Source organism: Luteimonas sp. AC640a (genome assembly GCF_979256585.1).
This window is the reverse complement of the sequence record NZ_CEEDOV010000007.1, coordinates 57414-115084: the sequence shown is the minus strand read 5'-3', so window position 1 is coordinate 115084 and position 57671 is coordinate 57414. Positions and strand designations below refer to the sequence as shown.

Here is a 57671-nt window from a genome sequence, read left to right as displayed (position 1 = left end):
GCGCTGCATTTTTCGGATGTGCGTTTCGGGAGCAAGTAGCAGGCAGGGGCCTGCTTGCGACAATCCCGAGCGCTGAAGATTCGCCCCACGCAGCTCTCCCCGTCTGAGGGAGGTTGAAGCGCATCAGAACCGCCCTTGCTCGTAATCGACGAACGCCTGCATCAGTTCTTCGCGGGTGTTCATGACGAAGGGGCCGTGGCGGGCGACCGGTTCGCGCAACGGGCGGCCCGCCACGAGGATCAATCGCGCGCCCGCGTCGCCGGCCTGCAGAATCAACTGCGCGCCGCCACCGAGCACGGCGAGCTCCTGCGCCGACAGCGGACGTGCGTCGTCGCCCTCGCCCACGCGTGCATCGCCTTCGAACGCGTAGGCGAAGGCGTTGTGGCCTTCGGGCAGTGCGTAGCGCCAGGCCGCGCCGGGTGCGAGCGTGATGTCGAGGTAGAGCGGATCGGTGGCAGGCTGCGCGATCGGTCCGGCGACGCCATCGACGACGCCGGCGATGACCTTCACCGACACGCCCTCGCCCGCCTGCACGACCGGAATGCGTTCGGGCGCGAATTCCTGGTACTTCGGCGCGGTCATCTTGTCTTTCGCCGGCAGGTTCACCCATAGCTGGAAGCCGCGCATGCGGCCCGCTTCCTGTTCGGGCATCTCCGAATGCACGAGGCCGCGACCGGCGGTCATCCACTGCACACTGCCTGGCACCAGCAGGCCTTCGTTGCCATGGTTGTCCTTGTGGCGCATGCGCCCGTCTAGCATGTAGGTCACGGTTTCGAAGCCACGATGCGGATGCTCGGGGAAGCCGGCGAGGTAATCCTCCGCACGATCGGTGCCGAACTCGTCGAGCATCAGGAACGGATCGAGATCCGGCAGCTGCGGGCTGCCGATCACGCGGGTGAGTTTGACGCCAGCGCCGTCGCTGGCGGGCATGCCGCGCACGTGGCGAGTGATGCGTGCGGCGTCGGTAGTGGTGGTCATCGGGCGGCTCCTGTCGGTTCTGCTGACACGATGCGGGCTCGACGGGTGGTTGCGACGTGCACGGGTGGAACGGTGGTTTCTGTGCTTGCCGGAACGGACGGGGGAACAGCCTGGGCGACGCTAGATGTCGATGAGAGCCGACGCGCGCGGAGAGCGACATTCGCAATCGGCTTGCCCTCACCCCAACCCCCGCTCCGCGCCCCGGCCCTCGCGAGGACGCGAGGGCGTTCGTCGACACGCGAGTCAATGGCTCGCATGCGTGCCGCCTCACCCCAGAGGGAGAGGGGCTCGTCGAAGCGCGAGCCCTGGCAGGCCGTGTCGCTTCAGCGCGCGGTGATGCGCCAGGCGCGGTGGATGCGCGGGTTGCGTTCGAAGTCCTGCGGGATCGTCGCCGGGCTGATGTCTTCGACGTGCGCGAACGCGGCGACGGCTTCGGCGTCGAGCTTGAAGCGGCGGAAGTTGTTGGAGAAATACAGCACGCCGCCCGGCGCGAGCCGTGCGACCGCGGCCTCCAGCAGGCGCACGTGTTCGCGCTGGATATCGAAGTCCTTGGCACGCGCCGAGTTCGAGAACGTCGGCGGGTCGCAGAAAATCAAGTCGTATTGCGCGGTTTCGGCTTCCAGCCACTGCAGCGCATCGGCCTGCACCAGGCGGTGCTTCGCGCCGCCGTAGCCGTTCGCGGCGAGGTTGTCGGCGCACCATTGCAGATACGTACCCGACAGGTCGACGGTGGTCGTGGTACGCGCGCCCCCGCCAGCCGCGTGCACGGTCGCGGCGCCTGTGTAGCCGAACAGGTTGAGGAAGCGCGTGTCCGCGGCCTCGTCGGCAATGCGCAGACGCATCGGCCGGTGGTCGAGGAACAGGCCTGTGTCGAGATAGTCGAACAGATTCACGCGCAGGTGCACGCGGCCTTCGTCGACCAGCAGGAACTCGTGGCGCGCATCGAAGCGGCCGTACTTGCTGCCGCCCTTGCCCTTCGAACGCGTCTTGACCGCAATGCGTTCGCGCGGAATCCGGAACACGTCGCGCGCGGCGGCCAGCACGTCACCGAAGCGGCGCCGGGTCACCTCCTCGGGAATCTCGGCCGGCGCGGCGTATTCCTGGATGTGCAGCCACAGCGGCGTGCCTTCGGCGCCGACATCCGCTTCGGACTGGATGTAGACGTCGATCGCAGCGGCGTATTCCGGCAGGTCGGCGTCGTAGACGCGGTAGCAGCTCACGCCTTCGCGCTCCCGCCAGGTCTTGAACTTGCGCAGATTCTTGCGCAGGCGATTGGCGACCATCGTCGCGCCTTCGCCCAGTGCGTCCGGCGTCTCGCTGACCGCACGCTGCGGCGGCCGCACCGGGTCACAGACGATCAGGCTGCACTCGATGGCGCCGTTGAAGACCTGGTACTTCTTCTTCGCGCGCAGGCCGGTGGCGTGTGCGAGTTCGGGGTCGCCGCACAGCAGGCTCGCGCGCCACTCGGGCACCGCGCGTCCCAGCGCATTGCCGAGCGTGCGGTACAGCGCGGGGTCGGCGGCGAGGCGCGCGTCGTAGGGCGGATTGCAGACTGCGAGGCCGCGCTTCACCGATTCCGACAGCGCAGCATCCTCCTGCGAGGCCGGCGGCACCGGTGCCTGCAGGGTGGCGATGTCGCCGATCTGCCACTCGATCGCCTCGCGCAGGCCGGCGGCCGTGGCGTTCTCGCGCGCGGCATGGATCGCATGCGGATCGAGATCGCGGCCGAAGAACACGGCGCGCAGGCGCTGACGGCCGGTCCGTTCGCGCGCGAGGGCGTCTTCGCACAGCGTTTCCCAGTGCGCGACGTCGAACCCGCGCCAGCGGCTCGGCGCGCGGCCAGCCGTCGCCGCACCGCCATCACGCGCCAGGCCGGGCGCGACGTCGGCGGCCATCAGCGCGCCTTCGATCAGCAGCGTGCCGCTGCCGCACATCGGATCCAGCAGCGCGCCGCCTTCGGTGTAGAGCGCCGCCCATCCGCCGCGCATCAGCACTGCGGCGGCGAGGTTCTCCTTCAACGGCGCCTCGCCCTGCGCACGGCGCCAACCGCGGCGATGCAGCGGGCCACCACCCAGATCGACCGACAGGATCGCGCGGCCCTTGCGCACCACGAGGCTCAGGCGCAGGTCCGGCGATTCGACATCGACGTCCGGGCGTGCGCCGGTCGCTTCGCGCAACGAATCCACTATCGCGTCCTTGACCCGCTGCGCGGCGTAGCGCGCATGGGTAATCGCGCTGCCCGACACATGCGGATCGATCGCCAGCGTCATGGTCGCGTCGAGATGCGCGGTCCAGTCGACAGCGCGCGCGCCGGCATAGAGCGCGTCCTCGTCCTCGCAGGCGTAGTCGGCGATGGGCCACAGCACGCGGCTGGCCAGGCGCGACCACAGCACCGCGCGCTGCGCGTCATGCAGGGTGCCTTCGACATTGGCGCCGGCGGTCGTCGCGGTGGCGTGCACGCAGCCGAGTGCGAGCAGCTCGTCGACGAGCAGATATTCGAGGCCCTTGGGGCAGCTGGCGAAAAATTTCATGGGAACCTGGGTCGTACGTTTGAAGGCCGACGTATCGACGCCGTCATTCCCGCGCAGGCGGGAATCCAGTGTCTTGACGTGCTGGCCGAGCGATGTGTGCCGAGCAAGGCACTGGATTCCCGCCTACGCGGAAATGACGAAAATTATTCTGGAAGACGTGGATGCGGACATCAGCCGTTCTCGCTTCAAAGCGACCGCAGCAACGCCGCGAATGCGTCCGCCGACGCGTCCACATGCGCGGTCAGGCGGTGATTGTCGTCGACCAGCAGCAGCCGGCCGCGGCGGGCACAGGTCCAGCCAACGACATCGGCCGCGGGAATCAGCTCGTCGTCCCAGCCGTGTACGACCGACAGCGGCACATCGGCGGCCTGCAACGGATGCGCGGCATCGAGGCGCACGGGCGGCGCCATCAGAAACAGGCCGGCCACCGGCACCTGCAGCGAAACATGCCCTGCAATCCATGCACCGAGGCTGGAACCGGCGAGCACCACAGGCCCGCGCGCGGCGGCGTCGAGCGTCAACCGCAACAAGCGTTCGATGCGCGCGGCGACATCGCCGAGCGGGCTCACATCACGCTTGCCATCGAGATCGCTGAAGTCCGGGCGCTCGTGGCTCCAGCCCAGGCGCTCTGCTGCCTCGGCGAGTGCGGTGACCTTGGTCGCCTCCGGGCCGCTCTCGAAGCCGTGCGAGAGAATGCAGTGGCCACGCGCGCTCATGCGTCCACCCATTCGACCGCATCGCCGATCTTCAGCGCGCCGCCTGTGATCACGCGCGCGCACAAGCCGCCCATGCCGCGGAGCGCGTTGTAGCCGCCGGCGCCGAGCGCCGCTTCCATCTTCGAACACGGATCGCAGGGCGCGGTGCCTTCGAGCACCACGTCACCGACGCGGAAACGCCGGCCCTTGAGCGCGATCAGCGGAATGCCCGAGACCACGAGGTTGCGGCGCAGCGTCACCGGCGTGACTTCGGCATGGCCGCTGAGCGCGGCGATCGCCGGCAGATGCTCGGCCTGGATCAGAGTCACGCCGCGCTTGCCACTGCCGCCGGTGTAACGGTCGCCGTCGAGGCCGACGCCGGTCACCGCGACCGCACTGTCGACGGCGCGGATCGGCACGTCGCGGGCCGGCCGCAGGCCGATCCAGTCCACACGTCCGACGCGCGGAAACTGCGTCATCAGGGCGTGCAGGTCGGAGTCTGGCGGCGGATTTCTCATGTGTGAATGCTAGCATCCGGGCCATGTCCGACCCCACGTCCGCGCCCCGGATCGCGCTGAAACCGCTGCCCTACGCGGACCTGCTGGCGCCGCGCGCGGTGTCCGACATCACCCTGGTCGTCATCCACTGCACCGAGCTGCCTGACCTCGCCACGGCACGTGTCTACGGCGAGCGCGTGCTCTACGACAGCGGGACCGGCGCCAGCGGCCACTGGTACATCGACCGCGACGGCGGCATCGTCGAATACGTGCCGGCGACGCGTGTGGCCCACCATGTGCGCGGCCACAACGCGACCTCGGTCGGCATCGAACTGGTCAATACCGGCCGCTTTCCGGGCTGGTACGACAGCCGCCACCAGGCGATGGACGAGGCCTACACGCCGGCGCAGATCGACGCGCTCATCGATCTGCTCGCGCACCTGGGCGCCACGCTGCCGAACCTGCGCGACATCGCCGGTCACGAGGATCTGGACACCGATCGCGTCGCCGCCAGCGACGATCCGGCGCTGACCGTGGCCCGCAAGCGCGATCCCGGGCCGCTGTTTCCGTGGGCCGACGTACTGGCGCGCGTGCCGCTGACCCGCATCGGCGTCTGAACGCCGCCGTCAGGGCCTGCGGCCTGCGCCACCTATAATCGTCGGCCGGCACGCGTTCCGCGCTGCCGCCCCACCGTGCACGGCCCCCGCGATGACCCCGCCCGTTTCCGAACTGATCGACCTGCTCAGCCTCGAGCGCCTCGAGGACAACCTGTTCCGCGGCCAGAGCCGCGACATCGGCACCAAGTACGTGTTCGGCGGCCAGGTGCTGGGCCAGGCGCTGTCTGCAGCGCAGTCCACGATGACCAGCCCGCGCCCGGCGCATTCGCTGCACGCGTATTTCCTGCGCGCCGGCGATGTGGACGCGCCGATCGTCTACGACGTCGACCGCACCCGCGATGGCGGCAGCTTCTCGGTGCGCCGCGTGACCGCGATCCAGCACGGCAAGGTGATCTTCTTCTGCGCGGCCTCGTTCCAGGAAGAGGAAGCCGGCGCCGAGCACCAGCTGACGATGCCGGAAGTACCGGCGCCGGAAGACCTCGATCCGCAGGATCCGCTGCCGGCCGAAGTGCTAGCCAAGCTGCCGGTCAAGGTGCAGCGCTGGCTCGACCGCAGCGGCCCGTTCGAGTTCCGTCATGTCTATCCACGCGACGAGCTTCGCCCGCCCAAGCGTCCGCCGTTCCAGCAGATGTGGTTCCGCTTGACCGGCCCGGTGGGCGATGCGCCGGCGCTGCATCGTGCGCTGCTTGCCTATGCCTCCGATTTCCAGCTGCTCGGCACGGCCACGTTTCCGCACGGCATCAGCTACTACCAGCCGAATGTGCAGATGGCCTCGCTCGATCACGCGCTGTGGTTCCACCGCCCGTTCCGCGTCGACGACTGGCTGCTGTATTCGCTCGACAGCCCCAGCGCGCAGGGCGCGCGTGGCTTGGCGCGTGGACAGATCTTCGACCGCGCCGGGCGCCTGGTCGCCAGCACCGCGCAGGAAGGCATGATCCGCGTGCTGCCGGGCGACACCACCGCGCCGAAGGTGGGCTGATGCGTCAGGTCTTCTCCAGCCCCCGCCTTGAGAATGTCGAACGCGTCGCCGCGATGCTGCGCGAGGCCGGCATCGAGGTGCAGATCCTCAACGGCCGTTCCTACAAGGGCAACCGTCGCAGCAATTTCAGCTATCGCGAAGATGCCGGCGGCCCCAGGCCCGCCGTCTGGGTGAGCCGGTCCGACGAGCAGCCGCGCGCGCGCGAACTGCTGCGCGAAGCCGGTCTACTGCAGAGCCAGACGTCGGCGCGCAGCTATCTGCAGCAGGCCGACGTGGTGTTCGCGCCGGCTGCAGAAGCGCGCAAGGGCATGTCGCGCGCGGCCAAGGTGCGCTACACGCTGATCGGCGGTGCGGTGCTGGTGATCGCACTGTCGTGGTGGAGCCGGCCGTCGACGGACGCGCCGCTCGATGCGCCCGTCGCGGCCGCGCCCGAACCGGTACTCGACATGGTGCCGCCGACCGTCGAAGCCAGCGAGTACCGCGCACCGGTGCCACGCGCGCTCGCAACGGCCGTACTGGCCGATGCACTGGCCGCGCAGGCGGGTCCGATCTGCGTGGCGATCGACGGCGATGCACCGGCGGCGCCGCTGCTGGCCGAGCTTGAAGCCGGCTATCCCGACGTGCGCCCGTCCTCGGCCTGCGCCGGCGGCGATGGACAGACCGCATCGCTGGAGATCACCAACTACCGCACCGACGGCTCCGGCCAGGGCACGGTGGATCTGGTCAGCGGCGGCAGCGACGCGACGCAGGGCCTGATCACGCGCACGCTGGATGTGCGCCGCGACGGCCGCGACTGGCAGTTCGACGCGGGGGACTGATCGCCGCGGCGCGGTTCTGCAGGCACTATCGATCGCGCCGGTCACAACCGGCGCCCGGGTCGCGTCTCTGAAAGCGACCTGACCTGCAAGGATCGCCATGAATGCCATCGCCGCCGATCTCGGCCTCGAAGCCCGGATCCACCTGGAACTGCCCGCCGCGCGTGACGGCGACCAGGCCGCCTACGGCCGCATCGTGCAGATGAGCCAGAACGCGACGACCGCGATCGCACTGGCGATCACCCGCGACGTGCAGGCCAGCCAGGACATCGCGCAGGAGGCCTATCTCAAAGCCTGGCAGCAGCTGGCCAGGCTGCAGAACACGACGAGTTTCCTGCCGTGGCTGCGGCAGATCACCCGCAACCTCGCACGCGATTACCTGCGCGCACGACGCGAACGCATGGTCGCCGGCGAGGCCGCGGACATCGCCATCGCCCAGGCGGCCGATCCCGATGCCTGCCCGATGCAGCAGATCATCGACGACGAAACCGGCCGTGTTGCCGCGGACCTGATCTCCGACCTGCCCGACGAAAGCCGCGAAGTGCTGCTGCTGTACTACCGCGAGGGCGGCAATTCGAAGCAGGTCGCCGCCCTGCTCGGCCTGTCCGATGCGGCGGTGCGCAAACGCCTGTCGCGCGCACGCCGAAGCCTGCGCGAAGACCTGATGGCGCGCTTCCAGGAATTCGCCGCGAGTTCGGCGCCGGGCACGGCGTTCACACTGCTGGTCACGGCCGGGCTGGCTGCATTCGCGAAACCTGCTGCAGCGGGCACGGTCGCAGGTGTCGCGGCCGGCGGCGCGTTCGGCGCCGGCGTTGCCGGTAAAGCCGCGCTGGGCAGTGCGAGTGCCCTGGGCGCCGCCGGGGTGTCGCTGGTATTCGGCGGGCTGACGATGTGGCTGTGCCGGAAGATGGTCGCGCGTTATGCCGGCACCGAGGCCGAGCGCATCGCCATTCTCAAGCTCTACGACCGCTGGTTCCTGTGGGGTTCTCTGGCAGGTGGTGTGTTGGCGCTATGTATCGGTTTCGCCGCGGGCCTTGGCCAACTGTCGGTCGGCTGGATGTCCGTCATGCTCGTGATCGCCCTGTTTCCCTACAACTATCCGCTGCTGACCAGCATGCCGCGCCTGATGAATCCGTTGATCGCACGCGACATCGCGCGCGATCCCAAGGGCGGCGCCCGCCGCGCACTCGGCTATCGCCTGATGTTCGGAACGAGTGGCCTGATCCTGACCAACGTCGGCCTGGTGGGTGTGCTGCTGATCTTGTGGCTCAAGACCGCATGATCCGTGTTTCCGACGGTGTCGCGCAGAGGGTGTTTCCGCGCGCATCCCGTCTGCGGATGCGCCTGGCGGATACGAGAACCGCACTCGACGCGCTGCCTTGAATGTCCGTTGCGATCCTGTGCGCGCAGAAAAAAGGCCGCGCAATGCGCGGCCTTTCCATTGACGTGTTGCCCGCGACTCAGCGCTGCGGACGTGCCGGACGCAGCTCCTCGCGGCTCAGGAAGCCATCGCGGTTCTCGTCGAGCCAGGCAAAGCGTTCGACCACGCGCGGCATCTTCTCGGACACTTCGACCCGGCTCAGCTTGCCGTCGTTGTTGAGGTCGGCTTCGCGGAACTTCGCATCGAAGCGACGCTCACCCTCGGTGCGACGCTCGGCGGACTTCGCCGTGTGCCAGGTGCGCAGTTCGCCGCGGGTGAGATAGCCGTCGCGGTTGGTGTCGATCGCGTCGAAGTTGGCGACGAGATCGAAGCCGCCGCCCTTGTGCGAACGCGGGCCGCCCGGTCCACGCTGCGGACGCTCGCCGCGCGCATCGGCGCTGCGTACACCTTCGCGGCGCGGCCCATCGTCACGCGGAGATTCGCCACGCGCAGCGCGTTCCGCACGATGTGCGTCGCGACGTGCCTGCATCGCCTGCTGACCGGCCTGCGCTTCGGCGCGACTGATGCGGCCGTCGTTGTCGGTGTCGAGACGCGCGAGGGCGTCGACACGGTCGCCGCCGTGACCGCGCGGGCCGTGTCCGCGATGCCGTTCGCCATCGGGCTTGGCGGCCTGCGTGCCGGCTGCCGGCGATTGCGCGGCGGCTGCGCCGATCGTGGTGATGGACAGCGCCGCCAGCAGCGCGGTGGTGATGAGCCTCGTCTTCATGGGTGTGTTCCCGTTGCCGCGGCACCGTGCCGCTGTGCAGGGATCAACGCCTGCACCACGCGCTGCGTTGACCGGGCGCCTGCACGGTTCAGCCTGCGGTCGGCGAACCGGTCGCGCCGCCTGCGACGCCGGTGCGTATCCTGCCCAGATGCAGAACCCGTCGCGCCCCGCACCAGAACCGGATGCCGGCACGGGCGAATTGCGCCTGTTCCACACCGCGCCGCATGCCTGCGGTTACTGGCCGGATCGCGAAGCACGCGACCTGGTGCTCGATCCGCGTGATCCGCGCCTGGCGACGGTCTATCCGCAGGCCTTGCGTTGGGGCTTCCGCCGCTCGGGCGACATTGTCTATCGCCCGCATTGCGGCGACTGCCGCGCGTGCACGGCGGTGCGCATTCCCGTCGAAGCGTTCGTGCCCAACCGCAGTCAGCGCCGCACGCTCGCGCGCAACACCGACATCGACGTGCGTGTGGTGCCGGCCGAACGCAACGACGAGCGGCTTGCGCTGTACCGGAAATATCTGGTGTCGCGCCATCCCGCCGGTGGCATGGATGACCACGGCGCGCACGAGTTCGACCAGTTCCTGATCGGCAGCTGGAACGAAGGCCGCCTGCTGGAACTGCGTCTGCATGGACAACTCGTCGCAGTGGCGGTGACCGATCTGATCGAGGATGCGTTGTCGGCCGTCTACACTTTCTACGACCCCGACTTCGTGTCACGCGGACTCGGCACACTGGCGATCCTCAGGCAGATCGCCTGGGCACAGCGCGACCGCCGGCGCTATCTCTATCTCGGCTACTGGATCGATGGACACCGCAAGATGGCTTACAAACGCAATTTCCAGCCGCTCGAAGGCTTCGATGGACGCCAGTGGCGTCCGCTGACGGATGTCGCGCCATGAGCCGCGCCTGGCTGATCGCCGTGCTCGCCTGCGCGGCCGTCGTGCTGCTCGCTGCCTGCGTGCGCTTCAACACGCAGGGCGAAGCGTCGCACGCCGGCGCCACCGCCACGCCCGGCATGCTGCGCATCGCGACCTACAACACCTCACTCAACAGCGACGAAGCCGGCGGCCTGCTCGAGCGCCTGCAGGGCGACGACGCAGGCGCGCGCAAGGTCGCCGCGGTGCTGCAGCAGGTGCGACCCGACATCGTGCTGCTCAACGAATTCGACTACGTTGCCGACGGCAGCGCCGCCGACCTGTTCCAGCGACGCTGGCTCGAACGCGCCCAATCTGGCGGCGGGGAGCCGCTGCGCTATCCGTATCGCTATCTCGCACCGGTCAACACCGGCGTGCAGAGCGGTCTGGATCTCGACAACAACGGCACCATCGGCGGCGACGGCCGCGACCGCGGCAACGACGCCTGGGGTTACGGGCTGCATCCCGGCCAGTACGGCATGCTGCTGCTGTCGCGGTATCCGATCGACGCCACTACGGCGCGCACGTTCCAGCTGCTGAAGTGGAATGCGATGCCCGACGCGCGACGTCCGCGCCATCCCGATGGCCGCCCGTTCCATCCCGACACCACGTGGTCGCAACTGCGGCTGTCGTCGAAGTCGCACTGGGACGTGCAGGTACGCGTGCCGGGTGGCGTACTCCATGTGCTGGCCTCGCATCCGACACCGCCCGCATTCGATGGGCCGGAGAAGCGCAACGTCGCGCGCAATCACGACGAGATCCGCTTTTGGACCGACTATCTGTCGCCGGGTGCGCACGAGTGGCTGTGCGACGACGCCGGCCGCTGTGGTGGGCTGGCGCCCGATGCGCGCTTCGTGATCCTCGGCGATCTCAACAACGATCCCGTCGACGGCTCGGGTGACCACACTGCGATCGTCGAGCTGCTCGAACATCCACGGGTGATCCGCATGGCCACGCCCCGCAGCGAAGGGGCGATCGAGGCGGCTGAATCCGATGGTGGCGCGAACGCGCAGCATCGCGGTTCCGCCGCGCACGACACCGGCAGCTTCGGCCCGCGCGTGGGCAATCTACGCCTCGATTACGCACTGCCGTCCGTGGGGCAGGCCCTCGTGGGCAGCGGCGTGTTCTGGCCGCGCAGCGACGCGGCGCATGCCGACATCGTCGACGGCACCGACCACCGCCTGGTGTGGGTGGACGTGCGCGTCGACTGACGCCACGTCGGTACCGCGCGTCAGCGGGGTCGGCCCGACCGCCAGATCGACAACAGGATCCACACACCGCCCAGCGCCGCGCCGACGAACCCGACGACGCCCAGCGCCATCAGCCAGCGGTTGCCAGAGCCGCTGCTGACCGCGTTCATCACGATCGACGAGCCGATGACCAGCGCGGCCACGACCACGCCCATCGTCATCCGGTTCGCTGCGCTGTTGACCTGGTCGCCGAAGGCCTTGAGCGAGGTGACCTCGATCTGTCCGCGCAACCGTCCGCGACGTGCACTCTGCACCAGCCGGCGCAGGTCGCGCGGCAGGTCGGTCAGCAGGTCCAGCGCGCCGGACAGCGACTGCTGTCCCCGCAACGCCAGCGCGCGCGGGGAATGCCGCTGCCACATGAGGCGCTGCAACCAAGGCTGCGCGGCACCGGTCATGTCGAAGTCCGGATCGAGCTGGCGGCCCAGCCCTTCGAGCGTCAGCAGCGCCTTGATCAGCAATGCGAGATCCGGCGGCAGCATCAGGCCGTGGCGTCGCAGCAGGCCGGTGACGTCGCCGAGCATCGCGCCCATGCGCAGGTCCTTCAGCAACACGCCGCGGTACTGGTCGACGAAGGCGTCGATCTCCGATTGCAGCCGTGCCTCGTCGACCTCGGCGCCTTCGGTCCAGTCCAGCAGCACGTCGCAGACCGTCTGCGGCTGCTGGAACACCAGTCCGTAGAGCAGCCGGGCGACCTGCTCGCGCAGCGTCGGCGAGACGCGCCCGACCATGCCGAAATCGATCAGCGCCACACGCCCGTCGCGCATGAAGAACAGGTTGCCGGGATGCGGATCGGCGTGGAACAAGCCGTCTTCGAACACCATCTGCATGACGATGTCGGCGCCGGTCATCGCCAGCGCGTGGCGGTCGAGCCCGGCGGCGTCGATCGCGGCGAGATCCCCGGCCGGGATACCGTCGACCAGCGCCTGCACGTTGAGCCGTTCGCTGGTCCACTCCCAGTACACGCGCGGAATCAGCACGCGCGTGTCGTCGGCGAAATTGCCGGAAATGCGTTCGGCATTGCGACATTCGCGGGCGAAATCCAGCTCCCGGCGCAGCGACGCGTCGAACTGGCGGACGACTTCGACGGGGCGATAACGGCGCAGGTCGGGCGCCTGCGACTGCACGATCTCGGCCAGCCGCGCGAGCAGGCGCAGATCGGCCTCGATGACTTCGCGGATGCCGGGGCGGCGGATCTTCAGCACCACCGGCGTGCCGTCGTGCAGCCACGCGCGGTGCGCCTGCGCCAGCGAAGCCGCGGCCATCGGCACGTCCTCAAAGCGTGCGAACACCCGCTCGGGCGCGTCACCCAGATCCTCTTCGAGCTGCGCGCGCAGCGCTTCGATCGGCACCGCGGGCACATGGCTCTGCAGGCGACCGAGCTCCTCGATCCAGTCCGGCGGCAGCAGATCGACGCGCGTGGCCAGCACCTGGCCGAGCTTGACGAAGGTCGGCCCGAGATCCTGCAGCGCGTGACGCACGCGTTCGGGCGGCGACAGCCGCAACACCGAATCCTCGCCGCCGCGCCCGATGTGCAGCAGCCGCCCCGTGCGCTCCAGCGCGCCGGCCATGCCGATGCGCTGCACCAGATCGCCGAAGCCGTAGCGCACCAGAACCGCGCCGATTTCCTGTATGCGCCCCAGGTCGCGGACCGTCGCCAGGGCTTCCCACATCAGCTGGCGTCCACGGTGTCGATCAGACCCTGCAACGCCGCCGCCACCGTCTGCCGACGCACGGCGTCGCGATCCCCACCGAACTGAAACAACTCCGCCCGCGCATAACCGCCGCGATGCTTCCAGCCGATCCACACTGCGCCGACCGGCTTGTCCTCGCTCCCGCCACCGGGGCCTGCGATGCCGGTCACCGCGACCGCGACACTCGCACCGGAATTCACCAGCGCGCCGGAAACCATTTCGATCACGGTCTCGCGGCTGACCGCGCCGTGGGTTTCCAGCGTGTGCGGATTGACGCCCAGCAAGGCCTGCTTGGCCTCGTAGCTGTAGGCCGCCATGCCACAGTCGAACCAGTCGGAACAGCCGGCGATATCGGTCACCGCCTTGGCGATCCAGCCACCGGTGCAGCTCTCGGCGGTGACCAGGCGATGGTGGCGCGCGCGCAGCAGTGCGCCGGTGGCTTCGGCAAGCGTCAACAGCGCGGCATCGGAGTGGGTGTCGTGCATGAGCGGTCCCGCGATCGAAGCCGCCGTTGTACCGCATCGTGCAGCGCGCGTCGCCCCGGCGCCTGAAACGCCGCGTTTCCGCGCGCCTGAAACGCGAACGGCCGACCCTCGCGGGCCGGCCGTCGCGTCGAGACGTTGGATCAGTAGCGCAAGCGCAGCGTCATGCCGTAGGTGCGCGGCGCACCGAGGAAGGCATTGAACGAGCCGGTCTGGATCGGCGCATCGATGCCGACCTGCTTGTAGGTCTCGTCGGTCAGGTTCTGGCCCCAGAATTCCAGCATCCAGCGCTGGTCCTGACGCCCGAAGCCGAGGCGTGCATTGAGCACCGTGTAGGCGTCCTGCATCTTCTGCGGCTTGAGATCCGAGCCGGTGTTGTACTCGGACATGTACTTGGCGCCGATGTTGAAGCGGCCCTGCAGCGCCGAGCCGATGTCCCACTGGTAGGTGGCCGACGCGTTGCCCGACCACTTCGGCGCGAAGCTCATCTGGTTGCCCGGCAGCAGCGGCAGATCCGGCACGATGTCGTTGCCGTACTCGGTTTCCGCGTATGTCAGGCCACCCTGCAGCATCAGGCCCGGCATGCGGGTCTGCCACAGCACTTCGGCGTCGATGCCCATCGAGGTCACCTCCGGGATCGAGCGCACGACGAACGCGGTGCCGAGGAAACTGTTGAGCTGGAAGTCCTCGTACGTCTGGTGGAACAGCGCCGCGTTGAACAGCAAATTGCCGTCGGCCCAGTTGGTCTTCAGACCCAGCTCGTAGCTGTCGACGAATTCGCCGTCGAACGCGGTGTCGTCTACCGGCGTGATGCCGACCTGCACCCGATCGAGATTGAAGCCGCCGGCCTTGTAGCCGCGCGATGCCGACACGTAGGTCATCACGTCATCCGACCAGTCGTAGGCGACCTTCAACGTGCCCGACCATTCCTTCTCGGTGCGCTCCTGGAAGGTGCTGCGGCCGTTGTGCGCGATGTTCGCCCAGGGCAGGCACATGAAGCCGGCGATCTGCGGCGCGACGGCCGGCACCAGACCCGCCAGCAGCTGCTGCTGCAACGCCGGCGGCAGGCTGCCGAAACCGTTGATGCGTTGCGCCAGCGCACCGCCGACCCGTGCCCCCGGATTGGCCAGCGTCGCCGCGCAGCCCTGGGCGCCATTGGGATTGGTGTAGTCGGACTGCAGCGTCTTCTTTTCGCGGGTGTAGCGCAGCCCCAGCGTGACGTCGAGCGCGTCGGTCACGTGGAAGGTGTTGTTGGTGAAGATCGCCGCGCTCTTGGCGTTCTGCTCGTAGCGGTCCAACGCCCCCTGGCCGGTGAAATTGGTCCCGAACGGACGACCACTGACCTGCGACAGGAACGTCGCCGGATTCGCGGTGTTGACCGTCAGGCCCAGCGGCGCGAGCTGCGCCGCGATCGCCGGTAGCACCTGCGACGCGACGGCGGTCGACAGATACGGTTCGTAAGCCGCGCCGAAGAAGTAGGAATCGTTGCGGCCCAGATCCTCGTCCGAATAGAACAGGCCGACCATCCAGTCGATGCGGTCGCTGGAACCGGTCAGGCGCAGCTCCTGGCTGAAGTTCTCGAACTTCACCAGCGAGCCGTCCGGATTCGGCGGGCGATACAGGATGTCCGCGCCGCTGTAGTCGAAGTCGATGCTGGTGATCGCTTCCCAGTCGCGGAACGCGGTGATCGAGGTCAGCACCGCATCGTTGGCCCACGGCGTGGTCCAGTTGACCTCGGCCGAGACGCCCTTGTCCTTGAGATCCTGCTCGGTGGTGCGGTTGGCGTAGGCGAGACGACGGTCGAGATCGACGACCGGAATGATGCCCTCGCCGCCCGGCGTCAACGCATCGATGATCGCCGCGGTCGGCCCGCGGAACGTGGTCATCGAAACGCAGCAGTTCTCTTCGCGACTGGTGTAGTCGGCGATGAAGTTGATGTTGAGGTTCGACGTGGGCTCGAGCAGCAGCTGGCCGCGCAGCGAGTGGTAGTTCTGGTCGCCGTCGTCGGTCTCCTGGCGCGGTCCGCCGGAGGTATCCACATTGTCGACGCCATCGCGCTTGCGCTTGGTTGCGTAGATACGGAACGCGGCGTTGTCGCTGAGCGCATCGTTGTAGGAACCCGAGACGCCGAGCAGACCGAAGTTGCCGACCGTGACCTCGCCTTCGAGCGCCTGGGTGTAGCTGGGGCGTCGGGTGATCACGTTGATGACGCCGGCCGAGGTGTTCTTGCCGAACACCGTGCCCTGCGGGCCCTTGAGCACTTCGATACGCTCCATTTCGCCGAGATCGCCGAAGCCCACGCTGTTGCGCGCGCGGTAGACACCATCGATGACGATGCCGACCGAGGATTCCAGACCGGGATTGTCGCCCACCGTGCCGATGCCGCGGATACGCGCCGTGGTCTGCGCCGCGGACTGGGTGCTGGTGACGGTGAGGCCGGGTACCAGGACCTGCATGTCCTTGATGTCACGCACACCGGTGTCCTGCAGCAACTGTTCGGGCAACACGTTGATGACGATCGGCACGTCCTGCAGCGCTTCCTCACGCTTCTGCGCAGTGACGGTGATCGCCGAGAGGGTGGTCGGTGCTTCGCTCTCGGTGGTGGTCGACTGCGCCAGCGCGGGCACGGCGACGGTGGTGGCCAGCGCGACGACGACAGCGTGACTGAGCAGGCTGCGCTGCAACTTACGTGAATCCATGGTGTCCCCCGAATGACGTGGTGTGGTTCTTTTCGAAAACCGACCCCCGACGGCATTGCGCCATCGGGATTCCCCGCCGCTCCGGTCATCGTGGGGGACAGACCGGAACGTCCGGCAGTTGCCTGCCGTGAACGGAAACCTAACACAGCTTCCACACGCGTGCGCATGGAAATCGGGCGCCATCCGAAGGCCACCCGCGAAGCCACGCCGGACCGCGGAAAACCGCGGTTTCGGGCAGACTATGCGGCCGGCCAAACGAGCGATTTGATGTCCTCGCCCCAGCACACGCCATTGATGCAGCAGTTCTTCGCCGCCAAGGCCGATCACCCCGATGTGCTGCTGTTCTTCCGCATGGGCGATTTCTACGAACTGTTCTACGACGACGCCCGCAAGGCGGCGCGACTCCTCGATATCACCCTGACCCAGCGTGGCAATTCGGCCGGCGCGCCGATTCCGATGGCCGGCGTGCCGCATCACGCGGCCGAAGGCTATCTGGCACGACTGGTCGCCCTCGGTGAGTCGGTGGCGATCTGCGAGCAGATCGGCGATCCCGCGGCGAGCAAGGGCCTGGTCGAACGGAAAGTGGTGCGCATCGTCACGCCGGGCACGGTGACCGACGAAGCGCTGCTGCAGGAGCGTCGCGACACGCTGCTGATGGCGGTCGCGCGCAACCGCGCCGGGCATTACGGCATCGCCTGGGCGGATCTCGCCGGCGGCCGGTTCCTGGTCTGCGAATGCGCGACTGAAGACATGCTCGAAGCGGAAATCGCCCGGCTTGATCCAGCCGAGCTGCTGGTGCCCGACGAAGACGGCTGGCCGGGCTTCCTGTCCGAGCGCACAGGTGCGCGACGTCGCCCGCCGTGGCTGTTCGACAGCGATTCCGGTCGTCGCCAGTTGTTGCAGTTCTTCGGCCTGCATGACCTCACCGGTTTCGGTATCGACGACAAGCCACTGGCCGTGGCATCGGCCGGCGCGCTGCTCGGCTATGTGGAGGAAACCCAGAAGCAGCGCTTGCCGCATCTGACCTCTATTTCCGTCGAAAGCGGCGACGGCGCGATCGCGATGAACGCCGCGACCCGACGACATCTCGAACTCGACACGCGTGTCGATGGCGACACCCGCAACACCCTGCTCGGCGTGCTCGATTCCACTGTCACGCCGATGGGCGGACGTCTGCTGCGGCGCTGGCTGCACCGGCCGCTGCGCGACCGCACCGTGTTGGGCGAACGCCTGCATGCAGTGCAGACGCTGATCGATTCCGGCGGCGACGAGACATTGCGCGAGCGCTTCCGCGCCCTCGGTGACATGGAACGCGTGCTCACGCGTATCGCGCTGCGTTCGGCGCGCCCGCGCGACCTGTCCACGCTGCGCGACGGCCTGGCGATGCTGCCGGATCTGCGCGGCGTTCTGGGCACACTCGATTCGCCGCGACTGCGCACCCTGCATGACAGCCTCGGCGAGCACGCAGGCGAAGCGCATCTGCTGTCCACCGCGCTGGTCGAACAGCCACCGGTACTCGCGCGCGATGGCGGTGTGTTCGCCGATGGTCACGATGCCGAGCTGGCCGAACTGCGCCGCCTGAGCAACCACGCCGACCAGTTCCTCGTCGATCTGGAAACACGCGAGCGCGAAGCCAGTGGCATCTCCACGCTGAAGGTCGGCTACAACCGCGTCCACGGCTATTACATCGAAGTCTCCAAGGCGCATTCGGCGAAAGCACCCGCGCACTACACGCGCCGGCAGACGCTGACCAATGCCGAGCGCTACATCACCGAAGAACTCAAGACCTTCGAGGACAAGGTGCTCTCGGCGCGCGAACGGTCACTGGCCCGCGAGCGGCTGCTGTACGAACAGCTGCTCGACGCCCTGAACGATCGCATCGAGGCACTCAAGCACTGCGCTGGCGCGCTCAGCGAACTCGACGTGCTGGCCTGCTTCGCGCAGCGCGGACAGGCGCTGGACTGGTCGCGCCCGCAACTCGACGACGCACCGGGCATCCGCATCGAACGCGGTCGCCATCCGGTGGTCGAGGCCGTGCGCCGCGAACCGTTCGAACCCAACGATCTGGTGCTCGGCGATGGCGAGGAATTCAGTGCGCGCCGCATGCTGGTCATCACCGGTCCGAACATGGGCGGCAAGAGCACCTACATGCGCCAGAACGCGCTGATCGTGCTGCTCGCGCACATCGGCAGTTTCGTGCCGGCCTCGCGTGCGGTGATCGGCCCGATCGACCGCATCCTGACCCGCATCGGCGCCGGCGACGATCTGGCCAAGGGCCAGTCCACCTTCATGGTCGAGATGGCCGAGACGAGCTACATCCTGCATCACGCCACCGACCAGTCGCTGGTGCTGATGGACGAGATCGGCCGCGGCACGTCGACCTACGACGGCCTCGCCCTGGCCGATGCCTGCGCGCGCCATCTGGCCGCCGCGAACCGAAGCTACACGCTGTTCGCGACGCACTACTTCGAACTCACCGCGCTCGCGCAACCGGGCAGCGGCATCGCCAACGTGCATCTCGACGCGGTCGAGCATCGCGACAAACAGGGCGGCGAGACGCTGGTGTTCATGCACGCGGTCAAGGCCGGTCCGGCCGACCGCAGCTTCGGCCTGCAGGTCGCCGCGCTGGCCGGACTGCCGAAGGCCGTCGTGCGCGACGCGCGTGCGCGCCTGGCCGAACTCGAACAGCGACGCCACGACAGCCCCACGCCCGCGCCGATGTCGGCCGGCACACTCGACAGTCCGCAGCAGATCGGTCTGTTCGCCCCAGCCTCGGCCGCGCTCGAAGCACTGGCCGGGCTGGATCCTGACGAGCTGACGCCGAAGCAAGCGCTGGAAGCGTTGTACCGTGTGCGGGCACTGCTCTGAGGGGTGCGGCTCGGCCCACGGGGTGCGGCTCGCCGACTCCCGCGCTCTCGTCTTGAGGACCGTCGTCCCAGCGCACGCTGGGACCCAGTCTGGTCTCGGCACACCGGGCGGGAATCACGAAGAATGACCCGCAATCCGGCTGTGGAAGCGCGATTCCAGCCCAAGCCGGCATAACGCGCATCGAAGCTTTCTGCATTCGCGCGCCCGCGGGTCTGCGCGATAACCCGCCCAATCTCGATAGCCCGCCCCTATCGAATAGAAGCGAACAATCGATTTCCCTCCCGCCAGTGACTGCGCCTACTCTGAACGTCCAGTTCGGGCGGCCGCCAGCCATGCGCCAGCACATCGATCCCTCGCCAGTTTGGGCTCGCTGTCGCCCGCCGAATTACATCGCGGACTGATCCTGCCCGTGCACCCACGCGTGCACGCCTGCTGTCATCCATTGTTCGCACACTCGATTTCCGACGTCCGCCGGCCCACAGCCGACGTGACATCGCCGAACGATCACACGGGAGAACTCCAGCCATGTCGACCGACGCCAAGTGCCCCTTCCACCAGACCGCCGGCGGCGGCACCAGCAACCGCGACTGGTGGCCGAACCAGCTGCGCCTGGATCTGCTCAACCAGCATTCCGCGAAATCAGACCCGATGGGCGGGGATTTCGATTACGCCGCCGAGTTCGCAAAGCTCGACTACGACGGCCTCAAGCGCGATCTCGCCGCGCTGATGACCGATTCGCAGGACTGGTGGCCGGCCGACTTCGGCCATTACGGCGGCCTCTTCGTGCGCATGGCCTGGCACAGCGCCGGCACCTATCGCATCGGTGACGGGCGCGGCGGTGGCGGTCGTGGACAGCAGCGCTTCGCGCCGCTCAACAGCTGGCCGGACAACGTCAGCCTCGACAAGGCGCGCCGCCTGCTGTGGCCGATCAAGCAGAAATACGGCCGAGCGATTTCGTGGGCGGACCTGATGATCCTCACCGGCAACGTCGCGCTGGAGACGATGGGCTTCAAGACCTTCGGTTTTGCCGGCGGCCGCGATGACACCTGGGAGCCGGACCTCGACGTGTACTGGGGCCGCGAGACCACCTGGCTCGGCGGCGACGTGCGCTACGCGCATGGCTCGCATGGCGTGCCCAAGGGCGGCGACGACGGCGTGCTGGTGTCGGACGACGATGCCGATGGCGATGTGCATTCGCGCAAGCTCGAGAATCCGCTCGCCGCGGTGCAGATGGGCCTGATCTACGTGAATCCGGAAGGCCCCGACGGCAATCCCGATCCATTGCTCGCCGCCGCGGATATCCGCGATACCTTCGGCCGCATGGCGATGGACGACGAGGAAACTGTCGCGCTGATCGCCGGTGGCCACAGCTTCGGCAAGACCCACGGCGCGGCGCCTTCCGAACACGTCGGCGAAGAGCCGGAAGCGCACACGCTCGAAGCCCAAGGCTTCGGCTGGCACAACAGTTTCGGCAGCGGCAAGGGCGCCGACACGATCACCAGCGGCCTCGAAGTCACCTGGACGAAGACGCCGGCGCAGTGGAGCCACGATTTCTTCGAACATCTGTTCGGTTTCGAATGGGAACTGTCGAAGAGTCCAGCCGGCGCGCAGCAATGGGTGGCGAAGAACGCGGAGGCGACGATTCCGCACGCCTACGACGCGTCGAAGAAGCAACTGCCGACGATGCTGACGACCGATCTCGCGTTGCGCTTCGATCCGGCCTACGAACAGATCTCGCGACGCTTCCTCGAGAACCCGGACCAGTTCGCCGACGCGTTCGCGCGTGCGTGGTTCAAGCTCACCCATCGCGACATGGGCCCACGCGCGCGTTACCTCGGCGCGGAAGTGCCAGACGAAGTATTGATCTGGCAGGACCCGGTGCCGGCCGTCGAACACCCGTTGATCGACGATGCGGATGTCGCCTCGCTGAAGCAGGCGGTCCTCGCCAGCGGCCTGTCGGTCTCCGAATTGGTCTCGACCGCGTGGGCGTCGGCGTCGACCTTCCGCGGCGGCGACAAGCGCGGCGGCGCGAACGGCGCGCGCATCCGGCTCGCACCGCAGAAGGACTGGGCGGTCAACAATCCGCCGCAGCTGGCGAAGGTGCTCGCCGCGCTCGAACAGGTGCAGGCCGATTTCAACGGCAAGGCCGCAGGTGGCAAACAGGTGTCGCTGGCCGATCTGATCGTGCTCGGCGGCGCGGCCGCGGTCGAGAAGGCCGCGCAGGATGTAGGCGTGTCGGTGAACGTGCCGTTCTCGCCCGGTCGCAGCGATGCCTCGCAGGACCAGACGGACGTCGAATCCTTCGACGCGCTGGAACCCTGGGCCGATGGTTTCCGCAACTACGCCAAGGGCCATTCGGTGGTGCCGCTGGAGCATCTGCTGATCGACCGCGCGCAGTTGCTGACGCTGACCGCGCCGGAGACGACCGTGCTGGTCGGCGGGCTGCGCGTGCTCGGCGCCAATCACGACGGCGGCCAGCACGGCATGCTGACCGATCGACCCGGCGTGCTGTCGAACGACTTCTTCCGCCATCTGCTCGACATGGGCACCGAGTGGGCGCCGTCGGGCCGCACCACTTTCGAGGGTCGCGAACGCGGCATCGGCACGAAGCGGTGGAGCGGCACGCGCGTCGATCTCGTCTTCGGCTCGAACGCGATCCTGCGTGCACTGGCCGAGGTCTACGCCAGCGATGATGCGCAGGAGAAGTTCGTGCGCGACTTCGTGGCCGCGTGGACGAAGGTCATGGACCTGGACCGCTACGACCTGCGCTGATCGCTGCGCGATATCGCCCTCGGGCGATGGTGTGATCGGACGCCGATGCTGATACATCGGCGTTCGCGTTTCCGGCCAATGCATCTCCGTGATGTCGCCACGCGACCGTCCTACACTCGACGACCCGAACCGTCAGAGACCCGACGACCGATGCATTTCGATCTCCGCAGGCGCCGCCTGCTGCAGGCCGGCACGCTGGCTGCACTGGCGACCGCCCTGCCCGGCTTCGCACGCACGCAGGATCTCGACGCGACATCCACTGCCGACGACGCGACTGCCGGCCTCGACCTGCGCGGCCGCACCATCGTCGTCACCGGCTCAACATCCGGCATCGGTCAGGAAACCATGCGTGTGCTCGCACTGCGCGGCGCGCACGTGATCGGCACCGCGCGGTCGCGTGCATCCGGCGAAGCGGCCTGTGCTGCGGTCGAGGGTCATGCGACGCCAGTCGTGCTGGATCTCGCCGATTTCGATTCGATCGTCGCCGCGAGCGACGTGATCCGCGCACTCGATGTGCCGGTCGATGCGCTGGTCTGCAATGCCGGCGTGGTGCTCGACGATCTGGAACATGTCCGCGGCATCGAGAAGACCTTCGTCGTGAACCATCTCGGCCATTACCTGCTGGTGCGCCGCCTGCTCGATCGCGTAACCGCCGCGCCGCAGGGCCGCGTGGTCGTGCTCGGCAGCGGCGATGAACGCAATGCGCCGCCGGGCGGCATCCAGTTCGACGATCTCTCCGGCGCGGGCTGGGACGCGCGCTATGCGCATTCCAAGCTCGCGAACGGCCTGTTCTCGCTGGAACTCTCGCGGCGCCTGGCGGGCACACGGGCCACATCCAATTGCGTATCGCCCGGCCATACCCGCAGCAACATCCTGCGCAACGTCGGCAACCGCTACCGCAATGACGCGCGCAGCGTGCAACAGGGTGCGGCGACGCCGTGCTGGTTAGCGGCTTCGCCAGGCGCGGCAGGCATCAACGGCGGCTTCTATCGCGACTTTGCGCCTGCGCCGCAAAGCGACGTGCAGCGCGACACCGTCATGGCTGCGCGCCTGTGGTCGGTGTCGGAGTCGCTGGTGCGCGGGTGGCTGCCCGCATCGTGAACGCGCTTCAGAGTGCGTCGATATCGCCGAGTGCGCGGATCAGTTTCCGCGCGCGCTTGTCGGGCTTGTGCTCCGGCGCCTGGTAGCCGGCCCGCGCAGCGCGCGCCTCGGCCAGCCGCGCCATGCGCGCTTCGCGCGAGGCTTCGGTTTCGCTGTAGAGCGTCTGCGCAACGCTCGCAGGCCCGCGCGTATCCGACAGTCCGGCGACCGCGACTTCGAACACTTCCTCGCCGCGCGCCACGCGTAGTGCATCACCGATGCGGACCGCGCGCGCGGGCTTCGCACGCTGACCGCCGACATCGACCTTGCCGGTCTCGATCGCCTGCTTGGCCAGCGCGCGCGTCTTGAAGAAACGCGCCGCCCAGAGCCAGAGATCAAGGCGGACGCTGCCGGCGGCATTGGGAACCTGTGCTTCGCTCATGCGCCCGATATCGGTGCGCCAGCGGGCAAATCAAGCAGTGCGCGGAACCCGTCCTGCAGATTCGCGAGCACGAGACGCCCTTCGTAACCCGCTGCGATGCCGTCGACGATCGACAGGCCCAACCCATGCCCGGGCATCCGGCTGTCGAGGCGTACGCCGCGTTGTAGCGCCTGCGCCATGACATCGGACTGCATGCCGGGACCATCGTCGTCGACAGCGATCCGCACGCGCCCTCCTTCGAGCGCCGCGTGGATCCGCACCTGCGCGCGCGCCCACTTGACCGCGTTGTCGACGAGATTGCCGAGCATCTCTTCCAAGTCCTCACGCGCACCGGCGAACACGAGATCCGGCGCGACCTCGCAGTGCAGCGTCACGCGATCGCCAGCGGTCTGTGCGAACAGCCCGCACAGGGCCTCGGCCACCGGGGCAATCGGCGTGCGTTGACGCGCATCGACGGCAAAACCACCCGCGAGCCTGCGTTCCACTTCGCCGCGCATACGTTGCACCTGTGACGACACGACATCGGCGATGTCGTCACCCGGACGCTGCGCTTCGGCCGACAGCACGGCCAGCGGTGTCTTCAATGCATGCGCGAGATCCTCCGCGGCATGGCGTGCGCGCGCGACGCGGCGTGCATGTTCGTCGAGCAGATCGTCGATCTGCTCCGCCAGCGGCGCAGCTTCCGCAGGCCAGCGTTCCGCGCCGAAGCGCACGTCGTCGCCATTGCGCACGCGCTGCAGGATGCCGCGCATGCGCCGCAGCGGGCGCAGGCCCCATTCGATCTGCCAGGCGAGCAGCGCCAGCAGCGCCGCTGCCGCGCCGGCAAATGCCAGCATCGCCGCCTGCCGAAAGCCACGCGTCTCGGCGATGACATCGCCGCGATCGCCGGCGACGTGCACCGGAATGGGGTCGGCGACACCCGGCAGCCGCAAGAGTTGCGCGCGCATGCGCAGTTGCTGTCCGCGCGGGCCCTCCACGATCGACCACACCGCCGCAGTGCCGGGCACATCGTCGGCGACGAGTTCGTCGTCCCACAACGAGCGCGATCGCACCGCGTCTGCGCCGTCACCGATGCGCCAGTACCAGCCAGAGAACACGCGTGCCCAGCGTTCGTCGGCAGGCGGCCGGCGCAACTGCCAGCCGCCATCCGCACGCGCTTCGATCAGGCCGGCAAGCGTCGCGAAATCATCGTCGAGTCGGCTGTCGAGCGCGCGTTGTCCGGAGCGTTCGAACATCGCACCGAGCAGACCACCTGCGATCACCGCCGAGATCGCCACACCCAGCGCGCCTGCCAGCCACAACCGCCAGCGCAGCGAGAGCACCCGACGTGTGCTCATGGTGTCTCCGACAGCCGGAAGCCCTGCCCGCGCACCGTGTGCAGCAGGGCGACGCCGAGCTTGCGGCGGATGCGCCCGATCAGCACGTCGAGTGCATTCGAGTCTGGATCGAACCCGTTGTCGTAGACGTGTTCGCCGAGTTCGCCGCGGCTGACCACGCGGCCGGCGTGATGGATCAGATACGCGAGGATGCGGTGTTCCTGCGCGGTCAAGGCGAGCGGATCGCCGTCGAGCGCGAAGCGCCCCGCATTCGCATCGAACTCCAGCGGCCCGCAACGCAGGCGTGGCGACGCGTGACCAGCGCTGCGGCGGATCAGGGCCTGCAGCCGCAGCACCAGCTCTTCGATCTGGAACGGTTTGGTGAGGTAGTCGTCCGCGCCGGCGTTGAAGCCGGCCAGTTTGTCGTGCCAGCGGCTGCGCGCGGTGAGCACCAGGACCGGCAAGGCGAGGCCCGCCTCGCGCCAACGGTGCAGCACCGAAACGCCATCGAGATTCGGCAGACCGAGATCGAGTACGACCGCGTCATAGGCTTCGGTCTGGCCGCGGAACTCGGCATCCGCGCCGTCCTCCGCACGATCGACCGCAAAGCCTGCGGCGCCGAGCGCAGCGGCAACGCGCGTCGCGAGTTCGACGTCGTCTTCGGCCAGCAGGATGCGCATCAGTCGTCGATCTCGACCTTGAGCAGGCGCCCGGAGCGCGCATCGTACTTCAGCTCCACCACGCGGCCATCGCGCATCAGGATTTCGATTTCGTACTCGTCGTCGTCCTGGTCGAGTTCCACCTCGATCACGCGCCCCGGATAGCGGCGTTCGGCATCGGCGAGCAGCCGTTCGAGCCGCACGAATTCGCCGCTGCGCACGCCGTCGCGGGCGTAGTCGGCGGTGCCTTGCGGATCCTGCGCATCAGCGTGCAGCGGCACCGCGAGCGGCGCGGCGAACAGAACGGTAGCGAGCGCGATCGGAGCAATGAGAGTACGCATGGCGCAAGTGTGGCGACGCGGATTAACAGAACCGTGAACGGCTCGATCAGAACCGCGTTAAGCGCGATGGGGAGACTGGCGTCAACCGGTTGCAGACCGGTGCACCCCATCCCACACCGAGGCATCACCATGACCCGTATCGCCATTGCCAGCCTGATCACCGCCGCCGCTTTCGCCGTGGCCGCACCGCTCGCGTTCGCCCAGGACCGCGACGACCGCCGCGGCGACGATGACCGCGTGCACGCCGCGGCCGCCGCCCAGGCCGATCCGCGCTTCCGCGCCAACAGCGCGTCGCTCGACAGCATCCTCGCCGATGCGCAGCGTCGTCATCCGGGCCGCGTCATCGACGTGTCCTACGACGACGGTGAGTACGACATCGACATCCGTGGGGACGATGGCCGCATCGTCGAGCTGGAATATTCGGCACGCACCGGTCGCATGATCGAAGCTGATTACGACTGATCGTTCGGCGACAGATTGTCGGAACGAAAGGCGCTGGATTGATTCAGCGCCTTTTTTTTACTTATTTGCAGGGTTGTTTTGGGCGGTAGGTGTTGGCGAATCGAGAACGCTTCTTCGGCTCACGATGCAGGCGCTGGCCAGCGACACGCCGCTGAAACCCTTCCCTCACCCGACGCGCTTTGCGAGTCGACTCCGGATCAGGTCCGGGGCAGGCTCTTTCCCGTAGGGAGAGGTGTCGGTTTGCTCGCGTTTCGACTCAAACGAGCGGGAGAAAAAAGCTGGCGAGCCCATAAACGCAAACGGCCGCCTTGCGGCGGCCGTCGTGCGACTCGGAGCGGTCCGATTACTCGGCAGCGGCAGCCGGCGCTGCAGCAGCTGCGGCCTTGTCGGCGCGCGCCTTCTCGTTCTTCGCCTTCGCCGAAGCGGAGAGATCTTCCTTGATGCGCGCCTTCTTGCCTTCCAGGCCACGCAGGTAGTACAGCTTGCCGGCGCGGACGGCGCCACGGCGCTTCACTTCCAGCGAATCGATGATCGCGCTGTGGGTCTGGAAGACGCGCTCGACGCCGAAGCCGTGCGAGATCTTGCGAACGGTGAACGCAGAGTTCAGACCGGCGTTCTTCTTGCCGATGACCACGCCTTCATAGGCCTGCAGACGCTCGCGGTTGCCTTCCTTGACCTTCACGTTGACGACAACGGTGTCGCCCGGGCCGAACTCGGGGAGCTCGCGGGTGGTCTGGACGCTTTCGAAGTTCTGCAGCAGGGTGTGCAAAGAGGGCTTGTTGGTCATGGTCTTGGCCTGTTGGTGTCGTTATTGGCGTGGTGCACGTGGACGCACGCTCTGGCTCGGCGAGCTCTTGGGCTCGGGGTGAAACGGGTTAGCCGCGCATTATAGACGGGGTCGCGGGGCGAATGCCAGCACCCGGGCGGACGGGATCAGGCGTCAGATCCACCGCTCGCATCCCCGTCCTGCTCGGCCCGCCAAGCCGCCAGCAGACGACGGTCAGCCTTGCCCAGAGAGGCTTCGTCAATCAGGTCCGGACGTCGCTCCAGCGTGCGCACAAGTGACTGCTGGCGCCGCCACTTGGCGATCTCGGCATGATTGCCGGACAGCAGCACGTCCGGCACCTGCCCCAAGGCATGCGTGACCGGGCGCGTGTAATGCGGGCAATCGAGCAGGCCGTCGCCTTCGAAGCTGTCCTGCACCGCGGACTCCGCGTCGCCCAGCACGCCGTCCTGCAAGCGCGCAACGGCGTCCACGACCACCGCCGCAGCCAGCTCTCCGCCCGACAGCACGTAGTCGCCGATGGACAGCTCCTCGTCGATCTCCGCCTGCAGCAGGCGTTCGTCGACGCCCTCGTAACGGCCGCACAGCAGCAGCAGTCGCGGCAGCGCTGCAAGCTCACGCACCTTCGCTTGGTCCAGCGGCCGCCCCTGCGGACTCATGTAGATCACACGCACCGGCGCCGGATCGGCCGCGCGGGCGGCGGCGAGCGCTGCGCGCAGAGGATCGATCAGCATCACCATGCCGGGGCCGCCGCCGAACGGGCGCTCGTCGACCCGACGGTAATTGCCTTCGGCGTAGTCGCGCGGATTCCAGCCCTGCAGTGTCAGCAGGCCGCGCTCGCGCGCCCGTCCGACCACACCCACGTCCCCTGCCTGACTGATGAAATCGGGAAACAGACTGACGACGTCGATGCGGATCGCGCGTGCATCAGCAGATGCGCGCACTTCGTCTGCGGACGCGGCGTCATCAGTAATCGGTGCGGTATCGGACGTCATGGCGTCTCCCGTGCGGTCACATCGCGCAGCGCGCGAGATGCCTGCCTACGCAGCGGTGTGTCGACGGCCGTCTTGGCCGTATCAAAGAAACGGCGGACCGTTCTAGAACTCGGAATCCCAGTCCACCGTCACCAACGCCGTGTCGAAATCGATCGACACGATGTAGTCCGGGACGACGAACGGAATCATGCGCTCGCGTTCGCCCTGCGCCACCAGCACGTCGTTGGCGCCGGTCGAGAACAGATGCGAGACGACACCGAAATCGACGCCTTCGACATTGCGCACGCGCAGGCCTTCGAGGTCGACCCAGTAGTACTCGCCGGGTTTGGGCGGCGGCAGTGCCTCGCGCGGCACGAAGACTTCGAGCCCACGCGTCGCTTCGGCGCCGTCACGATCCTCGACGCCGGGCAGCGTCGCGACGACGCCCTTGGGCGTCTCGCGACCCTTCGCGCCTTCGCACGCGCGCTCGATGCCGCGCGGATCGCGCAGCACCCAGGGCTGGTAGCGGAAGATCGCGCTGCGCGGCTCGGTGAAGGATTCGAGTTTCACTTCGCCACGCACACCGAACGCGCCATGGACCTTGCCCACCTGGATCATCCGGCGGGGAGGTTGGCGCGTCGGGTCGTTCATGTCGACAATGGCCGCGCCCGACAGGCGCGGCCCGTCAATCAGGCAGCGGCGGTCGCGGCAGCGACCTTGCCTGCGTCCTTGTACAGCGCGCGGACCTTGTCGGTCATCTGCGCACCCTTGGACACCCAATGGTCGACGCGCGCGGTGTCGAGGACGATGCGCTGCTCGCCACCGGTGGCGACCGGGTTGTAGTAACCGACGCGCTCGATGTTGCGGCCGTCGCGCGCGCTGCGCGAGTCGGTCACGATGATGTGGTAGAACGGACGCTTCTTGGCGCCACCGCGCGTCAGACGAATCTTGACCATTTGCTTTGCTTCCTGTGTTGCCCAGTCGCCAGAGTGGCGAGGTAAGCCGGCGATTATAGCGGAAACCCCCGCCTGCTCGGCAAGCCGGGGCCGCTCAGCCCTCAAGCGGCTCCCAGGGCACGGCCGCCAGAACGGCCTGCAACGCCTTTGGAACGACCGGATCTCCCGCGAATGCCTGCCCGTCGACCGACGCCAGCGGCCACATACCGCTGCTGTTGCAGGCGAATGCCGCCTGGAAGCTGACGCAGTCCGTCAGCCGGACCGGTTCGATGCGCTGGGCCAGATCCGCGGCGTCCAGACCTGCACGCAACATGCCTTCGGTGATGCCGCGCAGCGCATCGCCTTGCGGCCAGACGAGGGCGCCCTCGGCATCGACGAAGCCGATGTTCCACAAGGCACCTTCGAGCACTTGGCCCGCGTCATCGACCAGCAGCGCATCGTCGAAGCCTGCGGCACGCGCAGTACGTCGTGCATGCAGCAACGGCAATGTTGCGAGGTGCTTCAGATGTGCCAGCGGACGCTGGTGTCGGCAGCTCTGCAGACGTTGCGGCGTCGTGGGCGCAGTGCGCGGCGGCGACAGCGCAATGAGCAGCGTCACATCGACGGCATCGCCCCGATCGACCGCCGCAACATCCAACGCGCCGACGGAGACCCGGAGCGTGGCGTCGTCGACTGCGGCAGCGTGAAGCGCCGATGCGAGTTCGTGCTGGATGCGGGCAGCGGACAACGCACTGCCGAACAGCTCGACGTTGGCCGATTGCAGGCGCGAGAGATGACGCCCCAATCCCTGCACCGCCCCGCCGCGCACCTGCATCGTCGACAGGTGGCCGTAATTGGTCTGCAGCGCGGTCAGCGTGACCGCATCGGCAGGCCGGCCCGCGATCCAGAGGCGGGTGGCCGATGCGATCCGGTTCACAGCAATGCGTCGGCCGTGCGCCACCAATCGGCGACGAGTTCGGCCGCAGGCCGCGCCTGCGCAGACGCAGCCGACTGGCCGGCCCAGGCCTGCATCGCATCGATCCGGTTATCGCGCGCCGCGGCCGCGCGCATCGGCGCCGTCAAGGCGCGCTGCACGGGATAGGGCTGCGGCGGTGGTGCGTTTCCGGATGCGGCCGCGCGCACGTAATCCGTTGCCAGCGCGCGGCCGAGCCGGCCACTGAAGGCGCGTGTCGGCCAGGTGTGTTCGGGCTCCGACGATGCCAATGCCTCGGCCCAGGCCGATGCGACGCCGGCCTCCGGCGTACGCAGGAACGCGGTGCCGATCTGCACTGCGCTCGCGCCCAATGTCAGCGCCGCCGCGATGCCGCGCCCATCGGCGATGCCACCCGCAGCGATGACCGGCACGCGCAGCGCATCGGCCAGTCGCGGGATCAGTGAGAACAGGCCGACCAGTTGCGTATCGGCCTTGGCCGCATCGAAGGCACCGCGATGCCCGCCCGCTTCGAAACCCTGCGCGACCACGGCGTCGGCGCCGGCCGCTTCGGCCGCGAGTGCTTCGTCGAGCGTCGTCGCGCAGGCGAACCAGGCGATGCCGGCGTCTTTCAGCCTCGCGACGAACGGCGCCGGAAACACGCCCATGATCGACGAGGCCACCGCGGGCTTCGTCGCGAGCAACGCCGCGCATTGCGCATCGAAATCGGCCGGTGTCGCATCGCCGGCCTCGACCGGCACGGCGGGGCCCCACTGTGCGAGAAACTGACGTGTCGCCGCTTCTGCCGCGGCATCGCGCACCGGCGCGGGGTCGGGAATCCACAGATTGATCTGGGCCGGCCCGCCGCCTGCGGCGCGCAGCGCGTGCATCCAGGTGCCGATGTCGTCGGGCTGCGACAGCACCGCGCCCATCGCACCCATGCCGCCGGCGTCGATCACCGCGTGCGACAGCGCGACCGGGCATGCGCCCGCCATCGGTGACAGCAGCACCGGCAGGCGCAATCCGAAGCGGGAACAGAAGGCATCGCTGCCCTGGCGGACCGCGGATTTCATGCGAGTCGTCCCTGCTCGAGGTCCGTTGCGAGCGCTGCCAGGAACCGCGTGGCGGTTCCTTCCGGGCATCGCAGGCGCGTCATCTGGCAAGCGCAGCAGGACATCGGGCCGGCACTCAACGGAACGGCATGCGGCCGCCCATGCCGCCCATCATCCCCTGCAGGCCGCGCATCATCCCCTTCATGCCGCCGCGGGCCATCTTGCCCATCATCTTTTCCATCTGCATGTACTGCTTCATCAGCTTGTTGACGTCGGACGGCGTAGTGCCGGAACCGGCGGCGATGCGCGCGCGGCGCGAGCCGTTGAGCAGGTTCGGATTGCGGCGTTCCTTCTTCGTCATCGAGCCGATGATCGCGATCATCCGCGGCACTTCCTTGCCCTGGCTGACCTGCTGCTTGAGGTGCTCGGGCACCTGGCCCAGGCCCGGCAGCTTCTCCATCAGGCTGCCGATGCCGCCCATGTTCTGCATCTGCTCGAGCTGGTCGCGCATGTCGTTGAGGTCGAACTTCTTGCCCTTGGCGACCTTCTCGGCGAGCTTCTGCGCCTTGTCCTTGTCGACCTGGCCTTCGACCTGCTCGACCAGCGACAGCACGTCGCCCATGTCGAGGATGCGGCTGGCGACACGCTCGGGATGGAAGACATCGAGGCCGTCGACCTTTTCGCCGGTACCGACGAACTTGATCGGCTTGCCGGTGATGTAGCGCACCGACAGCGCCGCGCCGCCGCGGGCATCGCCGTCGGTCTTGGTCAGCACCACGCCGGTCAGCGGCAGCGCTTCGCCGAAGGCCTTTGCGGTATTGGCGGCGTCCTGGCCGGTCATCGAGTCGACGACGAACAGCGTCTCGACCGGATTGACCGCGGCATGCAGCGCCTTGATCTCGTCCATCATCGCTTCGTCGATCGCGAGGCGGCCGGCGGTGTCGACCAGCAGCACGTCGATGAAGGACTTCTTCGCCGCGGCGATTGCCGCGCGCACGATGTCGACCGGCTGCTGCGAGGATTCGGACGGGAAGAACTGCACGTCGACCTGCTCGGCCAGCGTCTTCAACTGCTCGATCGCGGCCGGACGGTAGACGTCCGCCGAGACCACCATGACCTTCTTCTTGCGCTTTTCCTTCAGCAGCTTTGCGAGCTTGCCGACCGTCGTGGTCTTGCCCGCGCCCTGCAGGCCGGCCATCAGGATCACCGCCGGCGCCGGCACGTTGAGGTTGAGCTCGGTGGCCTGCGCGCCCATGACCGCGGTCAGTTCGTCGCGCACAACCTTGATCAGCGCCTGGCCCGGCGTCAGCGACTTGAGTACTTCCTGGCCGACCGCGCGCACCTTGATGCGCTCGATCAGCGCCTGCACCACGGGCAGCGCGACGTCGGCTTCCAGCAATGCGATGCGCACCTCGCGGGTGGCCTCGCGGATGTTCTCTTCGGTCAGACGACCGCGGCCGCGCAGGCGCTCCATGGTGCCGGACAGGCGCTGGGTCAGGGACTCGAACATGCGGGACTCGATGCGACGGAATACGGCCGACGATTATAGCCCGCTGCCCTGCGCGGTCCGTTGTCCACGCGCCGCGATGCTCCCTTCGGAAGCGCCCGGCATGAGACACTCGCGCGATGACAATCGTTCTCATCGCAGCCCTGCTCTATCTGCTGGCGGCCGCGGCGCTCGTGCGCGGCGTCGCGCGCGAGCCGGCGCCGGGCAGGCTCTGGTGGGCAGCGCCCGCGCTTGGCGCGATCGCACTGCACGTGACCGCGCATGTGCTGGTGTGGCGCGATGTCGGCGCAGAACTGCACTTCTTCGCGGCGCTGTCGCTGGTCGGCCTCGGCATGGCCGCGCTGACGGTGCTCTACGACGTGCGTGGGCGCATGGCGGCGCTGGGCGTGATCGTGTTTCCGATCGCCGCACTCACCCTGCTCAGCTACGGCCAGGCTGCGCATCCTTCGTCCAACACGCTCGACTGGCGCCTGCAGATGCACGCCTGGTGCGCGCTGCTCGCCTACGCTGCGCTTGCCGTCGCCGCATTGCTCGCGCTGTTGCTGTCGGCGCAGGAACGCGCGCTGCGCCGACGCGAATTCCACCGCTGGCTGCGCGCGTTGCCGCCGCTGACCGAACTCGAATCGCTGCTGTTCCGCACGATCTGGGTGGGCTTCATCCTGCTCACCGCAACGCTGGTGAGCGGCGTGCTGTTTGTCGACGATTTCTTCGCCCAGCACCTGATGCACAAGACCGTGCTCAGCGTGCTGTCGTGGCTGGCCTTCGGCGCCCTGCTGTTCGGTCGATGGCGCCACGGCTGGCGCGGCGCCCGCGCGGTCGGCTGGACGCTGGCCGCGATGGCGCTGTTGGTGCTGGCGTTCTTCGGCAGCAAGTTCGTACTGGAGCTGGTGCTGCGGCGCACCGTCTGACGGCGCGCTTTCTTGATCGAACAGGACACGCATGCGCACATGGACGTCCGCCGCTGTTCTCGCATCTGCACTCGCGTGCCTGTCGTCAGCGGGCGCGCTCGCCGCTGACGATGTGGCGTCTGCTTCGCCGATCCACGGCCACATCGAGTTCCTGTGGGAGGCCCCCGCACCCGGCTCGGACGCGCGGCCGGTTGCGCTGGGACTGTTGACCCGGCCCGAGGTCCCGCACCTTGCGTGCTGGAAATCAGCCGCGTTTCCGCAGCGTACGGTGGAGGTCCGATTGGAGATCGATGATGCGCACGGGCGGCACGCGCTATGGGTCGGCGCCGAAACCGGTGCACCGTCGCAGGTCGTCCGCTGCCGCGATGTCGATCTGGCCGCGCTCGGCGTGACACCGGGCATGCGCCGCGTAGTCCTGCGTTTCGACGGGCAGATTGCCGCGGAGGCGACGATCGAGGTCGCCGACAGTCTCGACACCGCCGCCTTCCATCGAAGCGACCGCACCTTCGTCAACGGCCGCACGCGCTACCTGCCCGACATCGCGCCGGCGGACTACAGCGGCCGCTTCGTCTGGGTCCTGACCTTCGGCCCGGATGGCCGGGTGATCGCGGTGGAGACCGAAGTCGCCGAAGGCCTGGCCGCGACCCGGCTCCGGGCGGCTGGCGATGCCGCGGCGTGGCTGTACCGGATCGGCGCGGATCCCGACCAGCCCGAACGCAAACTGCGTCAGCCCTACGGACTCGTGCCCGGCGGCTGAGCCCGAATCCTGATCTGAATGACCGCGAACCCGCTACGAAAGCTCCGCTTGCCGCAACAATACTTGCCTTGACAACAATTGCATGGGCGAGGAATATGCGCGCCCATGGACACCACCCGCCCCTGCGCGTCTTCCAGCGGTTCCTCGCTCGGCCTGCTGTTCCGGCAGGTCCGTGACGCCATGTGGGCGCGGATGGCCGATGAGCTGTCGAAGTCCGGCCACGATCTGAGTTTCAGCCAGTACATCACGCTGAAAAAGCTCGCCCTCGGCACCACCGGCGCCACCGATCTGGCGCGCGCCGCCGAGCTCAATCCCGGCGCGATGACACGGCTGATCGACAAGCTGATCGAACGCGGCCTGGTCGAGCGGCACGCCGATCCCAGCGACCGGCGCGTCGTGCGCATCCAACTCAGCGAGCAAGGCCAGGCGATCTGGCGCGACATCGACCAGTGCGGCAACCGCGTGCGCGAGCGCGCGATGTCGGGCATGGATGAGGCGCAGCGCCTGCAGTTCATCCGCGTCCTCGAACAGGTTCGCGACAACCTCTCCTTCCCCGGACAGTGACCATGGTTTCTTCCACGACACGCGCCCCGCGCCGGGCGCGGGCTGCCGCATTGCCGATCGTTGCCACGCTCGCGTCGGCCCTGCTGCTCGCCGGCTGCGCCAGCAGCCGCGGCCTCGCACCGCAGCTGACGGCCACCGATGCCGACACGCTCGCCACCGCGCGCAGCCTCGGCGTCACCGGACTGAGCGCCGCCGACTTCCCGCACGCCGACTGGTGGACGGCGTTCGCCGATCCGCAGCTCGACGCGTTGATCGACGAGACCCTGCACGACAGCCCGTCACTGGCCGCGGCAGACGCCCGCGCCCGCAGCGCGCGTGCGCAGGCCGGACTGGCCGATGCGCAGCGCAACCCGACGCTCGCTGCCAGCGCGCGCGTGAGTGGCGTGCAACTGCCCGCGACCATCGCGCCCGAACCGCTGGGCGGCGATTTCAAGGTCAGCAATATCCTGATGTTGAACTTCGCTTGGACCCCCGATCTGTGGGGCGGCCAGCGGGCCACGTTCGAAGCCGCGGCCGGTCAGGCGCGCGCCGCCGAAGTGGATGCGCAGGCGGCGCGGCTCACCCTGTCGGCGAACGTCGCGCGCACCTATATCGCGCTGGCGCAGGCCTTCGACATGCAGGAGGTCGCCGCCCGCGAACAGGCGCGGGCGAGCCGCCTGCGCGATCTCGCCGCGCAACGCGTCGACGCCGGTCTCGACAACCAGCTGCAGTTGCGCAACGCCGATACCTCGATCGGCATCGCGCGCCAGCAAGCGCAGGCCGCGCAACAGCAGATCGACGCGCTGCGCAATGCGCTGGCCGCGTTGCTGGGCAAGGGTCCGGATCGTGGTCTCGACATCGCACGTCCGCAACTGCTGCGGGCCGCCGCGCCGAACGTGCCGGCGGTGCTGCCGAGCGAACTGCTCGGCCATCGCGCCGACGTCGTCGCTGCGCGCTGGCGGGTCGAAGCCGCATCGCGCGGCGTGGATTCGGCGCAAGCTGCGTTCAAGCCGAGCGTCAATCTCAGTGCGCTGGTCGGTTTGGCCGCCGGTAATCTTTCGGATCTGTTCGGCAGCGACGCGGCGTTCGGGTTGGGTGGCCCAGCAATCAGCCTGCCGATCTTCGACGGTGGTCGTCTGCGCGCGGGCCTGTCGCAACGCGATGCCGACTACGACCTCGCCGTCGCCAGTTACAACCAGACGCTGGTGACGAGCCTGCGCGAAGTGACCGATGCCCTGCAGTCGGCGCGTGCATTCGATGCGCAGATCGCGACGGTCAGTGAAGCCACCGAAGCCGCACGTCAGGCCCTCGCACTCGCCGACACCCGCTACAAGGCAGGCCTCGGCAACCAGCTCGATGTGCTCGCCGCGCAACGGCCGCTGCTCCAGCTCGAACAGCAGCTCGCCACGCTGCGGGCGCAACGTCTCGGCGCGGCGGTCGATCTCGACCGCGCGCTCGGCGGCGGCCTCGCGCCGGCCGCACCCAACTCTTCCATGCACGACCTTGCCGGGGCGACCACGCCATGAGTTCCGAATCCAATTCCGTTGCCACCGCCGCCGCGCCGCAGAAGAACGGCAAGCGCCGTCGCGCGCTTCTGATCCTCGCCGCTGTGGCCATCATCGCCGGTATCGGCTGGGCCGCGTGGTACCTGCTGGTCGCGCGGTGGCACCAGGACACCGACGACGCCTACGTGCAGGGCAATGTCGTCAGCATCGTGCCGCAGACGATGGGCACGGTCGTCTCGATCGACGCCGACGAAGGCATGCGCGTCGAAGCCGGCCAGGCGCTGGTGCATCTGGATCCCAACGACGCGCAGGTCGCCTATGACCAGGCGGTCGCCAACCTCGCCGGCACCGTGCGCCAGGTGCGCGGGCTCTACAGCAGCGTCGAGTCCGGCCAGGCCGATCTGACCGCGCGCCAGGTCGCCGTACGCCAGGCGCGCGAGGACGTGAAGCGTCGCGAGGGGCTTGTCGCCAGCGGCGCGGTGTCGCGCGAGGAACTCGCACATGCCCGCGACATTCTGGCCGGCGCAGAAGCGGCGCTGTCGGGTTCGCAGGGCCAGCTCTCACGCAGCCGCGCGCTGGTGGATGCGACCGAGATCGCCAGCCAGCCGCAGGTGCAGGCCGCTGCCGGCCAGTTGCGCCAGGCGTGGCTCAACCTGCAGCGCATGGCGATCGTCGCGCCGGTGTCGGGCCATGTCGCCAAGCGCGAGGTGCAACTCGGCCAGCGCGTGGCGCCGGGCAATACGCTGATGACGATCGTGCCGCTGGAACAGGTGTGGATCGAAGCGAACTTCAAGGAAACCCAGCTGACGAAGATGCGCATCGGCCAGCCGGTCGAAGTGCACGCCGATCTCTACGGCGGCGACGTGCGCTACGACGGTCGCGTCGCGAGTCTCGGCATGGGCACGGGCAGTGCGTTCTCGTTGCTGCCGGCGCAAAACGCCAGCGGCAACTGGATCAAGATCGTGCAGCGCGTGCCGGTGCGGATCGAACTCGACCCGAAGCAGGTCGTCGAACATCCGCTGCGACTCGGCCTGTCGATGCACGTCGATGTCGCCATCCGCGACCAGGACGGCGCCGTGCTCGCCTCTGTCGACGCGCCGCGCAACACGCCGCTGCTGTCGACCGATGCCTATGCCGAACAGCTCGCGCAGGCCGATGCGCTTATCGAGCGCACCATCGCGCAGAACCTGCCGGCGTCCACTGTCGCCCGTCGCTGATCCGCCGCCGCCGAGTCCGCCATGTCCACGACCACCGCCGACGCGCCGGGGGCCCCTGCCCCGGCCGCGCAACCTGCGTTCCGTCCGCCGAATCTCGCGCTGACGACGATCGGCCTCGCGCTGGCGTCGTTCATGCAGGTGCTCGACATCACGATCGCCAACGTGTCGCTGCCGACGATCGCCGGCAACCTCGGCGCGAGTTCCAACCAGGCGACGTGGGTGATCACGTCATTCGCAGTCAGCAACGCGATCGCGCTGCCGCTGACCGGCTACATGGTCCGGCGCTTCGGCGAGCGCAAGCTGTTCGTGTGGGCGACGTTCGCGTTCGTGCTCGCGTCACTGCTGTGCGGCCTCGCATCGAGCATGGGATTTCTGGTCGCCGCGCGCGCGATCCAGGGCTTCGTCGCCGGCCCGATGTATCCGGTCACCCAGGCGCTACTGATCTCGATCTATCCACCTGCCAAACGCGGTCAGGCCATCGCATTGCTCGCGATGGTCACCGTGGTCGCGCCGATCTGCGGACCGATCCTCGGCGGCTGGATCACCGACAACTACAGTTGGGAATGGATCTTCTTCATCAACGTGCCGATCGGCATCTTCGCCAGCGTCGTCGTCGCCAACCAGTTACGCGGCCGGCCGGAAAAGCTCGAGACACCGAAGCTGGACTACGTCGGCCTGATCACGCTGATCGTCGGCGTCGGCGCGCTGCAGACGCTGCTCGACCTCGGCAACGAGGAGGACTGGTTCAACTCGACCAAGATCGTCTGGCTCGCGATCGCCTCGGTGATCGGTCTGGCGGTGTTCTTGATCTGGGAACTCACCGAGAAGGATCCGATCGTCAACCTGCGCCTGTTCCGGCATCGCAACTTCGCGTTCGGCACCATTGCGATGGTGCTCGGCTATGCGGCGTTCTTCGCCGTCGGCCTGCTGGTGCCGCTGTGGCTGCAGCGCAATCTGGGCTACACGCCGATCTGGGCCGGTTTCGCGACCGCGCCGATCGGCATCCTGCCTGTGCTGCTCACGCCACTGGTCGGCAAGTACGCGACGCGTTTCGACCTGCGCATCCTCGCGAGCTTCGCGTTCATGGTGATGGCATTCACCAGCTTCCTGCGCTCGGGCTTCAACCTCGATGTCGACTTCCAGCACATCGCGATGGTGCAGCTGTGGATGGGACTGGGCGTAGCCCTGTTCTTCATGCCAGTGCTGACCATCCTGCTGTCGGACCTGGAGCCGCACGAGATCGCCGCTGGCTCGGGCCTGGCCACGTTTTGCCGCACGCTCGGCGGCAGTTTCGCCGCGTCGCTGACGACCTGGGCCTGGAACCAGCGCAGCACCATCCATCATGCGCAGTTGACCGAACATATTCCCGCGCACGACCTCGCGATCCAGCAGACCGTGGCCGCGCTCGGCAACGGCGACCTGCAGCGTGGTGCGATGCTGCTCGACCAGATGATCGCGCAGCAGGCCACGCAGATCGGCTTCAACGAGATCTTCCACCTGCTCGGGATTCTGTTCGTCGTGGTGATCGCGTTCGTGTGGATGGCCAAGCCGCCTTTCACAGCCAAACTCGGCGGCGGTGCAAGCGGCGGCCATTGATTTCGCCTCACCCCCTGTAGCCAAGCGCTCGCGCGGAATGGCCATTCCTGTTGCACGCGCCTCACGCGCCAGCGCGCGCCTACGCGATCAGGATCGCGCCCGTCACCAGTCCCAATGCGGCGCCGCCGATCACTTCGGACAGCGTATGCCGCGCCATCCGCAATCGCGCCCATCCAAGCAGCGGCAATGCGGCCAGCACAACGATCGCCGCAGCCGGCCACAGCGGCCACGCGGCGACGCCCGCGAACGACAGGCTGGCCATATGCAGCGAGAGCTTGATCCAGCGATTGGCGATGCCGGCCACGCACAGCATCGCGACCGCAGCGAGCACGCCGTTCGACGTCGCCGATGCACGGCCGCCCATCCACAGCCAGTAGGCACCGGCCACGAGCAGCGCAAGCGCGTACAACAGCGGGCGTTCCTGCGCCCGCGAGGCATCGACGGTCTGCCAGTGACCGCCGCGGCGACGCTGCCAGATGAAGGTCGACACGATTGCGATGGCGACGCCGATGCCGAACGCAGTGCGCGAAAGGGACGCAGGATCGACCCGCCACGCCGCCAGTAGCGCGAGCGCTGCCAGCACGAGGAAGGGATGCAGGACGATGGAGACGACGCGCGCAGCGGTTGTCGGAACGGAGGTTCGGCGCATCGCCCGATGTTAGCCGGCGCGCCGCGTCAGATGTGTTCCAGCGCCTCGGCCAGACGTTCGACGCCGATCACTTCCATGCCCTTGAAGCTGCCGGTCTTCGGCGCGTTCGCTTTCGCGACGATCGCGCGCTTGAAGCCGTGTGTCGCCGCTTCGCGCAAGCGCTCCTCGCCATTGGGCACGGGGCGGATCTCGCCGCTCAAGCCCACTTCGCCGAACGCGATGGTCTTGTCCGGCAACGGCGCATCGCGCAGCGACGACAGCACCGACAGCAGCACCGGCAGATCGGCCGCGGTTTCCTGCACGCGGATGCCGCCGACGACGTTGACGAACACGTCCTGGTCGCCGGTCATGATGCCGCCGTGGCGATGCAGCACCGCCAGCAGCATCGCCAGGCGATTGCCTTCCATGCCCACCGCGACGCGGCGCGGATTCGACAGCGGCGACGCATCGACCAGCGCCTGCACCTCGACCAGCAGCGGCCGCGTGCCTTCGCGCGTGACCATCACGCAGCTGCCGGGCTGCGGCGTGCTGCCGCCGGACAGGAAGATCGCCGACGGATTCGGCACTTCTTTCAGCCCCTTGTCGCCCATGGCGAACACGCCGAGTTCGTTGACTGCGCCGAAGCGGTTCTTGAACGCGCGCATGACCCGGAATCGGCTGCCGCTGTCGCCTTCGAAATACAGCACCGCATCGACCATGTGCTCCAGCACGCGCGGACCGGCGATGTCACCTTCCTTGGTCACGTGGCCGACGAGGAATACGGCGGTACCGGTTTCCTTGGCGTAGCGCACCAGACGCGCGGCAGATTCGCGCACCTGGCTCACCGAGCCCGGGGCGGCGGTCAGCGATTCGGTCCACAGCGTCTGGATGGAGTCGGCGATGATCAGCTTCGGGCGTAGTTCCGAGGCGTGCTGCAGGATGCGTTCGATGCCGGTCTCGGCCAGCGCGTGCAGGCCGTCGAGCGACAGCCCGAGCCGCACCGCGCGACCCGCGACCTGCGCCAGCGATTCCTCACCGGTGACGTAAAGGCCCGGCAGCGTGCCGGCCATCTGCGCCAGCGCCTGCAGCAGCAGCGTCGACTTGCCGATGCCCGGATCGCCGCCGACTAGCACCACGGCACCTTCGACCAGACCACCGCCCAGCACGCGATCGAACTCGCCGATGCCGGTCGACACGCGCACATCCTCGCCCTGTTGCACGTCCTTGAGCGCCATGACCTTGGGCGCATCGATCTTGCCGGCCCAGCCGCTGCGACGCGACGCGGGCGAACTGGCGGCGGCCGCGCTTTCGAGCACGATCTCGGAAATCGAATCCCAGGCGCCGCAGGCGCTGCACTGGCCCTGCCATTTGTTGAAATCGGCACCGCACTCGTTGCAGACGAAGGCGGTACGGGCTTTGGAAGCAGTCTTGGCCACGAGGTGTTTGCGAGAACGGAAGTCGCCGCAGCATAGCGGAGCCCGGTCGCAGCATCGGAGACCCGCCCCCGTGCGCGGACACCGGATTCGCCGCGCGCGTCGGCGTTGGCTCTACACTTTCCCGGCAGGTCTCCCACGACGACGCGAGCCGATCACGCTGGTGCCCTACTACGACGACATCGCCGATCACTCGCGCACGCCCGCGCTGCGCTTTGTGACCCGCATCCATCGCATGCGCATGCTCGGCACCGTGCTCTGCGCCGTGCCGATCGCATCGGTCCTGCACGAAACAGGTGTGCCTGCTTGGACCTGGGCGGCGCTGCTCTTCAATGCGCTGGTCTGGCCGCATATCGCCTGGCTGCTGGCGCGGCGCGCGCGCGACCCGGCGGCCGTCGAATATCGAAGCCTCGTGGTCGATGCCGCGGCCGGTGGCGTGTGGATCGCGATCATGGGCGTCAACCTGTTGCCGTCGGCCGTCTTGCTGACAGTCCTGAGCGCCGACCGATTCGCGGCCGGCGGCTGGCGCCTGCTGTCGCGCGCCTTGCCCACATTGCTCGCAGGTTTCGCGTTGACCTGGCTGGCGCTCGGCCAGCCGTTCGCGCCGGACACCTCGCTGCGCACCGTGCTCGCCTGTCTACCACTGATGTTCGGCTACCAGTTCGCACTGAGCGTGGTCACCTGGCGCCTCGGCCGCACGATTGCGCGGCAGAACCGCGAACTCGAACGCACCACGCGCACCGATGTCGCCAGCGATCTGCCCAACCGCCGTCACTTTGATGCGCGCGCCGCGCATGCGTTCAAGCTGTTCCAGCGCAGCGGGCGCCAGGCGGCGTTGCTGCTGATCGACATCGACCAGTTCAAGACCACCAACGATCGCTACGGCCACGGCATGGGCGACGTGGTGCTGCGGCGCGTGGGCGACGTGCTGCGCGACATTGCGAGCGGCGACGACGTGCCCGCGCGCTTTGGCGGCGACGAATTCGCGCTGCTGTTGACCTCCGCCGATCGCGAACTCGCGCGGTCGATCGCCGAGCGCGTGCGCCTGGGCGTGTCCGGTTTGACCTTCGAAGCCGAGCCCGGCCTGTCGTGCACGGTCAGCGTGGGTCTGGCTGAAACGCGCAGTGGACACACGACGCTCGCCGACTGGATCCGCACTGCCGACGCCGCGCTGTACCGCGCCAAAGCAGCGGGCCGCGATCGCGTCGAGATGGGCTGAGCGCCCAGGCAACACGAAGCGCAGACAAAAAAAGGCGACCCGAGGGTCGCCTTTTTCTTGAAGCTGGTGCCGGAAATAGGAATCGAACCTACGACCTACGCATTACGAATGCGCCGCTCTACCAACTGAGCTATTCCGGCTTGGGACGCGAATTCTAGGGAGCGCCGCGCCTGCGGTCAATCGACCAGTTGCAGGCGCAGTTCCTTGGGCAGGGCGAAGACCATGTTCTCCGGCTCACCCGACAGCTCGCGCAGGCCGTCTGCGCCGAGTTCGCGCAGGCGGTCGAGCACGCCCTGGACGAGGATGTCCGGGGCCGATGCACCGGCGGTGACGCGTAAGTGCCTGATAAGTGGGGTCTTAGCGGCCTCAGGAACAGTAAACCGTTCGCCACTATGTTTCACCCACTCGGGCAAGACGACACATTGAGATGAAAAGGCATGCAGCAAGATAGTGTCGCGCGGTAGATTCGCCTTAGACACCAATACGCTTGATAGCGACCACAAGAAGGGTTTGGTCAGGCTTGCCTGGGGTCGCGAACGGCATCTCCTCCCCTTCGATCGCACCGATCAGGGCCTGCCCCAAGGGGCTAGCTTCGGAGATGATCCCGTTATTCGGATCAAATCGGTCCTTGGCGATCAACACCGTGATCTCCTGCTCAGGCCTATGACTGGACAAGTTCCGATAGACCACGCTGTCGCCTACGCTCACTTCTGGGTGCGAGGTCTCGGACAGCAGCTCCTCCAGGGTCGCGTTCGCCTGCTCCACCTGCTCCTGAGTCGGCTCCGAGAAATCGTCTTCGGAGGAAGCCGACTGCGGATCCACTAGGACCGTAAGCGACGGATCAACTTCCAGTGCTTTCAGTTCTTCAAGGAAGCTCACGAGGCGCGACATTTCCCGCTTTGGATTGCGGAACCACTCAGTTGACCAGATGCGCCAGATCTTGCCCTTCCAGCCCATGCTCTCAAGGATTTCTTGGCGGATCCGATCGCGATCGCGGACGGTGATCCCCGAGTGATACGTAGCGCCGTCGCATTCGATCGCCGCGAGGAACAAGTGCGGGTACCGCGGATGGCGGACACCGATATCAATGCGGAAATTCGCAACTCCCACCTGAGGTACGCAGTCGTACCCAAGCTGCTGGAGAGCCTGAATCACCGACTCTTCGAACTCCGACTCGGGTTGACCGCCAGTCACCTCACCCAGATCGTGGTTCAGACGGCCAGTCTCGGCGTAGAGCAAGTAGTCGCGCAGAGCCCTAGTGCCTCTAGGCGTTCCGACGCCCACCACGATATCCGTGTGCTTCATTGAGGTGATAAGCAGTACAGATGACTTTGCGCGGGTGAACAAGACGTTCAACCGGCGCCAACCACCGTCTTGGCTTATAGGCCCGAAATGCTGGTGAACACGGCCTGTGCCGGGCGGCGGGCCATAGGTGGTCGAAATCATGATGGTGTCGCGCTCATCGCCTTGGACGTTCTCCAGGTTCTTGACGAAGATGTCCTGACCGTCATCCTTCCATTTGTCCCTGTACTCCGCAGCGCCAGGAACGGACTTCAAGCGCTCTTCCATCAACTCCGCGATCAAGTCGCGCTGCCGGATATTGAGTGCAACAACACCCAGCGATAGATCGCCGTTATGGAGGATATGGTCCACCACAGCATCTACGACGGCAGCGGCCTCGCGCGCATTTGTCTGGCTCTCATACACCGCATTCTTGACCAGATGCGAGCGGACACCAAGACCACGCGAACGAGGGTATGGAGACGGGAAAACGATGAGCTTCCCGTCGTAGAACTGCTTGTTCGAAAACGCGATCAAGCTCTCGTGTCGCGAACGGTAGTGCCACCGGAGAGAACGAATTGGACGGAAGTGGCTGCTTGCCAGATCCAAGATTGACTCCGCATCCTCCGCAACCGCAGTGGATTGAGCGTCCTCTTCCGTCTGCATGCGCGAAAAGAACGACGTAGGCGGCAACTGCTTAGGATCGCCGACCACAACAAGCTGCTTTCCGCGCGCAATAGCACCGATGGCCTGTTCTGGTCTCATCTGCGACGCTTCGTCCATGATGACAACGTCAAACATCTCGGGCGCAGCGTGCAGGTACTGCGCCACAGCCTGAGGCCCCATCATAAAGCACGGCTTCAATTGTTGGATCGACGTACCTGCTCTCTTGATGAGATCGCGCAACGCAATACGAGGCCTTGCTTGCGGAAGCAGGTGCTGGATCAGACTCATCTCAGTCTTATCCGCCACGCGTGTACCGCTGACCCCAGGAACTGTCCTGGCGGAGCGTGTGTTCTTGTGGCTGATCTGTTTGCCACGCAGTGATACAAGAGTCCGATCCAGTTCTGAATACTCTGCCCGTACTGCGGTATGGACGGATCCGCTGAAGTTCTGTAATGCGGGCGTCTTGCGGAAAAGTGCATCTGCGATCGAGGCGTAAAAACGGTACAAGAACGCATCTACCAACAGACTGCTCGGCAGACCTTCATCCTCCATCTTGAGGACAAAGGGCTCTAAGCCAGCTTCTTCACACGCAGCTCTATGGTGTACGTACAACGACCACGGTATTAGACCGTCAATGTTCTCAAGAGCGAACTTGATCCGTGCCAGGGTTCGCTCTGAGCCAGCCGATGAACCGTCGGAACCCAGCAGCCACTTTTCGATGTTCAAAGCACCGTGAGGCTTGAGTTCGAGGAGTTTGCTACGCAGGTCATCAGACGCATCACGGAAACGCACTACGGACTGCTTCAAGTCTTCGAGCACAGATCGAACAGATGGCGTCCAGAGTTGCTGCTTTGACTGTATGGGCAAGCAACTATCGAACACCGCCTGCCCGAACTTCACCGCTGCCATGATGGCTGGCAGATCTTCCCGGAACCTCGACGTCCTACTGCCTAGCAGCGCCTTCAATTCGGGCGACTCTGCAATCTGCTTCGATCTGACAAACAGCTCTTGAGCCTGATCGACCAGATCGTAGGCCTGATCCAATGTGGCAGCGCCATGAATGGCGCCAGCCAAATCAGTCGACACAACACGCAATTGCGCAATCAACTCATCTGATGCAGCGAGGCGGGAACTCCAATCGTCCGTCCCTGACCCACCACTTAGTAGCGGGAAGAACGCAGCTATCCAGTCGGAAAGTTCAACAAGCGCTGCGATTTGTGCGCTCAACTGCGCTTGCATGGATGCGTGCGAAATGAGTACCGATCGATCGACAGCGAGTGGATTGAGCGATGCTTCGCTTACATTGAGCTGCGACAAACTCTCGTCGGCATCTGAGAGCCACTTGGCAACCTTAATGGCATCTTCTAGTGGAAAATCCTTGGGCAGCGGCGATACACCCGTCGTCCGGGTAAGCAGCACAGAATTGGCCCAGTCGCTCCAGCCCTTGCGAAGCTCGGCAAGCTCTTCAAGTTCCGCCAGACGTTGTGAAGCCGGCACCTTTTCCTTGTTCCGAGACAAGGTGCGATGTGCGCGGATCGCAGCACGCCAAGGCTTCTGAAAAATTCGGTACCACGCATCACCCTCACGCAGTACCAAGATCCACTGACGCAACTCGGCGTCGTCAGGGGCTTGATCCATATAAAAACGCTGTCCTACACGATCCTCGATTGACTGAAGCCGATCACGATCAGCACTTCCCTTAGCCAAGATCTCGACAGATGAGCACTTTGCCAGTTCGGCCGAACGCATGTGTAGATGAGATAGTGGTGCAGCGGCGCAAACATCGATGACCGCTATGAGCTGTCTGTCGCCTTGAATTGAATTCTGTGCAACTCCGACTGACTCAGCCGCTGCGTTCAGAGCTTGGCGCGCTGGCGTCGCTACTTTCACCAAGGTCTCTAGCCTTGGCAAGTGATCCGCAAGCTCAGCGACAGTGCAATCGTTCAGGCCATTGGATCGTACGAAACTCTTGGCAGATGGGGTTGTTCTGGACTGTTCCGCCTTCTTGTAATCGACCTTGCTAGCGGTGGCGGCTTCAAGCTCAATGATCCTTTGCAAGGATGCGTCGTTCTTGGCAAGGACATTCAGCGCATTGTTCTGTGCAGACTCATCAGTTCCGAAGATTGCCGGCAACACGTCAACGACCGCGTCTTCGCTCAAGAGCGAGCTCAAGTTGTCGATCAAACGGATCAGGTCTGAAGGGTTGCCCAACTGTTTCGGCGCGCCTTCATGTATCCCATAACTTGCAACAAGCTGGTCGCCCGCCTCCACAGCCTCCTTAGCGTGCTTGGATGCCTCCTGAAAGATCTTCGCGATCGCCAGATCGTCGCCTGGCGAAAGACTGTCGGGATAGAAGCCCCAGAACGGGCTTCCGACTCCGAACTGACTAATGTCGCCGAATACTTGCGCTAAGGCTGCTATGTGGCTCCGGTGCTTTTCAAGGATCGTCGTGTTTGACGAAGGCGCCGTAGCCACCGAAACACGGAGCAAATTTTCGCTGTGATCGCCCAGCTTGACCCGATGTTGTTCAGCGCGCCAAAGGACTTGATGAATTGTCAGGCCGAGTTGATTGCCGGTGGCCGCGTTCAAAATTCGGGCGTACTGATCGAGCTTCTGTTTGCGATCGGTCAGCCTGGCAGCGGTGATATCGAGCGCTGCAGGTGGCGCCGTCCTCATATCCAGCCGGTTCTCAAGAGCCTCTAGAACTTGGCGCTTGTTCGTCTTGTTTGAATGGAGTTCGAGCAAAAACGGATCCAAGCCAGCAGCTTGAAGTCGGCGCTGTACGACTTGAAGTGCCGTCAGCTTCTCGGCCACGAACAACACAGACTTCCCTGCATGAAGGCAGGCAGCGATGATGTTGGTGATCGTCTGGGACTTACCAGTTCCCGGCGGCCCCTCGATAACTAATGACTTTCCGGCCATAACATCGACAATGGCGCTGTGCTGAGAGCTGTCCGCATCGAAGATCAAGGGGAGATCAGCGGCAGACATGCGATCCAGATCGTATTCCGGCGCATAGCCGGATCCAGCGAACTCATCACCGCCAGTGAAAATCTGCTTGATCACGGGGTGGGACAGCAGCCTTGACTGGCCTTCTTCGTCCTCCCAATTCTCCGGATCAAGATCACGGATCAGCAGCATATTGCCGAAGGAAAGCAACGCGAGCGTCATGCTGCGACGTACCTTCCAAAGCGGACGCTTCTCGATGAGCTTTTCGATCTGCTGAAGATACTGCTCGATGCCCTCCTCCTCATCAGGGAACTCGGGCAACGTAAAGGCGTGATCCCTCTTCAACTTCTCACGAAGCGACAGGTTTTCCTGAACTTCTTCACCTGTGTAAGCCATGTTGAACATGACCTGGTGTACCTGTTGAACGGCTGAGAGCCTGACAGGCACGCACACAAGCGGCGCAGAAAACACCTTGTCGGATCCGGGGCTTTCCGTGTAGTCCAGGCAACCCAGCACCACATACAGCATGTTGGCGCCAGTCTCTTCTAACGCCGATCTCGCTTCACGATCGATCTTGCGGAAATGCTTCGCCAGATCTTCGTTGTAGTACTGGACGCGGGCGATCTTGGCATCACTCCGCTGACCAAGGGCCTCTTCAAGAGCGATGTTCAACCCAAGGTTTGCCGCATGCTCCTTGGCTTCAGGCTTGACCATCCTGTCATGCTTTACCACCCACTCATCGCGGCTCGGATCAGGCACAGGCACGATTTGGACACCTGCCAGACCATCGCCGGTCAGTCGGCGGAACGTCTCATCTAGCCTTCCAGGGACCACGGACAGAGACTTGCCAGCTGTGATCTTGAAGTTAAGCAGGCGGTTCCGCGCAGTCAGGTCTAGCAGTCGATGGCGCAGCCTCCGCAGCACTTCGGGGATTGAGAGGGTGCCGTCTTTGGCATCTTCGATACTTGTATCCATGAGTGGCCTCAGCAACCTACAACGCGACTTGCGACATGAAAGAAGACGCCGGCTGAGCGGTGCAAATCCGCGCGAACCTGAGGAATGGTGTGGTGGTTCCCCATCAAAAAACGATCTTTCGCCTCGATCGGCGAATTATGCAACACGGCTCTCAGCCTTTGGGCGCGACTGGCCGGACTCAATGATTAGACAGAGCCACCTCGGGAGGAGCTTTGCAGGAGGATGTCCAATTCGGATGCGCGTGCGACGGCGCGCAAGCCCCTGTTAGTCCTACGACCTCAATTTCGAGGTGGTAGCGAGCCAGATCTCAGCACTTCACGCACTACGCCTGCCCCTGCTTCGAAGTTCAAACCACACCATCTCGACCTTGTTCTAGTAATCGATAAACAGGATTGTTGAAAATGACGCTGCAAAACCGTGCGACTTAGCTTCGCAGCGAACAATGACGGCGCACTGTGGCCTTATGCTTACTCGCTCCTCTTCCGGCTGCGCGGCCTCGCCTTCTTAGGCGATTCCATCAAACTCGCATGAGAGCAGTAGACCCACAGAGCAAGAACGCAGAGACCCACGAGAAGCAACAGAAGAAGTGCGCCGAAAGGGTTGGCCTCCAGCGCTACCACCAGAGTTGCGATATCAGGCACGCGCAGCGAGATAAGCTCAACGAACTTAGGCATCCTCGTCTCCCAAGTCGTCTGCGGAACCTACGTGGGTTGCACGCTCCACAAACGCGACGTGCTGATCTTTGGTAATGAGGCCTTCGGCCTGGAGCTGCTTGACGATCTTGAAAGGGTTGCGAAGCAGCACCCACTGGAACGGGCCACGAGGGCCTTTCGCGTAGTCGATGAAACCCATGTCTTTCAGCGTCTTCATGTGAGACCTGAACGTGGTGCGGTTCCTTTCGCCTCCATAACCTGCTTCGTAAGCCGCAGCCTCCTCGCTGTCGACCCGGACAATTCCGTCTCCGTATCCATGCAGCCAAAGGACGAGATAAGTCCGCCCGGCAGGAACAGCTTTACCCGACTGACGCTTGGAGACGTCATTGATCATGCTCATGACCAAAGACAAGACGCGCGGCACCTGTGCGAACCCGACCCTCTTCTTCTCGCTCGTCGACCAAACATCTTCCGGCTGAAGGTTCGGCCAGAGCTCGTCGCGGATCTTCAGAGCAGCCTCGCGGGCCTTGTTCTTCCGGACTGCCGCAGCCTTCGCCGGCGCCTTGGCAGGGTCTTTAGCGCCGGGCGAGGGCGGCGGCGGCGTCGTCGGCGGCGGCGGCGGGCCGGAAACCGCAGTAGGTGGAGTAGTGGTTGCCATGGAATTCTCGCTTCAGGAGTTGATCTCAGTCTCCTCTAGTTCTTCCTCCACAACAAGCACTTAGATCCATTCACTGACCGAGTAGTCGTCATTTCGACGCAAGTTCAAGAAGTGAATTGCAGCGAAATCTGACTACCCGAATCTCTATATGAGCGAAAAATCCCGCCAAATAGCAGCAAGCATATGATTTTAAAGGGTAAAAGTGGAGTTCCGTAGTATCACCGTATCTGCGTATCTCTCGTATCGCCGTATCGCCGTATCGCCGAGGGGTCCGGGGAGGATGCGCGCTGACCGGCTTCGACCGCTTCAATCCGATTTCGATCGTCTCCCACAGCATCTTGTGGAAGGCGGCTCGAGCAAGCGCAAGGATTGGAGATGGCAGTGGCTCTTCCCCAACTTCCACTAATGGTCGGCCGGTGTACTTGGAAGATGGACTGGAAGCTCACAACGAAGCCGATCCGAACTACCAAACGCACTGACCTCTATGCCAGGTAAGCGCCGCATCGCTAACACGAAGTTCGACGTCACATGCCTCGTGGATGCGGGTCCCATGCAGACCTTCGTACTCGGTCCCGGCGAGCGTCGGCGAAACAAGGACTCTTCTTGTTTCTGGCTCGATGGTGATTAGGCACATGTCGAAGAGAGTATGGACATCTGCCCGCAACAGCAGACCGTTAGCGCACGTATTCGTCATCGCCCCCTTGTAGGGAACTACGTGAGCAGCCTCCAATATCTCCACGACTGGGCAGCCTGTCAGGGCGCACCTTCGGCCGTAGGTAGCTAGAAGAGCTCTTCTAAAGGCCGGCTGGCCGCGCCTTCGTACGATGGCGCCCCAGGCGCGATCACGCGCGTCGGTAATGCTTGTCGGATCGAATTCGCCTTGAGTCGATGCAACGGACGCGCCGTCTGCCAATCCGGACTGGACAGGATCGACAATGCGCCTCACAGAGAGCCTTCGCTGTTCGTCTAGGAATATTTCCCACACCCCATGCACTGCGGGCACGTAGATCTCAAATGTCGCTCCAATGCCCTCCCCGACCTTGAACAACCTATCGCATGCGTTTCCTTCGTCCGTGCGGCGAGGGCTCTTGTTCTGTACGTACGATGTTCTAGAAGGCGAGTTCACTGACAGCATGTAGAGATCTGAAGCGTTTTTTTCGTTGTACGTTGGGTAGCGATCAACGATCCACTTCACCGCCTCCGCAGATCCAGCGCTACCCAGACTCTGGACCGCATCTACTACTAGCTCCCGAGTGCGCTTGCTCCCATGCTTGAATTTTCCTGTGGCCGCCCTTGAAAGGCTGAACCTTGCCGGGTTCGTTCCTTCGTGAGTTCCGTAGTTGAAGCGCCCCTCGTATCTGAAGCCGGCGCCCTGGTACTGCTTCTTGCTCTCTCGATAGAAGACAAGCAGTTCTTCGCCACGCTTCTGATGCTCAACGATTAGATGATCCGTTCGGCCAGCAGTCTGTCCATCCATATGAAGCACATCCCCATCCAACCTATCCTGATAGGGGGTTCGATCGGATGACTTGTCACGCGTTATAAAAAGCCACACTGACCGATGACCGTTTGGCTTAAAAATCCCATTGTTGATAGTTGCATCAACGATCTCAAATTTATTCTTGAGCTCTTCTCGCGTGTAGGTCGAGCCAACCTTTAAGAAACTTGAGGTAACCACGTCCAACACTTGGCGCGAGGGCAGTTCGTTCAGATGAACGACATTAAGGCGTAGATGCTCTACAGCTGCTTTCACCTGATCAGTGCTGTATGACGCCGGCTTCTGATTCGTTGCAAGTGCATAGAGGTATTTGAGAGGAACCACGCGTCCATCGTCGCGCCTAACGAACCAATGACTCGGAGCCTCTCGCCACGGCCGCTCACCATCGAAATAGCGCTTATGAGCCTGCTCAAGCTGATCTTGCGTTGGCCTCTCGATCACGCCCCCCTCCATCGATTCTGATTCGAACATGGCTCTGGGCCACCTGAATGCGCTTTCGCTGGCCCTGCGACAGAAGAACTGCTCTGCCCCATCCGCATTTGCTCTAGTCGATGAACGGTTAGAGCTTCCCTAAGGCATCCTAGTCTCGGCCTGTGGGAGGGTGAGAGCTGCGCATAGTCGATGCCACGCTTCATACCAGGCGAATCCAATTTTTTTCCTTAGAAATCATATATTTATGATACTACTTCCCAGCCCCGCTTTGCGCAGTAAGCGCCTCATAAGCCGGCCGTGCCTTACGCCTCAAGCGCTCTAGGAAGCGCCCTGGGGCGCACCCTTTACCCAGCGCTACCTCGCTAGCTCCCCCACCCTGGAGCGCGCTCACAGGCGCATTCAGCGCAGCCAGGATCTTGAGCAAGTGCTGCACGTGGAGCCGGCCTCACGCTCGCGAACACACCACTTATCAACCATTCAGCTTTCGAAGTGATATGAGCTCGCCCCACGGTATGCATAGAGGACTTCCAATGGAGCTCTCTAATGAACCACATACCACCTAGAACACGTACTTCAAGCGGCAAACGCGTTTCGCTCAAACGTCAGCACAAGACCGATGGCTTGCTTCGACAGAAGCGTCTGCTAGACGCGCGCCGTCACCCGTCAGAAGGAAAATTGCTTCTAGAGCAATGCAGGGTGCTGCAGGACATCATCAAACCGGAGCTGCTCACAGAGGAGCCTGAGTTGTTGAAGACCCGTTGGCCCGAGTACGGATACCTCTCCGCGTTTGAGGCGACTGAGGAATTCACGCGAACCTATGTCGAGCTATATGCAGAGCTTCGAACCAGGTTCGTGGATTCAGACGCTCATCGTTGCCCCGTTGAGGCGGACTTCGCACTCAACGAGCCGGGCACAATGAATGCTCTGTTCGCTGCTCGCCAGTTCGCAGATGCCCTGGGACTTCCCTACCCGGGATTTATCCGAGCGCTTTCAAAGAGCCTGCTCACGGACGGCATGTACCGTCGAGTACCCTTGCCGAATCACCTCTATCCAGCAGCTGGGGACACTGAGTCCAGAGCTCTTCGCCATGCCGTTCGGCTTCGTGATCAGTTTTTGGAAGCACGTGGCGCCGCGTTTCAGGCAAGTTGGGATCCACGCCTTCTAGCAAAAAACTACCGGGGCGATCCTGCACAGCAGCGGGCAATTGATTTCATGGTTGAGCAGGCAAAGCGGGTGTCTTACACACCCCTTCTCAAGGCTTGGCTTCTCTCAGGATGGATCAATCCTTCGACCGCCCGAATACATTTCAGCCCAGAAACGAGCGAGATCGCAATCAAGGACGCCGGCCCTCTGTTAGATGAGGCGCCTACTGAAGGCTTGCAGCCCTACCGACCACACTGCCTCGGTCTATACAGATCAGAAGTGGTTGCCTGTGCTTCGTGCCCTTGGAAGGACAAATGCGAAACTCTGGTCAGCTACGCTCAGCAAGAGCAGATGCGACTGACCGGCTATGCAAATAGGAGCCAACGATTGCGCGCGGGTGCTAGAGAACGGCAACGCAGGAAGCGTCTCTGTGACAAGTCAGCCCGATCCGCCAATGTTATGCCCGACGAGCCCGAACGACCTCCTATCCCGAGCTGAACTCCGAGAGCGTGACGTCACGCACCCTAAATACTTATATATATATATCAATAGTATTAGTAATACCTAGGGTGCGTGACGGAGCTGCATTTGCTTAGGAGGACCGGGGAGCTCGGTTTCAGTGACTTTCGACTACAAGGTGCCGCCACCTCCCTTCCGTCGGTTGTGACTGCGGCTGGCATCCGCGCGTACCTCCGGGCGCCTCAAGCGGGCCTGCAGTCAGGCGTCGACGGTTGGAAATCGACTAGCGCATAGGGCGCGAGCTACGGTGAAGGGAGGTTAGAGCTCGCACGCATGTGAAGCTCGCGAGATGCGAACGTGCGCGTGGCGAACATGGCCACTCGGAGCCGTACGCAGCCGCCTGCGTGCAGAGGGCTGCGGGCAAGTTGAGCTCAATGAGAAATTTATCGAGCTCAAGGACTCCCGCTGCTGCTGCTCAAGGGTCCTTGTACGCCTTCATACAGGGGCCGATCGTCCAGCACGAGCCTTATAGACGGGGTGCTCAATCGCCCTAGCGACGTTTGATATCCATCGAATGGGACGCTGACGACACACTAGACAAGCGCTTTCAACGCGGTTTGTTTGCGGTTTAGTGCAGCGATCCCGCCACTGACCGCCTGACCATCAGGCAGGCTGATCCTTCGCTTGCACAGAGACGCCTGCCGGACCCTATTGCGCATTGAATAATTTGGGTTATATTTCGTACACCTAATTGCAGTGGTGCCCTTATGCTGTCGAGAGATGAAGCTGCAGAGCTGCTCAATGAGTTCATGCCCGCCCTCCGCTTGATCGTGCTCGAAGCCTGGGACGAATGGCTCAGCTCAGGCAAAAGGGGCGTATGGAGCACCAATCGCGGTCGGGCTGTCTTTGTGTGGGAAGAGATGATGGTCCGTGCGAAGGAGGCGTTCAGCATTACCGAACGCGTTCGGATCCATCGACATCGAGAGACCTTCGTTTTCGTGGTTGACGATCGGGTGCTGTTCCGGATTAAAAAAGGTGACTCCGAAGGCTTCAGCCGAAATTACCCCACGTCTGCGGCGCTTGATTTCCTTGATCCTGAGCAAGAACTGCCGGGGCTCCCTCAAGTCGAACGACTGGACCTCGTGTATCAGCTCAATCACCTGGAAGACGCGATAGCAGACATCCAGCTGATCGCTCGCTACCGCGAAAGTATTCGCTGGACGCTCTCACTCTTGGACGGCGAGTCCGGCCAGAATGTTGTTCATCTTCCCATCGTCCCCGCTAAGCCACCAATCGCCCCTAGCACGATGGTTCGCGTAAAATCCGAGATCGCTAAGAAGTCTGAAGAACAAGAATGAGCCCACCCTCTGCCAACGCTTCCTTGCTGAAGGTCGCGCGACAGGCACGGGGGAAGAATCAGAAGGACCTGGCTGCAGCTTCCGGCATTACGCAGGCGGCTGTGTCAAAGCTGGAAGCAGGTGTGATCCAGCCTACTCAAGAGGTGCTTGAGCGGCTCGCTCATGCTCTCTCCTTCCCCGTGTCACTGTTTTATGTGACTGATCCAATGTTTGGTGTGCCGATCAGCGTTAGCTATCGGAAACGCGCAAGCGTGGGTTCTCGTGCGGTCGAACAGATAGAAGCTGAAGTCAACTTCAGGCTGATGCATCTTCGACGACTGTTAGCGTCTATTGACTACCAACCTGAGCTCGGTTTCCCGCAGTTTGATGTTGATGAGTACGGAGGGCTGGGTGCCCGAGTGGCTGAACTCGTCCGGAGGCATTGGTACGTTCCGAGCGGCCCGCTCCCCGACCTGACAACACTTGCCGAACGTGCCGGCTGCATCGTGTTGCCCTGCGCTTTCGAGGCAGTCGGCGTGGATGGCTTAACTCTTCATCCTCCAGGACTTCCAGTCTGTGTGTTTCTCAATGAAGCGATGCCTGGCGACCGGCAACGCTTCACTCTCGCGCATGAGTTGGGTCACGCGATCATGCATCGCCACCCCAATCCAGACATGGAACAGCAAGCCGATGATTTCGCTTCTGAGCTCCTCATGCCAGCCCGTGAAATACGAACTGCATTTGCGGATGGAGTGACGCTTCCGAGGATCGCAGCACTGAAGCCCGTGTGGCGCGTTTCAATGGGTGCTCTCTTGATGCGCGCGAAGCGCCTCGGATGTCTTACTGAAAGCCAGAGCTCATATCTGTGGCGCCAAATGAGCAAGCTTGGCTACCGCACGAGGGAGCCTGTAGAAGTACCCGCTGAAAGACCTTCGGTTTTCTCCTCGATCTTGCAAGCCCACTTGGGCGAGCTTGGCTACGGAATGGAAGAGCTTGGCAAGCTTCTACACATGCAACCTGAGGAACTGAAGGTCAAATATGGTATCGGTCACGAGGCAGCGCGCCTTCGCATCGTTCGTTAAAGCTCCGTCTCAGCGCGCATTCAACCAGCCGGCTAGCGCTTATCTGACCTAGGTGCACCCGCTTAGCGAAGCCGCCTATTCAGAGCCTAAGGCGCGACGATTCGCTAGGCCGCTTCACGATGTTCGTAGAAGGGGTGCCGCTTATCGTCGAAGATCGCGTATAGCGCGGCGAGGTTGTTCGGCTCGGGGCTGAGCCAGGCGTCGAGGTGTTCCGGCTTGATATTGATGATGGTGCGGTCGTGGCCAGCGGCGGCCACCTCGGGCTCCGGTTCATCAGTGATTGCCGCGAAAGACAGCAGATCGGGCTCGACGCCCTGCGGGTCCGTCCAGTGCGACCACAGGCAGGCGATCAGCATGGGCTCACCGGTGCTCGGCACAAACTCAAGTACCTGGTTGCGGCCGTCCACCTCCACGTTCTCATAGAAACGATCGGCCACCATCACGCCGTGGCTGTAGCCGAACTGGCGGCGCCAGAAGCCCTCCAGGTTGTCTCTGCGGGCGTTGTAGGTACCCGGCCGTTCGATGTCGAACTTCGGTGGCAGCCCGGCCGGCCTGCACTGATAGCGCATAGGCTTCACCACGCGCTGGCCGTTCTCCGCGACCATCACCGGGCAGTAGATGCCGGGGTAGACACGCGAGTCCTCCGGCAACATCGCGGTGCGCTTGAGCATGTCCATCCGCCTACGCGCTTGGGCGACCTTGTTACCGCCAATTCGCACGGCGTCGCGCGCCTTCTTCGTCTCTTTGGTCACCAGCTTCCGCTCGGCGTCGGCCACACGCTTGCGCTGGGCGAACATTTCCTGCTCCAGCGCGACAATCGCCGCTGCATCGGCCTCGCGCAGGATCGCCTGCAACTCAGGAGGTCCAATCTCCTGCAGCTCGCGGATCATCGCCCGAGGTGCTTTCGCAATCGGATTCAGCCCCTGCCCCCACCAAAACGTCTTTACGTAGGCGTTGAGATCCATGATCGCGCCAAACTGTCGTTTGAACTGCTTGAACTCTGCATGGACTTGGGCGGAGTAGCACATGATTCCAATCCGTCGCGACGAACGTGAGCCTCTAGCATCGCTCCATTCCATCGCAACCAGTGAGACGAACACCTAGACGGGCGATCAGCTGTTCCTGAGGAGGGCTGCAGCCCTATCAGCATCACGCTTAGCAGCGACTGCTTTGTGGACCACCCTGGCCGGCCACCCCTCTTGGCGTAGCTCTTCTTCAAGAGCGTAGGCAGCGCAGATCGCTCCGAACCTTCCAGCAAGAGCTTCGTGATGACGACCGGGAACCTCAACTTCAAACCGGCCGTCTTCGTGCTCCGTGACTGCGATCTCGATCATTGCCCCACTCCTTGCGGTTGGAAGCTCTGATCGTTGGACCAACGGAACTCGAAGTCAGTCAGAGAACGCCGCAATGAGTCGTCCGGTCGCGAGCTTTGCGACCAGCATTCGGAAGATGCCTGGCATGCCTTCCCCACAAGCTACCAAAGCCGCCCTCCGTCGCTCTCTGGAGCCAAAGGTGATCCCGCCTGAGGGCCTTGCTGAATTGCCGTTTCTTGGCCATACGAGCTTCTTCGACCGTGGCTGGCGAAATCCAGTGGTTGGCGACAACTACCTACGCACTGAGTGGGAGGCTTACCGTAGTGACCCTGGCTGCTCCAGTCACTTAGCGCGTGTAGTGCAGATCAGCGATGGGACCTTTGAGGTCAGCTGCGGGGAAGCTTTCGCCCGCGTTACCGACCCGCGGGCCGCATTTGAGCTCGCTGCGGGCTGGGCGATAGCGAAGCTGTCGGGCTAGAGATTGGTGGGATTGCCGATGAACCAACCGCGCTTATGCTTCAGTTTCACAAGGGGAACCCCATGGACTGCAACTGGATCGGTTGGTGCGCACTTAAGCCGGAAGCCCAAGCGGCCTGGGTTCAGGCAATCGGATCGATCGCCGCGATCGCGACCGCCGTCTGGCTGGCCAACACGCAACAGCAGCGCCTGGACCGGAAGCGACTACGGGCCATCCGGACAATCCTCAACAACGCAGAGACGACGGCAAAGTCAGACGCGAGCACCGTCTCAGAGATGATCACAATCGGAAATCTAAGCCAGCTGAGTGCCGAATCTCTCCGCACGGCTAGAGATCTGGTGAGCGCCATCAGGCTCGACGATCTGCCCGACCATCGGCTCATCCCGCACCTGACTGGAACGAGGGAAATGCTCCGCGTAGCAGAGGAGCTGGTGGAAGCGCTTAACCTTGCTGCTAGGACTGGTGGAACGGCCCATACGACCTACGCGACGACCTTCGCCGACATCGCAGCCTCGATTCAC

48 protein-coding genes, 1 tRNA gene and 1 pseudogene (2 of these 50 cut by a window edge) are annotated in these 57671 nt (G+C 65.1%); 22 read left to right on the top strand and 28 right to left on the bottom strand.

The window, feature by feature from the left end:
- Positions 1–39: the end of a hypothetical protein gene (locus tag ACZ9YD_RS04620; protein WP_465073971.1), read on the top strand. Its footprint begins 411 nt before the window's first position; the window shows 39 of its 450 coding nt (coding positions 412–450); its start codon lies beyond the left edge, outside the window; the stop codon is at positions 37–39.
- Positions 40–123: 84 nt separating this feature from the next.
- Here the strand turns inward: ACZ9YD_RS04620 and ACZ9YD_RS04615 are convergent, their stop codons facing one another.
- From ACZ9YD_RS04615 to ACZ9YD_RS04600, 4 genes are all read right to left on the bottom strand, one after another.
- A complete protein-coding gene (locus ACZ9YD_RS04615) occupies positions 124–978 on the bottom strand; it encodes a pirin family protein (RefSeq protein ID WP_465073970.1) in 855 nt (284 codons plus the stop codon).
- A gap of 323 nt (positions 979–1301) precedes the next feature.
- Positions 1302–3509, bottom strand: coding sequence for a bifunctional 23S rRNA (guanine(2069)-N(7))-methyltransferase RlmK/23S rRNA (guanine(2445)-N(2))-methyltransferase RlmL (gene rlmKL, locus ACZ9YD_RS04610; protein WP_465073969.1), 2208 nt, complete (start codon positions 3507–3509; stop codon positions 1302–1304).
- A 185-nt stretch (positions 3510–3694) separates the two neighbouring features.
- The gene (locus tag ACZ9YD_RS04605; protein WP_465073968.1) at positions 3695–4225 is read right to left on the bottom strand and encodes an alpha/beta hydrolase; all 531 of its coding nucleotides are present in this window, start codon (positions 4223–4225) and stop codon (positions 3695–3697) included.
- Positions 4222–4722, bottom strand: coding sequence for an MOSC domain-containing protein (locus ACZ9YD_RS04600; RefSeq protein WP_465073967.1), 501 nt, complete (start codon positions 4720–4722; stop codon positions 4222–4224). Before ACZ9YD_RS04600 ends, ACZ9YD_RS04605 begins: the two co-directional genes overlap by 4 nt.
- Before the next feature lie 23 nt (positions 4723–4745).
- Here ACZ9YD_RS04600 and ACZ9YD_RS04595 point away from each other — a divergent pair, with 23 nt between their 5' ends.
- From ACZ9YD_RS04595 to ACZ9YD_RS04580, 4 genes are all read left to right on the top strand, one after another.
- A complete protein-coding gene (locus ACZ9YD_RS04595; protein ID WP_465073966.1) occupies positions 4746–5318 on the top strand; it encodes an N-acetylmuramoyl-L-alanine amidase in 573 nt (190 codons plus the stop codon).
- 91 nt (positions 5319–5409) lie between these two features.
- Positions 5410–6297 carry an acyl-CoA thioesterase II gene (gene tesB / locus ACZ9YD_RS04590; RefSeq protein ID WP_465073965.1) on the top strand — a complete coding sequence of 296 codons (888 nt, stop codon included), beginning with the start codon at positions 5410–5412 and terminating at the stop codon, positions 6295–6297.
- Positions 6297–7115 (top strand): putative signal transducing protein, encoded by an 819-nt coding sequence (locus ACZ9YD_RS04585; RefSeq protein ID WP_465073964.1) that lies wholly within the window; start codon positions 6297–6299, stop codon positions 7113–7115. Before tesB ends, ACZ9YD_RS04585 begins: the two co-directional genes overlap by 1 nt.
- Positions 7116–7212: 97 nt before the next feature.
- Positions 7213–8394: an RNA polymerase sigma factor gene (locus ACZ9YD_RS04580; protein ID WP_465073963.1), complete on the top strand. Its 1182-nt coding sequence runs from the start codon at positions 7213–7215 to the stop codon at positions 8392–8394.
- Between the two features lie 178 nt (positions 8395–8572).
- On the opposite strand, the gene ACZ9YD_RS04575 is transcribed toward ACZ9YD_RS04580, so the two are convergent.
- Positions 8573–9259 carry an EF-hand domain-containing protein gene (locus tag ACZ9YD_RS04575; RefSeq protein ID WP_465073962.1) on the bottom strand — a complete coding sequence of 229 codons (687 nt, stop codon included), beginning with the start codon at positions 9257–9259 and terminating at the stop codon, positions 8573–8575.
- A gap of 148 nt (positions 9260–9407) precedes the next feature.
- Here ACZ9YD_RS04575 and ACZ9YD_RS04570 point away from each other — a divergent pair, with 148 nt between their 5' ends.
- Positions 9408–10160 carry an arginyltransferase gene (locus ACZ9YD_RS04570; RefSeq protein ID WP_465073961.1) on the top strand — a complete coding sequence of 251 codons (753 nt, stop codon included), beginning with the start codon at positions 9408–9410 and terminating at the stop codon, positions 10158–10160.
- A complete protein-coding gene (locus tag ACZ9YD_RS04565) occupies positions 10157–11386 on the top strand; it encodes an endonuclease/exonuclease/phosphatase family protein (protein WP_465073960.1) in 1230 nt (409 codons plus the stop codon). Before ACZ9YD_RS04570 ends, ACZ9YD_RS04565 begins: the two co-directional genes overlap by 4 nt.
- 20 nt (positions 11387–11406) lie before the next feature.
- Here ACZ9YD_RS04565 and ACZ9YD_RS04560 read toward each other — a convergent pair whose 3' ends face one another.
- From ACZ9YD_RS04560 to ACZ9YD_RS04550, 3 genes are all read right to left on the bottom strand, one after another.
- Positions 11407–13095, bottom strand: a complete 1689-nt coding sequence (locus ACZ9YD_RS04560) for an ABC1 kinase family protein (RefSeq protein WP_465073959.1) — start codon at positions 13093–13095, stop codon at positions 11407–11409.
- The gene (locus tag ACZ9YD_RS04555) at positions 13095–13601 is read right to left on the bottom strand and encodes a CinA family protein (RefSeq protein WP_465073958.1); all 507 of its coding nucleotides are present in this window, start codon (positions 13599–13601) and stop codon (positions 13095–13097) included. Before ACZ9YD_RS04555 ends, ACZ9YD_RS04560 begins: the two co-directional genes overlap by 1 nt.
- A 140-nt stretch (positions 13602–13741) precedes the next feature.
- Positions 13742–16297 (bottom strand): TonB-dependent receptor, encoded by a 2556-nt coding sequence (locus ACZ9YD_RS04550; RefSeq protein WP_465073957.1) that lies wholly within the window; start codon positions 16295–16297, stop codon positions 13742–13744.
- Positions 16298–16564: 267 nt separating this feature from the next.
- On the opposite strand from ACZ9YD_RS04550, the gene mutS reads away from it, so the two are divergent.
- From mutS to ACZ9YD_RS04535, 3 genes are all read left to right on the top strand, one after another.
- A complete protein-coding gene (mutS, locus tag ACZ9YD_RS04545) occupies positions 16565–19165 on the top strand; it encodes a DNA mismatch repair protein MutS (protein ID WP_465073956.1) in 2601 nt (866 codons plus the stop codon).
- Positions 19166–19690: 525 nt separating this feature from the next.
- Positions 19691–21937 (top strand): catalase/peroxidase HPI, encoded by a 2247-nt coding sequence (katG, locus tag ACZ9YD_RS04540; RefSeq protein WP_465073955.1) that lies wholly within the window; start codon positions 19691–19693, stop codon positions 21935–21937.
- Positions 21938–22087: 150 nt separating this feature from the next.
- Positions 22088–23038 (top strand): SDR family NAD(P)-dependent oxidoreductase, encoded by a 951-nt coding sequence (locus tag ACZ9YD_RS04535; protein WP_465073954.1) that lies wholly within the window; start codon positions 22088–22090, stop codon positions 23036–23038.
- Positions 23039–23045: 7 nt separating this feature from the next.
- On the opposite strand, the gene ACZ9YD_RS04530 is transcribed toward ACZ9YD_RS04535, so the two are convergent.
- The 4 genes from ACZ9YD_RS04530 to ACZ9YD_RS04515 are packed head-to-tail and all read right to left on the bottom strand — an operon-like array spanning position 23046 to position 25775.
- Positions 23046–23459, bottom strand: coding sequence for an RNA-binding S4 domain-containing protein (locus ACZ9YD_RS04530; protein WP_465073953.1), 414 nt, complete (start codon positions 23457–23459; stop codon positions 23046–23048).
- Positions 23456–24796: an ATP-binding protein gene (locus ACZ9YD_RS04525; protein WP_465073952.1), complete on the bottom strand. Its 1341-nt coding sequence runs from the start codon at positions 24794–24796 to the stop codon at positions 23456–23458. The genes ACZ9YD_RS04530 and ACZ9YD_RS04525 overlap by 4 nt, the downstream gene beginning before the upstream one ends.
- On the bottom strand, positions 24793–25455 hold the full coding sequence (locus ACZ9YD_RS04520; protein WP_465073951.1) for a response regulator transcription factor: 663 nt from the start codon (positions 25453–25455) through the stop codon (positions 24793–24795). The genes ACZ9YD_RS04525 and ACZ9YD_RS04520 overlap by 4 nt, the downstream gene beginning before the upstream one ends.
- Positions 25455–25775: a PepSY domain-containing protein gene (locus tag ACZ9YD_RS04515; RefSeq protein WP_465073950.1), complete on the bottom strand. Its 321-nt coding sequence runs from the start codon at positions 25773–25775 to the stop codon at positions 25455–25457. The genes ACZ9YD_RS04520 and ACZ9YD_RS04515 overlap by 1 nt, the downstream gene beginning before the upstream one ends.
- Positions 25776–25904: 129 nt before the next feature.
- Between ACZ9YD_RS04515 and ACZ9YD_RS04510 the strand changes: the two genes are divergently transcribed.
- Positions 25905–26237 (top strand): PepSY domain-containing protein, encoded by a 333-nt coding sequence (locus ACZ9YD_RS04510; protein ID WP_465073949.1) that lies wholly within the window; start codon positions 25905–25907, stop codon positions 26235–26237.
- A 343-nt stretch (positions 26238–26580) separates the two neighbouring features.
- Here the strand turns inward: ACZ9YD_RS04510 and rplS are convergent, their stop codons facing one another.
- The 7 genes from rplS to ffh form a co-directional block, all read right to left on the bottom strand.
- Positions 26581–27024, bottom strand: a complete 444-nt coding sequence (rplS, locus tag ACZ9YD_RS04505) for a 50S ribosomal protein L19 (RefSeq protein WP_465073948.1) — start codon at positions 27022–27024, stop codon at positions 26581–26583.
- Positions 27025–27170: 146 nt separating this feature from the next.
- Entirely contained in the window at positions 27171–27938 is a 768-nt protein-coding gene (gene trmD / locus ACZ9YD_RS04500; RefSeq protein WP_465074677.1) for a tRNA (guanosine(37)-N1)-methyltransferase TrmD, read from the bottom strand.
- A 180-nt stretch (positions 27939–28118) separates the two neighbouring features.
- Entirely contained in the window at positions 28119–28646 is a 528-nt protein-coding gene (gene rimM / locus ACZ9YD_RS04495; protein WP_465073947.1) for a ribosome maturation factor RimM, read from the bottom strand.
- Between the two features lie 38 nt (positions 28647–28684).
- A complete protein-coding gene (rpsP, locus tag ACZ9YD_RS04490; protein ID WP_232116211.1) occupies positions 28685–28951 on the bottom strand; it encodes a 30S ribosomal protein S16 in 267 nt (88 codons plus the stop codon).
- 94 nt (positions 28952–29045) lie between these two features.
- Positions 29046–29867 carry an aminotransferase class IV gene (locus ACZ9YD_RS04485; protein ID WP_465073946.1) on the bottom strand — a complete coding sequence of 274 codons (822 nt, stop codon included), beginning with the start codon at positions 29865–29867 and terminating at the stop codon, positions 29046–29048.
- Positions 29864–30934, bottom strand: a complete 1071-nt coding sequence (locus ACZ9YD_RS04480) for an NAD(P)H-dependent flavin oxidoreductase (protein WP_465073945.1) — start codon at positions 30932–30934, stop codon at positions 29864–29866. The genes ACZ9YD_RS04485 and ACZ9YD_RS04480 overlap by 4 nt, the downstream gene beginning before the upstream one ends.
- A gap of 115 nt (positions 30935–31049) precedes the next feature.
- Entirely contained in the window at positions 31050–32423 is a 1374-nt protein-coding gene (ffh, locus tag ACZ9YD_RS04475; protein WP_232136093.1) for a signal recognition particle protein, read from the bottom strand.
- Between the two features lie 116 nt (positions 32424–32539).
- Here ffh and ACZ9YD_RS04470 point away from each other — a divergent pair, with 116 nt between their 5' ends.
- The 6 genes from ACZ9YD_RS04470 (at position 32540) to ACZ9YD_RS04445 (ending at position 38946) form a co-directional block, all read left to right on the top strand.
- Positions 32540–33328, top strand: coding sequence for a cytochrome C assembly family protein (locus tag ACZ9YD_RS04470; RefSeq protein ID WP_465073944.1), 789 nt, complete (start codon positions 32540–32542; stop codon positions 33326–33328).
- A 31-nt stretch (positions 33329–33359) separates the two neighbouring features.
- Positions 33360–34085: a hypothetical protein gene (locus tag ACZ9YD_RS04465; RefSeq protein ID WP_465073943.1), complete on the top strand. Its 726-nt coding sequence runs from the start codon at positions 33360–33362 to the stop codon at positions 34083–34085.
- A gap of 105 nt (positions 34086–34190) precedes the next feature.
- Entirely contained in the window at positions 34191–34649 is a 459-nt protein-coding gene (locus ACZ9YD_RS04460) for a MarR family winged helix-turn-helix transcriptional regulator (RefSeq protein ID WP_465073942.1), read from the top strand.
- A gap of 2 nt (positions 34650–34651) precedes the next feature.
- Positions 34652–36154 (top strand): efflux transporter outer membrane subunit, encoded by a 1503-nt coding sequence (locus tag ACZ9YD_RS04455; RefSeq protein WP_465073941.1) that lies wholly within the window; start codon positions 34652–34654, stop codon positions 36152–36154.
- Positions 36151–37350 carry an EmrA/EmrK family multidrug efflux transporter periplasmic adaptor subunit gene (locus ACZ9YD_RS04450; RefSeq protein WP_465073940.1) on the top strand — a complete coding sequence of 400 codons (1200 nt, stop codon included), beginning with the start codon at positions 36151–36153 and terminating at the stop codon, positions 37348–37350. Before ACZ9YD_RS04455 ends, ACZ9YD_RS04450 begins: the two co-directional genes overlap by 4 nt.
- A gap of 21 nt (positions 37351–37371) precedes the next feature.
- A complete protein-coding gene (locus ACZ9YD_RS04445) occupies positions 37372–38946 on the top strand; it encodes a DHA2 family efflux MFS transporter permease subunit (protein WP_465073939.1) in 1575 nt (524 codons plus the stop codon).
- 79 nt (positions 38947–39025) lie between these two features.
- Here ACZ9YD_RS04445 and ACZ9YD_RS04440 read toward each other — a convergent pair whose 3' ends face one another.
- Together ACZ9YD_RS04440 and radA are read right to left on the bottom strand one after the other, a co-directional pair.
- Positions 39026–39595 carry a hypothetical protein gene (locus ACZ9YD_RS04440; RefSeq protein WP_465073938.1) on the bottom strand — a complete coding sequence of 190 codons (570 nt, stop codon included), beginning with the start codon at positions 39593–39595 and terminating at the stop codon, positions 39026–39028.
- A gap of 26 nt (positions 39596–39621) precedes the next feature.
- Positions 39622–41010, bottom strand: coding sequence for a DNA repair protein RadA (gene radA, locus ACZ9YD_RS04435; protein ID WP_465073937.1), 1389 nt, complete (start codon positions 41008–41010; stop codon positions 39622–39624).
- Between the two features lie 160 nt (positions 41011–41170).
- Between radA and ACZ9YD_RS04430 the strand changes: the two genes are divergently transcribed.
- On the top strand, positions 41171–42226 hold the full coding sequence (locus tag ACZ9YD_RS04430) for a diguanylate cyclase (RefSeq protein ID WP_465073936.1): 1056 nt from the start codon (positions 41171–41173) through the stop codon (positions 42224–42226).
- Positions 42227–42290: 64 nt separating this feature from the next.
- Here the strand turns inward: ACZ9YD_RS04430 and ACZ9YD_RS04425 are convergent.
- The 5 genes and pseudogenes from ACZ9YD_RS04425 to ACZ9YD_RS04405 all read right to left on the bottom strand — a co-directional run bounded on the left by ACZ9YD_RS04425 (position 42291) and on the right by ACZ9YD_RS04405 (position 51377).
- Positions 42291–42366: transfer RNA gene (locus ACZ9YD_RS04425), tRNA-Thr, on the bottom strand.
- Between the two features lie 36 nt (positions 42367–42402).
- Positions 42403–42570: pseudogene (ispH, locus tag ACZ9YD_RS04420) on the bottom strand (4-hydroxy-3-methylbut-2-enyl diphosphate reductase); the annotation flags it as partial.
- Between the two features lie 127 nt (positions 42571–42697).
- Entirely contained in the window at positions 42698–48097 is a 5400-nt protein-coding gene (locus ACZ9YD_RS04415; protein WP_465073935.1) for a DUF4011 domain-containing protein, read from the bottom strand.
- Positions 48098–48763: 666 nt separating this feature from the next.
- Positions 48764–49408 (bottom strand): hypothetical protein, encoded by a 645-nt coding sequence (locus ACZ9YD_RS04410; RefSeq protein WP_465073934.1) that lies wholly within the window; start codon positions 49406–49408, stop codon positions 48764–48766.
- 463 nt (positions 49409–49871) lie between these two features.
- On the bottom strand, positions 49872–51377 hold the full coding sequence (locus ACZ9YD_RS04405; protein WP_465073933.1) for an HNH endonuclease: 1506 nt from the start codon (positions 51375–51377) through the stop codon (positions 49872–49874).
- A 504-nt stretch (positions 51378–51881) separates the two neighbouring features.
- Between ACZ9YD_RS04405 and ACZ9YD_RS04400 the strand changes: the two genes are divergently transcribed.
- From ACZ9YD_RS04400 to ACZ9YD_RS04390, 3 genes are all read left to right on the top strand, one after another.
- Entirely contained in the window at positions 51882–52979 is a 1098-nt protein-coding gene (locus ACZ9YD_RS04400; RefSeq protein WP_465073932.1) for a hypothetical protein, read from the top strand.
- Positions 52980–53707: 728 nt separating this feature from the next.
- Complete coding sequence (locus ACZ9YD_RS04395; RefSeq protein WP_465073931.1) at positions 53708–54298, top strand: hypothetical protein; 591 nt, start codon at positions 53708–53710, stop codon at positions 54296–54298.
- Entirely contained in the window at positions 54295–55359 is a 1065-nt protein-coding gene (locus ACZ9YD_RS04390; protein ID WP_465073930.1) for a helix-turn-helix domain-containing protein, read from the top strand. Before ACZ9YD_RS04395 ends, ACZ9YD_RS04390 begins: the two co-directional genes overlap by 4 nt.
- A 104-nt stretch (positions 55360–55463) precedes the next feature.
- On the opposite strand, the gene ACZ9YD_RS04385 is transcribed toward ACZ9YD_RS04390, so the two are convergent.
- Positions 55464–56387, bottom strand: coding sequence for an SOS response-associated peptidase family protein (locus ACZ9YD_RS04385; RefSeq protein WP_465073929.1), 924 nt, complete (start codon positions 56385–56387; stop codon positions 55464–55466).
- An 84-nt stretch (positions 56388–56471) separates the two neighbouring features.
- Positions 56472–56693, bottom strand: a complete 222-nt coding sequence (locus ACZ9YD_RS04380) for a hypothetical protein (RefSeq protein ID WP_465073928.1) — start codon at positions 56691–56693, stop codon at positions 56472–56474.
- Between the two features lie 519 nt (positions 56694–57212).
- On the opposite strand from ACZ9YD_RS04380, the gene ACZ9YD_RS04375 reads away from it, so the two are divergent.
- Positions 57213–57671, top strand: the 5' portion of a protein-coding gene (locus ACZ9YD_RS04375; protein ID WP_465073927.1) for a hypothetical protein. The gene runs 81 nt beyond the window's last position; the window shows 459 of its 540 coding nt (coding positions 1–459); it begins with the start codon at positions 57213–57215; its stop codon lies beyond the right edge, outside the window.

Excerpts from the sequence above, each read along its gene's own strand:
- rpsP (WP_232116211.1), bottom strand. The coding sequence starts at position 28,951 with ATGGTCAAGATTCGTCTGACGCGCGGTGGCGCCAAGAAGCGTCCGTTC.
- ACZ9YD_RS04510 (WP_465073949.1), top strand. The coding sequence starts at position 25,905 with ATGACCCGTATCGCCATTGCCAGCCTGATCACCGCCGCCGCTTTCGCC.
- ACZ9YD_RS04415 (WP_465073935.1), bottom strand. The coding sequence starts at position 48,097 with ATGGATACAAGTATCGAAGATGCCAAAGACGGCACCCTCTCAATCCCC.
- ACZ9YD_RS04615 (WP_465073970.1), bottom strand. The coding sequence starts at position 978 with ATGACCACCACTACCGACGCCGCACGCATCACTCGCCACGTGCGCGGC.
- ACZ9YD_RS04405 (WP_465073933.1), bottom strand. The coding sequence starts at position 51,377 with ATGTTCGAATCAGAATCGATGGAGGGGGGCGTGATCGAGAGGCCAACG.
- tesB (WP_465073965.1), top strand. The coding sequence starts at position 5,410 with ATGACCCCGCCCGTTTCCGAACTGATCGACCTGCTCAGCCTCGAGCGC.
- rlmKL (WP_465073969.1), bottom strand. The coding sequence starts at position 3,509 with ATGAAATTTTTCGCCAGCTGCCCCAAGGGCCTCGAATATCTGCTCGTC.
- ACZ9YD_RS04585 (WP_465073964.1), top strand. The coding sequence starts at position 6,297 with ATGCGTCAGGTCTTCTCCAGCCCCCGCCTTGAGAATGTCGAACGCGTC.
- ACZ9YD_RS04575 (WP_465073962.1), bottom strand. The coding sequence starts at position 9,259 with ATGAAGACGAGGCTCATCACCACCGCGCTGCTGGCGGCGCTGTCCATC.
- ACZ9YD_RS04445 (WP_465073939.1), top strand. The coding sequence starts at position 37,372 with ATGTCCACGACCACCGCCGACGCGCCGGGGGCCCCTGCCCCGGCCGCG.
- ACZ9YD_RS04470 (WP_465073944.1), top strand. The coding sequence starts at position 32,540 with ATGACAATCGTTCTCATCGCAGCCCTGCTCTATCTGCTGGCGGCCGCG.
- ACZ9YD_RS04550 (WP_465073957.1), bottom strand. The coding sequence starts at position 16,297 with ATGGATTCACGTAAGTTGCAGCGCAGCCTGCTCAGTCACGCTGTCGTC.
- katG (WP_465073955.1), top strand. The coding sequence starts at position 19,691 with ATGTCGACCGACGCCAAGTGCCCCTTCCACCAGACCGCCGGCGGCGGC.
- rimM (WP_465073947.1), bottom strand. The coding sequence starts at position 28,646 with ATGAACGACCCGACGCGCCAACCTCCCCGCCGGATGATCCAGGTGGGC.
- ACZ9YD_RS04480 (WP_465073945.1), bottom strand. The coding sequence starts at position 30,934 with ATGAAATCCGCGGTCCGCCAGGGCAGCGATGCCTTCTGTTCCCGCTTC.
- ffh (WP_232136093.1), bottom strand. The coding sequence starts at position 32,423 with ATGTTCGAGTCCCTGACCCAGCGCCTGTCCGGCACCATGGAGCGCCTG.
- ACZ9YD_RS04580 (WP_465073963.1), top strand. The coding sequence starts at position 7,213 with ATGAATGCCATCGCCGCCGATCTCGGCCTCGAAGCCCGGATCCACCTG.
- ACZ9YD_RS04520 (WP_465073951.1), bottom strand. The coding sequence starts at position 25,455 with ATGCGCATCCTGCTGGCCGAAGACGACGTCGAACTCGCGACGCGCGTT.
- ACZ9YD_RS04560 (WP_465073959.1), bottom strand. The coding sequence starts at position 13,095 with ATGTGGGAAGCCCTGGCGACGGTCCGCGACCTGGGGCGCATACAGGAA.
- ACZ9YD_RS04410 (WP_465073934.1), bottom strand. The coding sequence starts at position 49,408 with ATGGCAACCACTACTCCACCTACTGCGGTTTCCGGCCCGCCGCCGCCG.
- ACZ9YD_RS04595 (WP_465073966.1), top strand. The coding sequence starts at position 4,746 with ATGTCCGACCCCACGTCCGCGCCCCGGATCGCGCTGAAACCGCTGCCC.
- ACZ9YD_RS04600 (WP_465073967.1), bottom strand. The coding sequence starts at position 4,722 with ATGAGAAATCCGCCGCCAGACTCCGACCTGCACGCCCTGATGACGCAG.
- ACZ9YD_RS04605 (WP_465073968.1), bottom strand. The coding sequence starts at position 4,225 with ATGAGCGCGCGTGGCCACTGCATTCTCTCGCACGGCTTCGAGAGCGGC.
- ACZ9YD_RS04535 (WP_465073954.1), top strand. The coding sequence starts at position 22,088 with ATGCATTTCGATCTCCGCAGGCGCCGCCTGCTGCAGGCCGGCACGCTG.
- mutS (WP_465073956.1), top strand. The coding sequence starts at position 16,565 with ATGTCCTCGCCCCAGCACACGCCATTGATGCAGCAGTTCTTCGCCGCC.
- ACZ9YD_RS04380 (WP_465073928.1), bottom strand. The coding sequence starts at position 56,693 with ATGATCGAGATCGCAGTCACGGAGCACGAAGACGGCCGGTTTGAAGTT.
- ACZ9YD_RS04460 (WP_465073942.1), top strand. The coding sequence starts at position 34,191 with ATGGACACCACCCGCCCCTGCGCGTCTTCCAGCGGTTCCTCGCTCGGC.
- rplS (WP_465073948.1), bottom strand. The coding sequence starts at position 27,024 with ATGACCAACAAGCCCTCTTTGCACACCCTGCTGCAGAACTTCGAAAGC.
- ACZ9YD_RS04465 (WP_465073943.1), top strand. The coding sequence starts at position 33,360 with ATGCGCACATGGACGTCCGCCGCTGTTCTCGCATCTGCACTCGCGTGC.
- ACZ9YD_RS04450 (WP_465073940.1), top strand. The coding sequence starts at position 36,151 with ATGAGTTCCGAATCCAATTCCGTTGCCACCGCCGCCGCGCCGCAGAAG.
- ACZ9YD_RS04525 (WP_465073952.1), bottom strand. The coding sequence starts at position 24,796 with ATGAGCACACGTCGGGTGCTCTCGCTGCGCTGGCGGTTGTGGCTGGCA.
- ACZ9YD_RS04400 (WP_465073932.1), top strand. The coding sequence starts at position 51,882 with ATGAACCACATACCACCTAGAACACGTACTTCAAGCGGCAAACGCGTT.
- ACZ9YD_RS04440 (WP_465073938.1), bottom strand. The coding sequence starts at position 39,595 with ATGCGCCGAACCTCCGTTCCGACAACCGCTGCGCGCGTCGTCTCCATC.
- ACZ9YD_RS04530 (WP_465073953.1), bottom strand. The coding sequence starts at position 23,459 with ATGAGCGAAGCACAGGTTCCCAATGCCGCCGGCAGCGTCCGCCTTGAT.
- ACZ9YD_RS04555 (WP_465073958.1), bottom strand. The coding sequence starts at position 13,601 with ATGCACGACACCCACTCCGATGCCGCGCTGTTGACGCTTGCCGAAGCC.
- ACZ9YD_RS04455 (WP_465073941.1), top strand. The coding sequence starts at position 34,652 with ATGGTTTCTTCCACGACACGCGCCCCGCGCCGGGCGCGGGCTGCCGCA.
- ACZ9YD_RS04385 (WP_465073929.1), bottom strand. The coding sequence starts at position 56,387 with ATGTGCTACTCCGCCCAAGTCCATGCAGAGTTCAAGCAGTTCAAACGA.
- ACZ9YD_RS04565 (WP_465073960.1), top strand. The coding sequence starts at position 10,157 with ATGAGCCGCGCCTGGCTGATCGCCGTGCTCGCCTGCGCGGCCGTCGTG.
- ACZ9YD_RS04390 (WP_465073930.1), top strand. The coding sequence starts at position 54,295 with ATGAGCCCACCCTCTGCCAACGCTTCCTTGCTGAAGGTCGCGCGACAG.
- ACZ9YD_RS04395 (WP_465073931.1), top strand. The coding sequence starts at position 53,708 with ATGCTGTCGAGAGATGAAGCTGCAGAGCTGCTCAATGAGTTCATGCCC.
- ACZ9YD_RS04515 (WP_465073950.1), bottom strand. The coding sequence starts at position 25,775 with ATGCGTACTCTCATTGCTCCGATCGCGCTCGCTACCGTTCTGTTCGCC.
- ACZ9YD_RS04570 (WP_465073961.1), top strand. The coding sequence starts at position 9,408 with ATGCAGAACCCGTCGCGCCCCGCACCAGAACCGGATGCCGGCACGGGC.